55 protein-coding genes (1 of these 55 running past the window's edge) are annotated in these 56,519 nt (G+C 68.4%); 28 read left to right on the top strand and 27 right to left on the bottom strand.

Annotation, left to right across the window (positions count from 1 at the left end; translation table 11 throughout):
- Positions 1–753, bottom strand: partial view of a multifunctional oxoglutarate decarboxylase/oxoglutarate dehydrogenase thiamine pyrophosphate-binding subunit/dihydrolipoyllysine-residue succinyltransferase subunit gene (locus tag MOX01_RS13125; RefSeq protein WP_046749473.1) — the 5' portion only. 2,934 nt of this gene lie to the left of the window's left edge; 753 of the gene's 3,687 nt are visible here — the first part of the coding sequence; the start codon lies at positions 751–753; the stop codon falls past the left edge of the window.
- A gap of 160 nt (positions 754–913) precedes the next feature.
- Between MOX01_RS13125 and guaB1 the strand changes: the two genes are divergently transcribed.
- From guaB1 to MOX01_RS13110, 3 genes are all read left to right on the top strand, one after another.
- Positions 914–2,368, top strand: a complete 1,455-nt coding sequence (gene guaB1, locus MOX01_RS13120) for a GMP reductase (protein ID WP_058631356.1) — start codon at positions 914–916, stop codon at positions 2,366–2,368.
- 113 nt (positions 2,369–2,481) lie between these two features.
- Complete coding sequence (locus tag MOX01_RS13115; RefSeq protein ID WP_141370070.1) at positions 2,482–3,798, top strand: hemolysin family protein; 1,317 nt, start codon at positions 2,482–2,484, stop codon at positions 3,796–3,798.
- Positions 3,795–4,856: a hemolysin family protein gene (locus tag MOX01_RS13110; RefSeq protein WP_046749470.1), complete on the top strand. Its 1,062-nt coding sequence runs from the start codon at positions 3,795–3,797 to the stop codon at positions 4,854–4,856. Before MOX01_RS13115 ends, MOX01_RS13110 begins: the two co-directional genes overlap by 4 nt.
- A 64-nt stretch (positions 4,857–4,920) precedes the next feature.
- Here the strand turns inward: MOX01_RS13110 and MOX01_RS13105 are convergent, their stop codons facing one another.
- Positions 4,921–5,988: an NADH:flavin oxidoreductase/NADH oxidase gene (locus MOX01_RS13105; RefSeq protein WP_061017302.1), complete on the bottom strand. Its 1,068-nt coding sequence runs from the start codon at positions 5,986–5,988 to the stop codon at positions 4,921–4,923.
- Positions 5,989–6,044: 56 nt separating this feature from the next.
- Between MOX01_RS13105 and MOX01_RS13100 the strand changes: the two genes are divergently transcribed.
- From MOX01_RS13100 to MOX01_RS13075, 6 genes are read left to right on the top strand one after another with little or no spacing between them, the layout of a single operon-like run.
- A complete protein-coding gene (locus MOX01_RS13100) occupies positions 6,045–6,878 on the top strand; it encodes an NAD(P)H-hydrate dehydratase (RefSeq protein ID WP_061017300.1) in 834 nt (277 codons plus the stop codon).
- Positions 6,875–8,107, top strand: coding sequence for a glycosyltransferase family protein (locus tag MOX01_RS13095; protein ID WP_230977869.1), 1,233 nt, complete (start codon positions 6,875–6,877; stop codon positions 8,105–8,107). Before MOX01_RS13100 ends, MOX01_RS13095 begins: the two co-directional genes overlap by 4 nt.
- A 4-nt stretch (positions 8,108–8,111) precedes the next feature.
- Positions 8,112–8,471 (top strand): thiamine-binding protein, encoded by a 360-nt coding sequence (locus MOX01_RS13090; protein WP_113681589.1) that lies wholly within the window; start codon positions 8,112–8,114, stop codon positions 8,469–8,471.
- Complete coding sequence (locus MOX01_RS13085) at positions 8,464–8,931, top strand: GNAT family N-acetyltransferase (protein ID WP_141370068.1); 468 nt, start codon at positions 8,464–8,466, stop codon at positions 8,929–8,931. Before MOX01_RS13090 ends, MOX01_RS13085 begins: the two co-directional genes overlap by 8 nt.
- Complete coding sequence (locus tag MOX01_RS13080) at positions 8,928–10,217, top strand: MFS transporter (protein ID WP_058631349.1); 1,290 nt, start codon at positions 8,928–8,930, stop codon at positions 10,215–10,217. The genes MOX01_RS13085 and MOX01_RS13080 overlap by 4 nt, the downstream gene beginning before the upstream one ends.
- Positions 10,218–10,241: 24 nt before the next feature.
- Positions 10,242–10,850, top strand: a complete 609-nt coding sequence (locus MOX01_RS13075; RefSeq protein WP_141370066.1) for an NUDIX hydrolase — start codon at positions 10,242–10,244, stop codon at positions 10,848–10,850.
- 9 nt (positions 10,851–10,859) lie between these two features.
- Here the strand turns inward: MOX01_RS13075 and metX are convergent, their stop codons facing one another.
- The 3 genes from metX to MOX01_RS13060 form a co-directional block, all read right to left on the bottom strand.
- Positions 10,860–12,065, bottom strand: a complete 1,206-nt coding sequence (gene metX / locus MOX01_RS13070) for a homoserine O-acetyltransferase MetX (protein ID WP_141370064.1) — start codon at positions 12,063–12,065, stop codon at positions 10,860–10,862.
- Positions 12,066–12,105: 40 nt separating this feature from the next.
- The gene (locus MOX01_RS13065; RefSeq protein WP_170224258.1) at positions 12,106–12,996 is read right to left on the bottom strand and encodes an endonuclease/exonuclease/phosphatase family protein; all 891 of its coding nucleotides are present in this window, start codon (positions 12,994–12,996) and stop codon (positions 12,106–12,108) included.
- 205 nt (positions 12,997–13,201) lie between these two features.
- Positions 13,202–14,524 carry a bifunctional o-acetylhomoserine/o-acetylserine sulfhydrylase gene (locus tag MOX01_RS13060; protein WP_141370060.1) on the bottom strand — a complete coding sequence of 441 codons (1,323 nt, stop codon included), beginning with the start codon at positions 14,522–14,524 and terminating at the stop codon, positions 13,202–13,204.
- Positions 14,525–14,721: 197 nt separating this feature from the next.
- Here MOX01_RS13060 and MOX01_RS13055 point away from each other — a divergent pair, with 197 nt between their 5' ends.
- Genes MOX01_RS13055 through MOX01_RS13045 form a run of 3 tightly spaced genes read left to right on the top strand, consistent with a single transcriptional unit; the run spans position 14,722 to position 16,842 of the window.
- A complete protein-coding gene (locus MOX01_RS13055; RefSeq protein ID WP_174799784.1) occupies positions 14,722–15,504 on the top strand; it encodes an SDR family oxidoreductase in 783 nt (260 codons plus the stop codon).
- Positions 15,505–15,506: 2 nt separating this feature from the next.
- The gene (locus MOX01_RS13050) at positions 15,507–16,220 is read left to right on the top strand and encodes a uracil-DNA glycosylase (RefSeq protein ID WP_046749462.1); all 714 of its coding nucleotides are present in this window, start codon (positions 15,507–15,509) and stop codon (positions 16,218–16,220) included.
- A gap of 4 nt (positions 16,221–16,224) precedes the next feature.
- Positions 16,225–16,842 carry a GNAT family N-acetyltransferase gene (locus MOX01_RS13045; RefSeq protein WP_046749461.1) on the top strand — a complete coding sequence of 206 codons (618 nt, stop codon included), beginning with the start codon at positions 16,225–16,227 and terminating at the stop codon, positions 16,840–16,842.
- Between the two features lie 35 nt (positions 16,843–16,877).
- Here MOX01_RS13045 and MOX01_RS13040 read toward each other — a convergent pair whose 3' ends face one another.
- From MOX01_RS13040 to MOX01_RS13015, 6 genes are all read right to left on the bottom strand, one after another.
- On the bottom strand, positions 16,878–17,675 hold the full coding sequence (locus MOX01_RS13040) for an ABC transporter ATP-binding protein (RefSeq protein WP_141370058.1): 798 nt from the start codon (positions 17,673–17,675) through the stop codon (positions 16,878–16,880).
- Positions 17,672–18,463, bottom strand: a complete 792-nt coding sequence (locus MOX01_RS13035; protein ID WP_141370056.1) for an ATP-binding cassette domain-containing protein — start codon at positions 18,461–18,463, stop codon at positions 17,672–17,674. Before MOX01_RS13035 ends, MOX01_RS13040 begins: the two co-directional genes overlap by 4 nt.
- A complete protein-coding gene (locus MOX01_RS13030; protein ID WP_061017279.1) occupies positions 18,460–19,329 on the bottom strand; it encodes an ABC transporter permease in 870 nt (289 codons plus the stop codon). Before MOX01_RS13030 ends, MOX01_RS13035 begins: the two co-directional genes overlap by 4 nt.
- Positions 19,326–20,276, bottom strand: a complete 951-nt coding sequence (locus MOX01_RS13025; protein ID WP_061017277.1) for an ABC transporter permease — start codon at positions 20,274–20,276, stop codon at positions 19,326–19,328. The genes MOX01_RS13030 and MOX01_RS13025 overlap by 4 nt, the downstream gene beginning before the upstream one ends.
- A 17-nt stretch (positions 20,277–20,293) precedes the next feature.
- Positions 20,294–21,814 carry an ABC transporter substrate-binding protein gene (locus tag MOX01_RS13020; protein ID WP_046749456.1) on the bottom strand — a complete coding sequence of 507 codons (1,521 nt, stop codon included), beginning with the start codon at positions 21,812–21,814 and terminating at the stop codon, positions 20,294–20,296.
- A 92-nt stretch (positions 21,815–21,906) separates the two neighbouring features.
- On the bottom strand, positions 21,907–22,833 hold the full coding sequence (locus MOX01_RS13015) for an alpha/beta fold hydrolase (protein WP_061017274.1): 927 nt from the start codon (positions 22,831–22,833) through the stop codon (positions 21,907–21,909).
- 172 nt (positions 22,834–23,005) lie between these two features.
- Here MOX01_RS13015 and MOX01_RS13010 point away from each other — a divergent pair, with 172 nt between their 5' ends.
- The 3 genes from MOX01_RS13010 to MOX01_RS13000 are packed head-to-tail and all read left to right on the top strand — an operon-like array spanning position 23,006 to position 24,737.
- Positions 23,006–23,482, top strand: coding sequence for a carboxymuconolactone decarboxylase family protein (locus tag MOX01_RS13010; protein WP_141370052.1), 477 nt, complete (start codon positions 23,006–23,008; stop codon positions 23,480–23,482).
- Entirely contained in the window at positions 23,479–24,207 is a 729-nt protein-coding gene (locus MOX01_RS13005) for a tyrosine-protein phosphatase (protein WP_082682561.1), read from the top strand. Before MOX01_RS13010 ends, MOX01_RS13005 begins: the two co-directional genes overlap by 4 nt.
- A gap of 59 nt (positions 24,208–24,266) precedes the next feature.
- Positions 24,267–24,737: an SIP domain-containing protein gene (locus MOX01_RS13000; protein WP_046749452.1), complete on the top strand. Its 471-nt coding sequence runs from the start codon at positions 24,267–24,269 to the stop codon at positions 24,735–24,737.
- 72 nt (positions 24,738–24,809) lie between these two features.
- Here MOX01_RS13000 and MOX01_RS12995 read toward each other — a convergent pair whose 3' ends face one another.
- The 4 genes from MOX01_RS12995 to MOX01_RS12980 all read right to left on the bottom strand — a co-directional run bounded on the left by MOX01_RS12995 (position 24,810) and on the right by MOX01_RS12980 (position 28,956).
- Positions 24,810–25,253, bottom strand: a complete 444-nt coding sequence (locus MOX01_RS12995) for a hypothetical protein (protein WP_058631339.1) — start codon at positions 25,251–25,253, stop codon at positions 24,810–24,812.
- Complete coding sequence (locus tag MOX01_RS12990; RefSeq protein ID WP_141370050.1) at positions 25,250–26,053, bottom strand: arginase family protein; 804 nt, start codon at positions 26,051–26,053, stop codon at positions 25,250–25,252. Before MOX01_RS12990 ends, MOX01_RS12995 begins: the two co-directional genes overlap by 4 nt.
- A 64-nt stretch (positions 26,054–26,117) precedes the next feature.
- Entirely contained in the window at positions 26,118–26,861 is a 744-nt protein-coding gene (locus MOX01_RS12985) for a PspA/IM30 family protein (RefSeq protein ID WP_046749449.1), read from the bottom strand.
- 58 nt (positions 26,862–26,919) lie between these two features.
- Positions 26,920–28,956, bottom strand: a complete 2,037-nt coding sequence (locus MOX01_RS12980; protein ID WP_058631338.1) for a TPM domain-containing protein — start codon at positions 28,954–28,956, stop codon at positions 26,920–26,922.
- A 122-nt stretch (positions 28,957–29,078) separates the two neighbouring features.
- Between MOX01_RS12980 and MOX01_RS12975 the strand changes: the two genes are divergently transcribed.
- The 5 genes from MOX01_RS12975 to MOX01_RS12955 all read left to right on the top strand — a co-directional run bounded on the left by MOX01_RS12975 (position 29,079) and on the right by MOX01_RS12955 (position 33,145).
- Positions 29,079–29,918 carry a DUF3097 domain-containing protein gene (locus MOX01_RS12975; protein WP_141370048.1) on the top strand — a complete coding sequence of 280 codons (840 nt, stop codon included), beginning with the start codon at positions 29,079–29,081 and terminating at the stop codon, positions 29,916–29,918.
- A 53-nt stretch (positions 29,919–29,971) separates the two neighbouring features.
- Positions 29,972–30,697 (top strand): tRNA (guanosine(46)-N7)-methyltransferase TrmB, encoded by a 726-nt coding sequence (trmB, locus tag MOX01_RS12970; RefSeq protein WP_046749446.1) that lies wholly within the window; start codon positions 29,972–29,974, stop codon positions 30,695–30,697.
- Positions 30,694–31,566, top strand: a complete 873-nt coding sequence (locus tag MOX01_RS12965; protein ID WP_141370046.1) for a CPBP family intramembrane glutamic endopeptidase — start codon at positions 30,694–30,696, stop codon at positions 31,564–31,566. The genes trmB and MOX01_RS12965 overlap by 4 nt, the downstream gene beginning before the upstream one ends.
- Positions 31,567–31,633: 67 nt before the next feature.
- A complete protein-coding gene (locus tag MOX01_RS12960) occupies positions 31,634–32,026 on the top strand; it encodes a DUF1304 domain-containing protein (RefSeq protein ID WP_061015248.1) in 393 nt (130 codons plus the stop codon).
- A gap of 45 nt (positions 32,027–32,071) precedes the next feature.
- On the top strand, positions 32,072–33,145 hold the full coding sequence (locus MOX01_RS12955; RefSeq protein WP_061015249.1) for a DNA polymerase IV: 1,074 nt from the start codon (positions 32,072–32,074) through the stop codon (positions 33,143–33,145).
- A 35-nt stretch (positions 33,146–33,180) separates the two neighbouring features.
- Here MOX01_RS12955 and MOX01_RS12950 read toward each other — a convergent pair whose 3' ends face one another.
- The 4 genes from MOX01_RS12950 to MOX01_RS12935 all read right to left on the bottom strand — a co-directional run bounded on the left by MOX01_RS12950 (position 33,181) and on the right by MOX01_RS12935 (position 35,586).
- The gene (locus MOX01_RS12950; RefSeq protein WP_046749442.1) at positions 33,181–33,582 is read right to left on the bottom strand and encodes a RidA family protein; all 402 of its coding nucleotides are present in this window, start codon (positions 33,580–33,582) and stop codon (positions 33,181–33,183) included.
- Between the two features lie 55 nt (positions 33,583–33,637).
- Entirely contained in the window at positions 33,638–34,615 is a 978-nt protein-coding gene (locus MOX01_RS12945) for a zinc-binding dehydrogenase (protein ID WP_141370044.1), read from the bottom strand.
- Positions 34,616–34,644: 29 nt separating this feature from the next.
- Positions 34,645–35,103, bottom strand: a complete 459-nt coding sequence (locus MOX01_RS12940) for a MarR family winged helix-turn-helix transcriptional regulator (RefSeq protein ID WP_227750928.1) — start codon at positions 35,101–35,103, stop codon at positions 34,645–34,647.
- 96 nt (positions 35,104–35,199) lie between these two features.
- Positions 35,200–35,586: an SHOCT domain-containing protein gene (locus tag MOX01_RS12935; RefSeq protein ID WP_058631330.1), complete on the bottom strand. Its 387-nt coding sequence runs from the start codon at positions 35,584–35,586 to the stop codon at positions 35,200–35,202.
- Between the two features lie 176 nt (positions 35,587–35,762).
- Between MOX01_RS12935 and MOX01_RS12930 the strand changes: the two genes are divergently transcribed.
- The 3 genes from MOX01_RS12930 to MOX01_RS12920 all read left to right on the top strand — a co-directional run bounded on the left by MOX01_RS12930 (position 35,763) and on the right by MOX01_RS12920 (position 41,087).
- Positions 35,763–37,403 (top strand): SulP family inorganic anion transporter, encoded by a 1,641-nt coding sequence (locus MOX01_RS12930; RefSeq protein WP_141370042.1) that lies wholly within the window; start codon positions 35,763–35,765, stop codon positions 37,401–37,403.
- Between the two features lie 11 nt (positions 37,404–37,414).
- Complete coding sequence (locus MOX01_RS12925) at positions 37,415–38,392, top strand: FUSC family protein (RefSeq protein WP_141370040.1); 978 nt, start codon at positions 37,415–37,417, stop codon at positions 38,390–38,392.
- Between the two features lie 97 nt (positions 38,393–38,489).
- On the top strand, positions 38,490–41,087 hold the full coding sequence (locus tag MOX01_RS12920) for a winged helix-turn-helix domain-containing protein (protein ID WP_141370038.1): 2,598 nt from the start codon (positions 38,490–38,492) through the stop codon (positions 41,085–41,087).
- A 28-nt stretch (positions 41,088–41,115) separates the two neighbouring features.
- Here MOX01_RS12920 and MOX01_RS12915 read toward each other — a convergent pair whose 3' ends face one another.
- From MOX01_RS12915 to MOX01_RS12890, 6 genes are all read right to left on the bottom strand, one after another.
- Positions 41,116–43,458, bottom strand: a complete 2,343-nt coding sequence (locus MOX01_RS12915) for an arylsulfatase (protein ID WP_061015254.1) — start codon at positions 43,456–43,458, stop codon at positions 41,116–41,118.
- Positions 43,459–43,589: 131 nt separating this feature from the next.
- Complete coding sequence (locus tag MOX01_RS12910) at positions 43,590–44,306, bottom strand: GAP family protein (RefSeq protein ID WP_061015255.1); 717 nt, start codon at positions 44,304–44,306, stop codon at positions 43,590–43,592.
- A 34-nt stretch (positions 44,307–44,340) separates the two neighbouring features.
- Entirely contained in the window at positions 44,341–45,012 is a 672-nt protein-coding gene (locus MOX01_RS12905) for a GAP family protein (protein WP_061015256.1), read from the bottom strand.
- Positions 45,012–46,688, bottom strand: coding sequence for a SulP family inorganic anion transporter (locus MOX01_RS12900; RefSeq protein ID WP_061015257.1), 1,677 nt, complete (start codon positions 46,686–46,688; stop codon positions 45,012–45,014). The genes MOX01_RS12905 and MOX01_RS12900 overlap by 1 nt, the downstream gene beginning before the upstream one ends.
- Positions 46,689–46,820: 132 nt before the next feature.
- Entirely contained in the window at positions 46,821–47,963 is a 1,143-nt protein-coding gene (locus MOX01_RS12895) for an AI-2E family transporter (RefSeq protein WP_230977870.1), read from the bottom strand.
- Between the two features lie 21 nt (positions 47,964–47,984).
- Positions 47,985–48,818 carry a mechanosensitive ion channel family protein gene (locus MOX01_RS12890; RefSeq protein WP_170224251.1) on the bottom strand — a complete coding sequence of 278 codons (834 nt, stop codon included), beginning with the start codon at positions 48,816–48,818 and terminating at the stop codon, positions 47,985–47,987.
- A 234-nt stretch (positions 48,819–49,052) separates the two neighbouring features.
- Here MOX01_RS12890 and MOX01_RS12885 point away from each other — a divergent pair, with 234 nt between their 5' ends.
- Both MOX01_RS12885 and MOX01_RS12880 read left to right on the top strand, forming a co-directional pair.
- Positions 49,053–50,063: a DUF998 domain-containing protein gene (locus MOX01_RS12885; protein WP_218028592.1), complete on the top strand. Its 1,011-nt coding sequence runs from the start codon at positions 49,053–49,055 to the stop codon at positions 50,061–50,063.
- A 146-nt stretch (positions 50,064–50,209) separates the two neighbouring features.
- Positions 50,210–52,666 (top strand): winged helix-turn-helix domain-containing protein, encoded by a 2,457-nt coding sequence (locus MOX01_RS12880; protein WP_141370032.1) that lies wholly within the window; start codon positions 50,210–50,212, stop codon positions 52,664–52,666.
- 22 nt (positions 52,667–52,688) lie between these two features.
- Here MOX01_RS12880 and MOX01_RS12875 read toward each other — a convergent pair whose 3' ends face one another.
- On the bottom strand, positions 52,689–53,135 hold the full coding sequence (locus tag MOX01_RS12875) for a DUF6325 family protein (RefSeq protein ID WP_061015262.1): 447 nt from the start codon (positions 53,133–53,135) through the stop codon (positions 52,689–52,691).
- 4 nt (positions 53,136–53,139) lie between these two features.
- Positions 53,140–53,526: an SHOCT domain-containing protein gene (locus MOX01_RS12870; protein ID WP_061015263.1), complete on the bottom strand. Its 387-nt coding sequence runs from the start codon at positions 53,524–53,526 to the stop codon at positions 53,140–53,142.
- 214 nt (positions 53,527–53,740) lie between these two features.
- Between MOX01_RS12870 and MOX01_RS12865 the strand changes: the two genes are divergently transcribed.
- Genes MOX01_RS12865 through MOX01_RS12855 form a run of 3 tightly spaced genes read left to right on the top strand, consistent with a single transcriptional unit; the run spans position 53,741 to position 55,954 of the window.
- A complete protein-coding gene (locus MOX01_RS12865) occupies positions 53,741–54,175 on the top strand; it encodes a DUF6325 family protein (protein ID WP_061015276.1) in 435 nt (144 codons plus the stop codon).
- Between the two features lies 1 nt (position 54,176).
- On the top strand, positions 54,177–54,518 hold the full coding sequence (locus MOX01_RS12860) for an SHOCT domain-containing protein (protein ID WP_061015264.1): 342 nt from the start codon (positions 54,177–54,179) through the stop codon (positions 54,516–54,518).
- Between the two features lie 47 nt (positions 54,519–54,565).
- Positions 54,566–55,954 carry a hypothetical protein gene (locus tag MOX01_RS12855; RefSeq protein ID WP_230977871.1) on the top strand — a complete coding sequence of 463 codons (1,389 nt, stop codon included), beginning with the start codon at positions 54,566–54,568 and terminating at the stop codon, positions 55,952–55,954.
- The last annotated feature ends 565 nt before the right edge of the window (positions 55,955–56,519 follow it).

The raw sequence follows: 56,519 nt of genomic DNA, 5'->3' as shown, positions 1-56,519 counted from the left end.
CAGGTCTTCGTACGCGGAGAGGTACTCGGTGAAGGTCAGGGTGTCGGCGCGCTTGATGCTGGGCACCATGAGGGCGCGCGTGCCGTCGGGCTTGGGCAGGTCGATCGCGATGCCCAGGTTGACGTGCGCCGGTGCGACCACCGAGGGCTTGCCGTCGACCTCTGCGTAGAACACGTTCTGGCTGCGGAACTCGTCGAGGGTGCGGATGAGCGCCCAGCCGATGAGGTGCGTGAAGCTGACCTTGCCGCCGCGGGTGCGAGCCATGTGGTTGTTGATGACGATGCGGTTGTCGATCATCAGCTTCGCGGGCACGGTGCGCACGCTCGTGGCGGTCGGCACGGTGAGCGACTCGTCCATGTTCGCCGCGAGGGTCTTCGGCAGACCGCGCAGCGGTGTGACCTTGTCCTCTTCGGCGGGAGCGGGAGCCTCCTTGGACTCCGACTTCGCGGCGGGCTTCGGGGCCTGGGCGGGGATGGGGGCGGCCGCGGCGGGCTTGGCGGTGGTGCGCGCGACGGGCTGGGAGCCGATCACGGGGATCGGTGCCGTCACGGGGTGTGCAGCCTGGGCCGGTGCGTCGGACGCTGCGGCGGGAGCAGCGGACGCCGTCTCGGAGTGGTACTTCTCCAGGATGGGCCACCACTCCTTGTCGACGGAGTCGCGGTTCACCTTGAACTGCTCGTAGAGCTCTTCAACGAGCCAGGAATTGGCTCCGAACCCCCCGTCGCCGTTGACGCCGGTCACCTGGTTCGACACTCTCGATCGCCCTCTTTCATCGCTGAAGCTCTCTGGTGCGGACGTCGACGCAGGATGCGTTCGGGCCCGCACACTCTCGACCAACAAGCCTAACGTGTTTCCCTTGGGGAATCGTCGAAGCCGAGCGCCCACCGCGTCGCGATCTGGGTACCGTGGAACCATGAAGTTCTCTGGAGCGCAGCCGACCGTCGATCTGACCTACTCCGACGTCTTCCTGGTACCCCGCAGATCCGCGGTCACCAGCCGTCTCCAGGTCGATCTCGCGCCGCAGGACGGCACGCCGGCGACGCTGCCTTTGGTCGCGGCCAACATGAACTCCGTGACGGGTCCGCGCATCGCCGCTGTACTCGCTCGGCGTGGCGCCCTCGGGGTGCTGCCGCAGGACCTGCCTCTGCAGGAACTCGATGCCGCGATCCGTGAGGTGAAGTCGCAGCCCGTGCTCTGGGACACGCCGATCGTGCTGCCCCCGGAAGCCTCGGCTGCTGACGCGCTCCGCCTGCTGCCGGCGACCAGCGGTCACGGCATCGTCGTCGCCCGTGGCGCTGCCCCCATCGACGTCGGCCGGATCCTCGGCATCCTGCCCGCGACCAGGCTGGCGACCGCGCTCCCCGATGCGCAGCTGGGTGACCTGGTGCATCGCGGCACGCCATCGATCGACGCGGACGACATCGGCTCTGAGCGGCACGCGTTCGACGTCATCACCGACGCGGGCGTCGAGATGGTCACCGTCGTGCACCACGGGCACCTCGTCGGCACACTGAGCGCCCGCAGCGCGCTTCGTTCGACGCTGTACCGTCCGGCCGTCGACGCCGACGGGCGCCTCGCCGTCGCCGCCGCGGTCGGCATCAACGGCGACGTCGCGGCCAAGGCCAAGGCCCTCGCCGCCGCCGGCGTCGACGTGCTGGTGGTGGACACCGCCCACGGACACCAGGAGGGCATGCTGCGAGCGCTGCGGGCCGTCGCCGAGCTCGACCTCGGTCTTCCCGTCGTCGCGGGCAACATCGTCACCGCGGAGGGCGTGGCCGACCTGGTCGACGCCGGTGCGTCGATCCTCAAGGTCGGCGTGGGTCCCGGCGCGATGTGCACCACCCGCATGATGACCGCGGTCGGCCGCCCGCAGTTCTCCGCTGTGCTCGAGACGGCACAGGCGGCGCGGGAGCTCGGCGCGCACGTCTGGGCCGACGGGGGAGTGCGCTACCCCCGCGATGTCGCCCTGGCCCTCGCCGCAGGTGCCGCCTCCGTCATGGTCGGTTCGTGGTTCGCGGGGACGATCGAAGCGCCGGGCGAGTTGCAGCGCGATGCGGAAGGGCGCCTGTTCAAGGAGTCGTGGGGCATGGCGTCGACCAAGGCGGTCCAGGCCCGCTTCGGCAGGCTCGACGCCTACGAGCGTGCGCGCAAGGAGCTGTTCGCTGAGGGGATCTCGTCATCGAAGATCTACCTCGACCCGCTCCGGCCCGGCGTCGAGGATCTCCTCGACATGATCACCTCGGGGGTGCGATCCTCGTTCACCTACGCCGGGGCTGCATCCGTCCCGGAGTTCCATGACCGCGCCGTCGTGGGTCTGCAGTCGGCGGCCGGCTACGAAGAGGGCAAGGCGCTTCCGGTCAGCTGGTGATCGTTGCGCGCATACACGGTCGCGTTGGGTACAATCGTCGGCATAATGGACGACCCTCCCAGTTGTAGAACATCGCCCCACTGTCCGCCTCTCTCACAGGAGAGGAACCTCTGATGGACTACATCATGTTGGGCGTGGGGCTCCTGCTCACGGTCGGCACCGGCCTCTTCGTCGCCAGCGAGTTCGCCCTGGTGAACCTCGATCGCGCGGAACTCGAGGCCAGGCAGGCGAGAGGCGAGTCGCGGCTCTCCCTCACCATCAGCGCCCTCAAGCACACGTCGACCCATCTCTCCGCTGCGCAGCTCGGGATCACGCTGACGACCCTGCTCACCGGGTACACGATGGAGCCGGCGCTGTCGAACCTGCTGCGTCCGACGTTCATCGCCTGGAGCATCCCCGAGGCGGCCGTCACCCCGATCGCGACCATCGTGGCGATGCTGGTGGCGACGGTGCTCTCGATGATCCTCGGCGAGCTCGTCCCGAAGAACTTCGCCCTCGCGCTGCCTCTGGCCACTGCGAAGCTCGTGATCCCGTTCCAGATCGCCTTCACGACCGTGTTCAAGCCGGCCGTCGTGGTGCTCAACGGCAGCGCGAACGGCGTGCTGCGCAGTATGGGCATCGAGCCGAAGGAGGAGCTCTCGGGGGCCCGGAGCGCTGAGGAGCTCTCCTCTCTCGTGCGCCGTTCCGCCAGCGCCGGTCTGCTGGAAGCCGATACAGCGACGCTCCTCGACCGCACGCTCACCTTCGCCCGGCTGACCGCCGCCGATGTGATGACGGCGCGTCCGAGCATGCATGCGATGGCGGCCGGCGACTCCGCCGACGACGTCATCCAGCTCGCCCGACGCACCGGGCACAGCCGTTTCCCGGTGTACGACGACGACCTGGACGACATCACCGGTGTCGTCCACCTCAAGGCGGCCATCTCCGTGCCTCGAGAGCGTCGGACCGAGGTTCCTGCCGGCGCGCTGGCGACGGAACCGCTCCGGGTGCCGGAGACCGTGCACGTCGACGCCCTGATCGCCGAGCTGCGGGCACGCGGCTACCAACTGGCCGTCGTCGTCGACGAGTACGGCGGCACCGCCGGTCTGGTGACCCTCGAAGACCTGGTCGAAGAGCTCGTGGGCGAGGTCGCCGACGAGCACGATCGCACCAGGGCCGGAGTGATCCGCAACCGCGAGGGCATCACGTTCCCCGGGGAGCTCCGACCGGACGAGCTGCGTCGTCGCGCCGGCGTCGAGGTGCCGGAGGGCGACGTCTACGACACCGTCGGCGGCTACGTCATGAGCGTGCTCGAACGGGTTCCGTCGGTCGGCGACGAGGTCGAGCTCGACACCGGCACGCTCCAGGTCGTGCGCATGGACGGTCGGCGAGTCGATCGGGTGCGCTACGTGCCGAGACCGCTGGCTGTCGATGAGGAGGTGACCCGATGAGCGATTGGGGCGGACTCGCCTGGCTCGTCGTGCTCCTGGTCGCGAACGCGTTCTTCGTCGGCGGCGAGTTCGCCGTGATCTCGGCCAGAAGATCGCAGATCGAGCCGCGCGCGGATCAGGGTTCGCGTGCGGCGAAGACGGCCCTGTACGCGATGGAGCATGCCACTCTCATGCTCGCGACCTCACAGCTCGGCATCACGATCTGCTCGCTGCTGATCCTCAACGTGTCGGAGCCGGCCATCCACCACCTGCTGTCGGTGCCGCTGCATGCGCTGGGGTGGCCGGACGGCGCCGTCGATGCCGTGTCGTTCACGGTCGCGCTGCTGGTCGTCTCGTTCCTGCACGTGGTGTTCGGTGAGATGGTGCCGAAGAACCTCGCCTTCTCAGTGCCGGACCGCGCTGTGCTGATCCTCGCCCCGCCGCTGGTCTGGGTGTCGAAGGTCTTCATGCCGGTGATCTGGGTGCTCAACGCGGCGGCGAACGGCGTGCTGCGCCTGTTCCGCGTCGAGCCGAAGAATGAAGCGGCATCCACGTTCACGCTCGAAGAGGTCGCGACCATCGTCAGCCAGTCGCGTCGCGAGGGCGTGCTCATGGACACGGCGGGAACCGTCGCCGCCGCCGTCGAGTTCACCGACAAGAAGGCCAGGGATGTCGCTGTGCCCTTGAGCGATCTGGTCACTCTTCCGCAGTCGACGACGCCGGACGACATCGAGAAGGCGGTCGCCCGCTACGGGTTCTCGCGTTACGTGATCGTCGACGACGAGTCGGTTCCGATCGGCTACGTGCATCTCAAGGACATCCTGCGGGCGTCCGAGGGAGCGGACGCCGAGACCAAGATGATCCAGCCGGTCCCGGCCAAGCGTATCCACCACATGGTGCCCGTTCAGGAGAACACCGACCTCGAGGACGCCCTCGCGGTCATGCGCCGCGCGGGCCGGCACCTGGCCAAGGTGCGGGACGCGGAGGGGAACACCACCGCTGTCCTGTTCCTCGAGGACATCCTGGAGGAACTGGTCGGCGAGGTTCAGGACGCGACACGTCGCTTCCGCGGACGCTGATCCTCCACCGCACGACGAAGGCCGCCGAATCCTGCACGGATCGGCGGCCTTCGTCGTCGGGGGCTCAGCGGGGACGGGCGCGCTCGTACTGCGACGGCCAGGTGACCTCGGCGTCGAGCTCGTGCGCGGCGCGGAGGGCGAAATGCGGGTCGCGCAGCCACTCGCGTCCCGCGAAGATCGCGTCGGCGGCGCCATCGGCGAGCACCTGCTCCGCGTGGGAGGCCACCGTGATGAGGCCCACCGCGGAGACCGGGATCCGACCGCCTTGACGCACGCCCTCGGCGAGCGGAACCTGGTATCCGGGGAACACGGTGATCTGCTGATGCGCCACGAGGCCACCGCTCGATACGTCGATCAGGTCTGCACCGTGCTGGGTCGCCCAGCCACTGACGATCTCCGCCTCCTCCGGCGTGAACCCGCCCGCCGCGTGGTCGGTGGCGGAGATACGGACGAACAGCGGCACGTCGGCGCCGGCGGCGTCGCGGACGGCGCCGACCACGCGCAGCAGTAGACGAGCGCGGTTCTCGAGCGAACCACCGTATTCGTCCTCACGGTGGTTGGACAGTGGGGAGAGGAACTGGTGGAGGAGGTAGCCATGCGCTCCGTGGATCTCCAGCACGTCGAAGCCCGCGGCGACCGCGCGATGAGCTGCATCGGCGAAGGCCTCCACCACGCGGTCGATGCCCGCCGTATCGAGGGCAATCGGGGTGTCGAAGCCCTCGTAGGCGATGGCGGACGGCGCGGACGTGGTCCATCCACCCTCAGCGGTCGGCACAGTGCCTCGTTCGGGAGCCCACGGCCACCACGTCGAGGCCTTGCGGCCGGCGTGGGCGAGTTGGATGCCCGCGTGCGAGCCCCGATCGTGGATCGCCTGGACGATCGGGGCGAGCGCGTCGCGCTGCTCGTCGTTCCAGAGCCCCAGGTCGCGCGGCGAGATCCGCCCGTCGGGGACGACCGAGGTCGCCTCGGCGATGATGAGCCCGGCGCCGCCCGAGGCGAACTGCGCGAGGTGAGTGTGATGCCACTCCTGCGCCACGCCGTCGACGGCGCTGTACATGCACATCGGCGACACCCAGAGGCGATTGCGCAGGGTGACGGAACGGATGGTCAGCGGGGAGAAGAGAAGACTCACCGTTCGACGCTACCGCCGCGCAGGCGACCCGAGGGCCGTCGCACTAACGTGGAGTCATGGTCGAGGTGCGCGAGTGGACGCGAGATGACACGGCGCGGTTGTTCCGTGTTCCCACAGCCGACGACGACAAGTACGCCCGTGGTGTGGTGGCGCTTCGCACCGGGTCGCCCGCATATCCGGGTGCCGCAGTGCTCGGGGTGGAGGCCGCGTGGCGCACGGGCGCCGGATTCGTCCGGTACGTGGGCGCGGAGCGGGTGGCAGATGCTGTTCTCGCCCGACGTCCGGAGACGGTGGCGGGGGCGGATGTCGGCCGGTCGCGGATCGACGCCTGGGTGATCGGTTCCGGCACGGACCCCACCGACCGGGACGACGCGGAGCAGGCCGCCCTCGAGGCGATCGTCGCCGGCGATGCAGCCGTGGTGATCGACGCGGGCGCACTCGATCTCGCCGGGAAGGCGCGCGCTCCTTTCCTGGTGACCCCTCACGCGCGGGAGTTCGCCCGGCTGCAGGAGCAGCTCGGCATCTCCACGTCCGAAGAGGATCGCGCGTCGGCGGCCAGGAGGACGGCGGACCGGGTCGGAGGCACCGTGCTGCTCAAGGGAGCTCGCACGCTGATCGCGTCTCCTGACGGCGGCGTCATCGCCGTCGACGCGGGTACAGGGTGGCTGGCGACCGCAGGGACAGGGGATGTGCTCGCCGGGGTGCTGGGTGCCGTGCTCGCAGCGAACCAGGGCCGCCCGATCGCCGAGGTCGCCGCCGCCGGGGCGTGGATACACGGACAGGCGGGCCGAGTGGCCGCGGGGATGAGCGACGGCGGGACGGGGCATCCGATCGTCGCCATGGACGTCGCTGCGGCGCTGCCGCAGGCGATCGCGGACGTCCTCGCGTGAATCGCCCGCCGACCGGGGTGGCCGTGCTGTGGGTCGCCTTCCTCCTCGCCCACCTGCTCACGGCATGGGCGGGCTGGGTCTATCCCAGTCAGCCCATGGGCGATGTGGTCCTCGTCTACGAGCCCTGGGCTTCGTCAGCCCTCGACGGGGGCCCGATCGTCGGCGTCACCGAGACCTGGGTGTACCCGCAGCTCGCGCTCGTGCCGATGCTCGTGGCCAAGATGCTCGCGGCGCCGCTCGTGCCGCTGCTCGGGGTCTCCGGTGCGTACCTGATCGGGTGGGCTGCCCTCGTCGTGATCCTCGATGCGGTGGCGTTCGGAGTGCTGATCGGCCGCTCGCCGTCGCGCCCGCGCCGCGTGGCCGCCTGGTTCTGGTGCGCGGCGCTGCTCCTCCTCGGACCGATCGCGCTCTATCGGATCGATGCGATCACGGTGCCGATCGCCGTGATCGGCGGGCTCTGGCTCGTGAGTCGGCCGGTCGTCGGTGCGGCCCTCCTCACGGTGGGCGCCTGGATCAAGATCTGGCCGGGCGCGCTCGTGCTCGCCGCCGTGATCGCGCTCAGGGCGCGCATGCGGGTGCTGTTCGCCGCGCTGGCCGTCACGGCCGGAGTCGTCGCAGCGCTGCTCGTGCTCGGAGCGGATTCCGAGATCCTCGGCTTCCTGACGGAGCAGACGGGACGGGGACTGCAGATCGAAGCGGTCGCCGCCACGCCGTTCCTGTGGCTCGCCGTCACCGGGGCCGCCCGCATCGAGTACAGCTTCGAGATCCTGACCTTCCAGATCACGGCACCGGGCGTCGATGCCGTCGCGGCCGTGCTCACGCCCCTGATGGCGGTGTGCGTGCTCGCGGTCGCAGCCGTCGGCGCGCTCAAGGCGATCCGCGGTGCGCGCTTCACCCGGCTGTTCCCTCCGCTCGCCCTCGCGCTCGTGACGCTGCTGATCGTCACGAACAAGGTGGGCTCCCCGCAGTTCCAGACCTGGCTGATCGCGCCGATGATCCTGTGGCTCGTGCTCGACCGCGTCAGGGCGCGCGTCCCCGCCGTCGTCGTCCTCGCCCTCTGTCTGCTCACCTGCCTCGTCTACCCGATCGGCTACGACGCGCTGCTGCGAGCCGATACCCTCTCCGTCGCCGTCCTCACGGTGCGGAACGTCCTTCTCATCGTCCTGCTCGTGCTGGGCATCCGTGCTCTGCTTCGCGTACCCGTCCGCCAACCGAAAACCCTGGAGTGAACCCATGTTGATCGCCTTCTCCGTCGCCCCGAGCGGTACCCCGGCCGAGGGTGCCGAGCGCACCGATGCATCGGTGCACGACGCCGTGGCCGCTGCCGTGCGCGTGGTGCGGGAATCGGGCCTGGCGCACCGCACCACCAGCATGTTCACCGAGATCGAGGGCCCGGACTGGGACACCGTCATGGGCGTCGTGAAGCGTGCGACCGAGGCCGTCATGCCGTTCGGATCGCGGGTCTCGCTCGTGTTGAAGGCCGATATCCGGCCCGGGTACTCCGGAGAGCTCGACGCGAAGATCGAACGCCTCGAGGCTGCTCTCACAGAGGCGGGCTCGGAAGAGGCGGGCTCTGCGCGCGCGGATGACTGACGGTGTCCCGGCGACGTCGATCGCTCTTCGACCGGCGCTCGCCGAGGACGCCGAGTGGATCGCGGAGCTCCGGGCCGACGTGCTCAGAGTCGACCTGGAGCGACTCGGACGTTATGACGAGGTCCGTGTCCGGCAGCGCTTCCGCGACGCGTTCGAGCCTGCGCAGACGCGGATCATCGTCGTGGATGCCGTCGACGTCGGCTCTGTCGCCCTCCGCCGAGACGGCGATTCGCTCTGGCTGGAGCACTTCTACATCTCTCCCTCGCACCAGGGTCGCGGGGTCGGGGGCCGCGTGCTCACGACGGTGCTCGACGGTGCCGGCCGGTATCGCCTCAACGTGCTCAGGGGCAGCCCGGCCCGAGGCCTGTACGAGCGCCACGGGTTCGTCGTCGATTCCGAGGACGACGTGGATGTGTTCATGACGCTCGATCGTCCGAGGGCCGGTAGGCTGTTCCGGTGAATCCCTCGACTGAATCGAGGGGTGCGGCGAAGTGGGCGCTCCTCTCTCTCGCCATAGGCAGCTTCGGAATCGGCATGACCGAGTTCGTGGTCATGGGCCTGCTTCCCAACATCGCCGCCGACCTGCTCCCTTCGCTCTGGGCGACCAGCCCGGAAGATGCGCTGAGCCAAGCGGGGTGGCTGATCTCGCTGTACGCGCTGGGTGTGGTGGTCGGCGCCCCGACCATCGCCGGTTTCGTCGCGCGATATCCACGGCATCGGGTGATGATCGTGCTGGCTCTCGCACTGACGGTGTTCAACGCCCTCACCGTGGTGCTGCCCACGTTCGAGCTCGTCGCCGCGTCCCGCTTCCTCGCCGGTCTCCCGCACGGTGCGTACTTCGGCATCGGTGCACTCGTGGCGGCCGAGGTGATGGGGCCGGGCAACCGTGCCAAGGGCGTGGCCTTCATCCTCACCGGCCTCACGGTCGCGAACGTCGTCGGCGTGCCGCTGGGCACCTTCCTCGGACAGCAGTGGGGGTGGCGCTCGGCCTTCGCCGTCGTCGCCATCGTGTTCGCGCTCGCCACTGTCTGCATCGCGCTGTTCGTGCCGGAGCATCCGGGGGATCCAGGGCGCACGATGCGGCAGGAGCTGCGGGTGTTCCGGATCCCGCAGGTGTGGTTCACGTTGGGTGTCGGCGCGATCGGGTTCGGCGGGTTCTTCGCCGTCTACAGCTACATCGCGCCCCTGGTGACAGAGGTGTCCGGTTCGCCGGAGTGGGTCGTGCCGATCGTGCTCGTGCTGATGGGGCTCGGGATGACGGCGGGAAACCTGGTCGGTGGTCATCTCGCCGACATCGATCTGCGTCGCACGTTGCTCTTCGGTCTCGCCGCCATGGCTCTCGTCTTCGCGCTGCTCGCCTTCCTGTCGTTCTGGATCGTCAGCCTGGCGGTCGTGGTGCTCGTGGTCGGTTTCGTCTCGTCGGTGCTGAGCCCGACGATCCAGACCCGCCTCATGGATGTGGCCGGTGACAACCAGTCGATCGCGGCAGCCATGAACCACTCCGCGCTCAACATCGGCAACAGTCTGGGTGCCTTCCTCGGCGGCGTCGTGATCGCCGCAGGCTGGGGCTTCACGGCACCGGCGTGGACAGGGGCCGCGCTCGCCGTGGCGGGTCTGCTGATCGCCCTGCTGTCCTATCGCGTCGAAGGGCGTCGTCCCGCGCCGGTGGAGCTCGTCACAGCGGTATCGGCCGGATCGGCATCGGTCGTCTCGACATCGACAGCACCGACCTCGACCGCACCGTAGACGACCGCACCGTAGAGTGACGGGGTGAATGCTCCCGAGACGACTCTGCCCGTGGCCGGGACCGTTGTCCTGCTGCGGGCGTCGGATCCGGGATTCGAGGTGCTCCTGATGCGGCGGCCCGATCGCGGCTCGTTCGCGGGAGCGTGGGTCTTCCCCGGGGGCAAGGTCGAGCCCGGTGACATCCGCGGGGGTGGCGACATCGACGATGCGCGGCACGCCGCCATCAGGGAGACCGCCGAGGAGGTCGGCCTCACGGTCGAGGATCTCATCGTGCTGTCGGAGTGGCAGCCGCCGCCGGAGGCACCGACGCGCATCCGGACCTGGTTCTTCCTCGCTCACGCACCGACCGGGGAGGCCGCGCCCTCCGCCGACGAGGTCGAGGAGATCGCGTGGGTGCGCCCGGCTGAGGCGCTCGCGCGCCATGCGGCCGGGACGTGGAGCCTGTACCCGCCCACCTGGATCACACTGCATCAACTCTCGGCGTTCGGCGATGTGTCCTCGGCACTCTCCTCGGGCGGCTCGACCCAGCTGTTCCAGACGCGGGTGCTCGACTCCGATGCCGGTCGGGGTTTCGCCTGGGAGCAGGGGCGTCTCGAGGTGGGTTCGCTGCCCTGGCGGTTCGAACCGAGCTGAGCGGAGGGGTCAGCTCTCGAGCAGGCGCCGCAGATTCGAGCCGACCGCCTCGGTCTCGATGAGGAAGCCGTCGTGTCCGAAGTCGCTGGCGATGACCACGGCCTCGTCGTCGATGACGTTCGGGATGCTGCGGGCGATGCGCTGCTGTCCGTCGACAGGGAAGAGCCGATCGCTGTCGATCCCGAGCACCAACGTGGTCGCGGTGATGGCATGCAGCGCCTCTTCGACGCCTCCTCGACCGCGGCCGACGTCGTGCGAGTTCATGGCCTCGACCAGGGTGATGTAGCTGTTCGCGTCGAATCGGCGTGTGAACTTGTTGCCATGGAAGTCGAGGTACGACTCCACCGCGAAGCGTCCGCCGTGACCGAGCGGTGACACGTCGGACTGCCAGGAGCGCTGGAACCGCTGATTCAGCTCGATCGGGCTGCGGTAGTTCAGCAGAGCCATGCGTCGGGCGAGGGCGAGCCCCCGGTGCGGACCGTCGCCGTCCGCGAGATCGTAGTACTCGCCGCCCTGGAAGCGCGGGTCCATGCGGATGGTCTCCAGCTGCACGGTGTTGAGCGCGATCTGGTCGGCGGTGGTCACCGGGGGAGAGGAGAGCACGGCGAGGCGCTGCACACGCTCGGGGTGCGTGACCGCCCATTCCAGCGCGTGCATCCCTCCCATGGAGCCGCCGATGACCGCGGCCCAGCTGTCGATGCCGAGAGCATCGGCGAGGCGCACCTGGGCGGCGACCTGGTCGCGGATGGTCAGGTAGGGGAAGCGCGACGCCCATTCGTAGCCGTCCGCGGCGATGCTCGCAGGTCCCGTCGATCCCTGGCATCCTCCCAGCATGTTCGGGGCGATCACGAACCAGCGGTCCGTGTCGAGCGGAGCGCCAGGACCAGTGATGTCCTCCCACCAGCCCGCGGTGGGGTGGCCGGCGCCCGCGGCTCCGCGCACGTGACTGTCGCCGGTGAGCGCGTGCAGCACCAGGACGGCATTGTCCCGTGCCGCGTTCAGCTCGCCCCAGGACTCGTAGGCGATGCGGATGCCGGGGAGCTCTGCACCGCTCTCGGTCGCGAACGGTCCGAAGGCGGCGAAGCGACGACCCCCCACGGGGTCGCCGTCCCGCCAGGCGCCGGTCGCCGGCGGACGGGCGCGGAGCAGCCTGACATCGGCCTCCGTCACGGGTGCAGAGGGCACCGTGTCCTCGGAGGTCGTCTGCCAGTCCATGCTTCCATTCTCGCCTGGCAGGGCACCCCTCGGTGGCAGGTTACGGAGTGATCGCGGATCGGGCTCGGGTGACGGTCGCCAGATGGTCGCTGTTGCCTGCGCGCATGGTGCCAGAGGTGACGACGTCGAGTCCGCGTACGAACACCTGGTCGATGCGGACGAGTGGGAAGGCCGTGGGCCATGTGAAGCCCAGGCTTCCGTCGGTCGGGCGCACCCAGTCGGTCTCCGCGCGCAGGGCGGTCAGACTCGGATCGGTCGACGGTGCGTTGAAGTCGCCGACGACGATCAGCGACTCCGCCGGGTCGGACGCCACCTCTTCCGCGATGCCGCCCAGCATGGTGTCACGGTCCTGTTGGTGCCCTGGCCGTACCGATGCCGCGTGCAGCACATAGACGGCGACGGGAGCGGACGGGGCCTGCACCTCGACGCGAAGCGCGCGCTTCCAGCTGAGTCCGAGTGTGAGGGGCTCGGCATCCGCGAGGGGATACCTGCTCCAGACGCCCACCGTCCCGACGGTGTAGGAGTGCGGGTACTCCGCTGCGAGGGTGTCCTGCGCGGCGGAGAGGCTGTCTCCGTCGAGCTCGACGAGGGCGATCACGTCGGCACCGCTCTGCGCCAGCTCGGAGGCGGAGGATGCGGCTCCACCGGAGCGCGCTCGCACGTTCTGACTCACGACGGTCAGCTCGGATGCGGCAGCCGACTCCACGTTCGCCCCGCCGGGGAGGCCGGGGAACGCCGGCATCATCGCGAGGACCCACAGGAGTGCGGGAACCAGGATCAGGACGAGAACTCGCGGCGCACGCAGGAGGGCGACCAGCACCAGTGCGACGAGGATGATCCCCAGCCACGGGAGGACAGCCGAGACCGCGGTGCCGACGAGCCCCGGGATCCAGCCGCAGGCGACGACGAGTGCCAGGAGGACACCGGTCACGGCGAGCCACCGGGCAACGGTCTGTGAGGCAACGGTCCGTGACCGCCGCGTGCGGTGCGGGGGGTGCTGAGCGTCGATCATGGTCTCCTCGGGGCGGAGTCCCATTCTCGACGGAACCGCCTGTGGGTCGGCCGGGTGAGGCCGTCGCCGTCACACGAAGATGCCCCGGAACGCAGGGCTCCGGGGCATCGACGTGGTGCGGGGATCAGGCGCGGGCGGCCTCCGAGACGGCACGTGCCGCGGCGAGGGCCTGCTCGAGGTCGGCCTTGAGGTCATCGACGTTCTCGATGCCGACGGAGAGCCGGACCAGACCGGGAGTCACGCCGGCGGTCAGCTGCTGCTCGGGCGTCAGCTGCGCGTGCGTGGTGGACGCCGGGTGGATGACGAGCGAGCGCACGTCGCCGATGTTGGCGAGGTGGCTGAACAGCGACAGGCTGTTGACGAACTCGCGACCGGCCTCGACGCCGCCCTTCAGCTCGAAGGACAGCACGGCTCCGACGCCCTTGGGGGCGTACTCGTTCGCCTTGGCGTACCACGGCGACGAAGGCAGGCCCGAGTAGTTGACGGTCGCGACGTCGTCGCGGCTGTCGAGCCACTCGGCGATCTCCTGCGCGTTCTGCACGTGCCGCTCGACGCGCAGCGAAAGGGTCTCGACGCCCTGGATGAGGTTCCAGGCGCTCTGCGGCGCGATCGCCGATCCCAGGTCGCGCAGCAGCTGCACTCGCGCCTTGATGATGTACGCGAGCGGGTCGCCCACAGCAGCCGTGTAGCTGGCGCCGTGGTACGACGGGTCGGGCACCGTGAGGCCGGGGAAGGTGTCGACGTGCTTCGACCACTCGAACTTGCCGCCGTCGATGATGACGCCGCCGATGGTCGTGCCGTGTCCGCCGAGGAACTTGGTGACCGAGTGGACGACGATGTCGGCGCCGTGCTCGAACGGGCGGATCAGGTACGGGGTGGCGATCGTGTTGTCTACGATCAGAGGGACGCCGTTCTCGTGCGCGATGTCGGCGACGGTGCGGATGTCGAGGATGTTGATCTGCGGGTTGCCGATCGTCTCCGCGAAGAACAGCTTCGTGTTCGGACGGACGGCGCGGCGCCACTCCTCGGCGTCGTCCTGGTTCTCGACGAAGGTGACCTCGATGCCGAGCTTCGCCAGCGTGTACTTGAAGAGGTTGTAGGTTCCGCCGTAGATCGAGCTCGACGCCACGAAGTGGTCGCCGGCCTGGGCGATGTTGAGGATCGCGAAGGTCGATGCCGCCTGGCCGCTCGCGAGGACGAGCGCCCCGGTGCCGCCCTCGAGCGCGGCGAGACGCTGCTCGAGCACGTCCTGCGTCGGGTTCTGGATACGGGTGTAGATGTTGCCGAACTCCGCCAGCGCGAAGAGGTTGGCCGCGTGGTCGGCGCTGTCGAACACGTACGAGGTGGTCTGGTAGATCGGCGTGGCACGCGCCTTGGTGACCGGGTCGGGGGCAGCGCCGGAGTGGATCTGCTTGGTCTCGAAGCGCCAGGACTCGGGTGCGGACATGTGATTCCCCCAGAAGTGGTCGGAAGGTCGGATGGCGGATGCCATTGCAGCGACAGTACGGAATATCGGCGCTTGTCAACAACAGGTGGGAAATGTGACGTAACAGAGGGGAGTCCCGGAATCACGCGGCGGGAGGGTTCCACGACAGCGCCGTGGGGGGAGCTCGCAATCAGGGGAGAACGCCGTACGGTGGAGGCATGGTGAACAGACGAGCAGTGGTGACAGGTGCGAGTTCGGGCATCGGCGCAGCGACGGTGCGTGCGCTCCGTGCCAGGGGATGGGACGTCGTCGGTGTGGCACGCCGCGCGGATCGACTGGCCGCGCTCGCCGCGGAGACCGGGGCTTCGGCCATCGCCTGCGACCTGACCGATTCGTCCGCCGTCGAGGCGCTCGTGGGCGAGATCGAGCGATCCGGCCCGGTCCACGCTCTCGTCCAGGTCGCCGGTGGCGCCCGTGGCACCGATCGCATCGAGGACGCGTCCGTCGAGGACTGGCAGTGGATGTTCGACGCCAACGTCCTGGCGAGTCAGCGTCTCGTCGCGGGCCTGCTTCCGCTGCTGCGCCGTGCGGCTGCCGCGGACGGCCACGCGGATGCGCTCTTCGTGACGTCCACTGCCGCGCAGACCGCGTATGCCGGAGGTGCGGGCTACAACGCGGCGAAGGCTGCGGAGGGGATGCTGGTGAAGGTGCTCCGGCAGGAGCTCAACGGCGAGCCCATCCGTGTGGTCGAGGTGGCTCCGGGAATGGTGCACACCGAGGAGTTCACGCTCAATCGGCTCGGCGGTGACCCCGTGGCTGCGGAGGCGGTGTACGCCGGTGTCGAAGCCCCGCTCGTGGCCGATGACGTCGCCGACGTGATCGCCTACGCCCTGGAGTCTCCCGGCCACGTGAATCTCGACCTGATCACGATGCGTCCGGTCGCGCAGTCCGCACAGCACCTGCTCGCCCGCGGGCCGCTGCGCGTGCGATCGGCCGATTGACGATGGCGCAGACTCTCGCGGAGCTCGCCGCCGAGGGGCGGATCGATGAGGGATGGGCCGAGGCGCTGGCCCCGGTGCAGGACACGATCACCGCGCTGGGCGAGCGCCTCCGTGCCGAGCAGCAGGCAGGGCACGGCTACCTCCCGGCGGGTGGGAATGTGCTCCGAGCGTTCCAGCGGCCCCTGTCGGACGTGCGGGTGCTCATCACAGGACAGGATCCGTACCCCACTCCTGGGCACCCCATCGGGTTGTCGTTCGCCGTGGATCGCGACGTGCGCCCCCTGCCCCGCAGCCTTGCGAACATCTACAAGGAGCGGCAGAGCGATCTCGGGATTCCGCCGGCACCGCACGGAGACCTCACCGCGTGGAGCGATCAGGGCGTCCTCCTGCTCAACCGGGTGCTCACCGTGCGCCCCGGCGCGGCGGCGTCGCATCGAGGCTGGGGGTGGGAGAAGGTCACCGAGCTGGCCATCCGCACCCTCGTCGCCCGCGATCAGCCGCTCGTCGCGATCCTGTGGGGCAGGGACGCGGCGAACCTGCAGCCTCTCCTGGGCGAGACGCCGGTGATCTCTTCCGCACACCCCTCGCCCCTCTCCGCCAGCCGTGGCTTCTTCGGGTCGCGACCGTTCTCCCGTGCCAACACCCTTCTCGAGGAGCAGGGTGCGGCGGCGGTGGACTGGCGAGTGGATGGCGAAGGCCCTCTCTCCCTAAGCTGAGCGCATGCAGTTCGAGCCGGGGGACCGTCGCCGCGTTCTCCCGCGCCATCTCCGACCTGCCCCGGCCCCCGAGGTCTTCTCCTATGCGATCCGCCCGGTCCGCCCGGCGGATCTGCCGCACGTGCGTGAGATATACAACCACTTCGTGAGCAACTCGGCCGTGACCCTCGACGAGCGCCGCAGCAGCATCCCCTACTGGCGCGAGAAGTACGCGCTGCTGACCAGGCTGCAGCTGCCGTTCCTCGTGGCGGTGTCCCCGGGCGGCGAAGTGATGGGCTACGCGCTGGCGCAGCCCTGGGCGGGGAAGAACGCCTACAAGTACACGGTCGAGGACTCGATCTACCTCGGTCCGGGAGCCGGGGGCAAGGGGCTCGGCGCGGCACTGCTGCAAGCACTCATCGACGCCTGCGAGCAGATCGGTCTGCGCGAGATGGTCGCGGTCATCAGCGATCATGGCGCCGAGGCGTCGATCCGACTGCACGAGAAGCTCGGCTTCGTCGAGGCCGGACGGATGGGGCGGGTCGGCTACAAGTTCGGCAGGGACCTCGGCACCGTGTACATGCGTCGTGTGCTCACGCCGACGGGGCGGCGACGAGGAAAGCTGTTCGGCGCGCGACGCTGATGCCCGGAGGGGCGCACCCCGTTCACCTCGTCCGCTCAACCGCCCGGCGGGGTGGGGATGGCGGGGATCGCCGCGAGCAGCCTCCTGGTGTAGTCCTGCGTGGGGTGCAGGAGCACATCGCTCGTCGCGCCCCGTTCGACGACGCGCCCGTCCTTCATCACGACGACCGTGTCGCAGAGGTTCTGCACCACGCCGATATCGTGAGACACGAGCACGAGTGTGAGGTTGCCCGTGCGTCGCAGCTCGATCAGCAGCTCGAGGATCTGCGCGCGCACGGTGACGTCCAGGGCGGACAGGGGTTCGTCCCCGACCAGGACCCGCGGACCGTGGACGATCGCCCTCGCGAGCGCGATCCGTTGACGCTGCCCGCCGGAGAACTCGTGGGGATACCGGTCTGCCATGTCGGGCTCGAGGCCCACCTGGGCCAGTACCTCGCGGACGCGCGCGCGGTGGTCGCCTTCGACGCCGAGCGCCCACAGCGGTTCGCGGACGATCTGGCCTGCCGTCATGCGCGGGTCCAGGGACGCGTAGGGATCCTGGAAGACCAATCCCGTCTCCCGCCGCAGCCAGTGCAGGGACTTCGCGGGAGCGGATGCGTCCACGGCACGTCCGTCGACCGTCACAGAGCCGGATGTCGGGCGGTCGAGTCCCAGCAACAGTCGCACCAGGGTGGATTTGCCCGATCCCGACTCGCCGATGATGCCGACCGCTGACCCCTCGACGATGTCGAGGTCGGTCGGGGCCAGGGCGGTCACGGTTCGGGCACGCTCGAACGCGGAGCGCTTCGGTGCGAAGAAGTCCCGGCCGAGGCCTCGTGCTTCGATCAGGCTCATGCGGTGCCCCCGTCCGGACGCCAGAGCGTGGCCGTCGCATCACTCAGCAGTCCCTGCGTGATCGGCGAAGCGGGACTCGACAGAAGGGTGGAGACCGGTGCGGCTTCGACGACCTTGCCATGTTCGAGCACGACACCCTCGGTCGCGACCTCGGCGAGCACGGCGAGATCGTGGGTGATGAAGACCAGCGACATGCCCTCGTCCGCGACGAGCGTCAGCAGCAGGGAGAGGATCTCCGCCTGGATCGTGACATCCAATGCCGTGGTCGGCTCGTCTGCGATGAGCAGACGCGGACGACAGGCGAGAGCCATCGCGATCGCGACGCGCTGCCTCTGACCGCCGGAGAGCTGGTGCGGGTAGCGGTCGACGATCGACTCCGGGTCGGGCAGCCGCACCCGAGCCGCTTCCGCGATCGCCCGTTCTCGCGCCGCGCGGCGTCCGAGCCCTTCGTGGATGCGGATCGATTCCGCGATCTGGCGGCCGACGGTCCTGATCGGGTTGAGCGCGGTGCGGGGCTCCTGGAACACGATGCCGATGTCGTCTCCTCGGAGGCGCGCGAGCTCGCGGTCCGGCATCCCGATCAGTTCGATCCCGTTCCAGCGGATGCTTCCCCTGGCGGTCGCACCGTCGGGGAGCAGTCCCAGCACCGCGAGGGCGGTGAGCGACTTCCCCGAGCCGGATTCCCCGATCAGCCCGAGCCTCGCTCCGTCTGCGACCTCGAAGGAGACGCCGTCGACCACCGGCCGACCGTCGATCTCGATCACGAGGTCCTGCACCGACAGGCTCATGCGACCACCCCCGGAGTGTGGATCTCGGCGGAGCGGTGCCGCAGCGTCGGATCCGTCGCCTCGCGCAGACCGTCACCCAGCAGATTCAGCGCGAGCACCGTGATCGTGATGGCGAGTCCCGGCCAGATGACCGACAGTGGATGCACCCCGATGTAGCGCTGGAGGTCGGCGAGCAGCAGGCCCCAGCTCGGATCGACCACGGAGGCGCCGAAACCCAGGTACGACAGGCCGGCCTCCGCGAGGACGGCGACGGCCATCGACCAGGACAGCTGCACGATGAAGACGGGTGCCACGTTCGGCAGCAGGTGGCGCACCAGGCTCTGCGCGGGGGTGAGTCCTGCGGCTCTGGCGGCGAGGACGAAGTCGCTCTGCTGCACGCGGCGCAGCTCCGGACGCGTGACCCTCGCGATGTTGACGCCGAAGCCGATGCCGACCGCCCAGATCACGACCCAGAGCGAACCGCCCCAGACAGAGGAGATCATCATCGCGATCAACAGCACAGGGAAGGCGATCAGGATGTCGACGAGCACGGCGACGGTCTCCCGCATCCACCGTGCGGTGAGCGCTCCGAGTGCGGCCAGGGCGATCCCCACAGCCGTGGCGACGATGCCGGCCCCCACGCTCACGAACACCGTCGTGCGGGCACCAGCCATCAGCAGACTCAGGATGTCGCGTCCGGTGTCGTCGGTGCCGAGGACGTGGGGCCAGCTCGGCGGCAGCCACCGATCGCCGATGTCCGAGGCTTGCGGATCGAACGGTGTCCAGAGGAGCGAGATCAGCGCGGTCATGACGATCACCAGGACGACGACGATGCCGAAGCGTCCTGTGGAGGTGTCCCAGAGGCGGGCGAGCCAGCGCGGATTCATGCGGACTCCCGCTGACGAGGATCGATCGCGCGGTGCAGGAGGTCGACCAGGAAACCGACGACCAAGACGAATCCGGTGAGTACGAGGAGTTCGCTCTGCACCTTGATCAGATCGCGCGTGCCGACATCGGCCACGAGCATACGGCCGATCCCCGGCAGGGTGAACAGCTGTTCGATCACGACGGACCCGACGATGATGCCGGCCACCTGGAGCCCGAGCACGGTGATGATGGAGAGGCCGACGGCGGGGATGCCGTGCTGGATGAGGGCTCGGGTACGGGTGAGACCCTTCGCGGCGGCGGTGCGGACGAAGTCCTGTCCCGCTGCCTGCAGGGTCGCGCTGCGTACGAACCGCATGAGCATCGCCCCCTCGACGATCCCGATCGTGAGCGCGGGGAGCAGCAGCGACTCGATCGCCTTCCCCGGTGTGGACCAGCCGGTGCGGGGGAAGCCCTGGGGAGGAAGCCATCCCAGCCATACCGAGAACACGACGATCAGCATCATGCCGGCCCAGACGACGGGGACGGCGGCGAGCGTCTGGGCTCCGACGCTGAGCGCCGTCCCGCCGCGCCGATTGCGAAGAAGGGCGGCGAGGATCCCGAACGGCACAGCGATGACGACGGCGATCAGGAGCGACATCGCTCCGAGCGGAACGGTGACCTGGGCCTTGAGGAGGATCTCTTCGCCGACGGAGGCGCCGGACAGCAGCGATGTGCCGAGATCGCCGCGGAAGATGCCCCCGATCCAGTCGGTGTACTGGGCGAGGAGCGGGCGATTCAGGCCGAGGGATTCGCGGAGTGCTTCGACCTCGGCGGGTGAGGCCTGCGTGCCGGCAATGAGCTGTGCGACGTCGCCGGGGAAGACGCGCAGCGTCAGGAAGATGAGCGCGCTCGACACGAGGAGCCCTGCGATGAGCAGGGCTCCCCGGACGAGCGCATAGCGGATCACGACGCGGTGATCGCTTGCTACTTCTCAGCGGAGACGGTGACGCCCGTGAGGTTGATGCGGGAGTTGATCGAGTCTTCGGGGAAGCCGGACACGATGGGGCTCACGGCGGTGATGGTCTCTCCGTTGTAGAGCCAATCGGCGGCGTGGTCTTCCGAGACGATGCGCGCTGCCTGTGCCAGCAGGTCGGCGGACTTGTCGGGGTCGACCTCGGCCAGAGCCTTCGTGTACAGATCCTGCACCTCGGCGTTGTCGTAGCCGAAGTAGTAGTCGGGGTTGGCGAAGTTGCCGAAGTCGCGCGGCTCGACGTGCAGCACGAAGCTGAGGTCGTAGTCGTGGTTCGTGTACACGTCCTCCAGCCAGGTGGGGAACTCGACCGAGTTCACCTCGAGCGTCACGCCGACCTTCTTGAAGTCCGAGATCAGCACCTTGGGCACGGTCGTGCCGTAGAACGAAGGGATCGTGAGGGTCAGCTCGAGGTCCTCCTGACCGGCCTCAGCGAGGAGCTTCTTCGCCTTCTCCGGGTCGTAGGAGATCACGTCGGACAGGTCCTCGTAGCCCGGGTCGAGTTCGGGGATGGGCCCGTACAGTGCCGTGCCGGCGCCGACCGCGTCGATGAGAGCCTCATGGTCGATGGCGAGGCGCAGGGCTTCGCGCACCCGCACGTCGTCGAGCGGCGCCTTCTTGTTGTTGAACGCGAGAGTGGCCTTGTCGGTGGTGCGTCCCGTGGTGAGGGTGAAGTCCCCGGAGTCTTCGAGCTGAGGCGCGAGGTTCGGGTCGACGGCCGTGAGCACGTCGACGTCGCCGGCCAGTGCGGCGTTGACGCCGGCGGTGAAGTCGGGGATGTACTGGAACTCGACCTGGGCGACGCCGGCAGGATCCCCCCAGTAGGCGTCGTTGCGCGCGAAGGTGATGGTGCTTCCCTTGTTCCAACGCGTCAGCGTGAAGGGACCTGTGCCGTTCTCCGCGGTCTTCAGATCGGTGGTGTCGCCGGTCTTGAACACGAGACCGGCCGGGCCGGTGAGCGCGAAGAGGAAGTTCTGGTTCGGAGCCGACAGGGTGATCTGAACCGTGGTCGGGTCCGGCGCCGTGATCGCTGTGACCGACGCGAAGTCCGCGTTGCCCTGCACGGTGGCGTCCGTGCGCACGGTCTCGTACGAGGAGACGACGTCCGCCGACGTCAGCGGCGTGCCGTCGTGGAAGACCACGCCGTCGTTGAGGGTGAAGGTGTATGTGAGCCCGTCCGAGGAGACCTCGTAGTCGGAGGCGAGACGCCCCTCGATCTCGTTGTCCTGCGTGCGCGTGACGAGGCCCTCGTAGATGTTGTCGATCAGGATCTGCTCGAGTGCCGCGCCGCTGGTGTGGCGGATGTCGAGGTTGGTGGGCTCGAGGACGAGGCCGACGTGGAGAGTGGCGCTCGGGTCGGGGGCGCCGGGTGAGCTGCTGGTCTCCGGCTCGGTGGTGCCGGAGCAGGCGCTGAGGATGACGGCGGTGGCCGCGAGGGCGGATATCAGCGCGAGACGTCGGGTACGTCGGAACATGGGTGTTTCCTCTCGGTGCGGCAACTGCTGTGTGCCGTGGAATCGAGCCTAGAGATGTGAGAAGGGGTCAGGGTCGGGTGTGGAACGGAACGTCATATTCCGAGGGCGGGCACGGCGGCGTCGATCAGACCGGCGAGGGCGACCGGCGCGGTCTCCTGCACGTTGTGGGTGGCGTCGAGCACGACCACCTCAGCCGCGGGGACGCGTCGCTGGAGTTCGACGGCGTCGGCTTCACTCACGAATCCGCGTGCGGCACGCACCAGGGTGACCGGTACGGTGACCGCGGTCAGATCATCCCAGCCCGTCTCGTGCAGCACCGACGGTGCGGTCGGGGACCCGGGGTCGTGAGCGGCGAGGGCCTGGGCGGCGAGGTGTGCGAAGTGGTGCTTCCACTCCACCCGCCCGTCCTCGCGCACTCGCGTGTTCAGGAAGACACCGCGCTCTGTCTCGGGTCGGGAGCCCCCGAACCCCAGTGAGATCGCCTTGTCGACGAGCTCGTCGCGTGTCGCGAAGTCGGTCGGGCCCGCGTAGAACTCGCGCAGCGCCGCCGGGCCGGCACTCACATCGATGCCGGGAGTGATGTCGACCACGATGAGCTCGGACACCAGATCCGGTCGCGCTGCTGCCAGAGCAGCGCCGGTGAGTCCGCCGAGGGACTGCCCGACCACGACCTGCGGCCCTTCCACCCAGGCGTCGAGCGCTGCGGCCACGTCACGAGCGAGTGTGCGCGGCGTGTAGTCGACATCGTCCCGCCAGGAGGAGTCGCCGTGTCCGGCGAGATCGATCGCGAGCAGCGGCTGCTGCAGGGCGAGGGCGGTGGTGTCCCAGGTGTGTGCGTTCAGGCCGGCGCCGTGGAGCAGCGTCACACGCGGTGCTTCGCTACCGAAACGCAGGGCGCTCAGGATGCGGCCGTCGGCGAGTGGGAGGGTGAGGCGCGTGACCGGCGGAACCGGTACGCCGAGCGCTTCGGCCTGTGCGGGAAGATAGCTGAACTCGCTGTTGTCGATCGCCACCTCCACATTCTGCGCCCTCGGGAAGCGGCGTCGGAAATGCCGGACCAGTATGACAAGAGAATATTTCGTAACGTGTCGCATTATGTCGCATGAGGACCGGGTTTGATGGGCACATTGATCCAAGCTCCGGTTCGTCTGCGGCAGAGCTTCCCGCTCGTCCGCCGAATATCATGGAGTCATGAGCGAGACGCGTGTGCACCTGTCCAAGACCGAGCCGGCCGCGTACCAGGCGCTTGACGCGTTCTCGAAGACGGTGGGCCAGATCTGCGCGGCCAACGGCATCGACGACCGTCTCAAAGAACTCGTCATGATCCATTGCTCGCAGCTCAACGGCTGCGCCTACTGTGCGCGGATCCACGTCGACAGGGCGGTCGCTGCGGGCGTCGACGCCGACACACTGACCCGGATCCCCACGTGGCGTGAGAGCGGTGTCTTCAGCGAGCGGGAGCGCGCCGCTCTCGAACTCGCCGAGGCCTTCACGTTCATCTCGGAGGACGGGATCTCCGACGAGGTGTACGACCAGGTCGGAAGCGTCTTCACCGAGAAGGAGTACGCGGCGCTCAGCTGGGCATGCGTCTCGATCAACGCCTTCAACAGGATCGTGATCGCCGGCCGCTACCCGGTGCCCCCGCGAGGACCGCAGGCGGCGGGATGACGATCCTCGTCGTCGAAGGGGTCTCCAACGTCCGCGACGTGGGAGGCATGCCGGCGGAGGGCGGTCGGATCCGCTCCGGCGTCCTCCTGCGCTCCGGACAGCTCTCCGGAGCGACCACCGCGGGCGCCGCCGCATTGCGGGAGAGCGTCTCGCACATCGTCGACCTGCGAGACGGCGAAGAGGTCGCAGCCGAGCCGACGGAGATCGACGGGCCGGACACCACCCACCTCCCGCTGTTCCTCGGATCCGTCCGTTCCTTCTTCGAGGCGGACACCAGTCTCGACGACCTCTATCTCCACCTCCTCGAAGAGAGCGGGGAGCGGCTCGTCGCGGCTATCCGCATCATCGCGGCGAGCGGGCGCACGCTGGTGCACTGCACTGTGGGTAAGGACCGGACGGGCGTGACCGTCGCCCTCGCGCTCTCCGCGGTCGGTGCGGATCGGGAGGCCGTCATAGCCGACTACGCGCTCACCGAGTCTCAGCTGCCGGCTCAGCGCACCCGGTGGATCGCCGACTACCTGCGCACGCAGCACCCGGAGGCTGTGCACGCGGTGGCGCTAGCCACGCAGTCGCCGGCGCCCGTGATGCGCCGTCTGCTCGCGCAGGTCGACGAACGATGGGGCTCGGCTGCCGGGTATCTGCGCGCGCAGGGGATGACCGACGATGAGCTCGACGCCCTGGCCGTCGCACTCGTCGAGCGCGAGCAGCGGCCGGAGCGTGCATGATCATCGCGCAGCGGCTACCAGGTTAGGCAAGCCTTCACTTGGTGTACGATGAAGACACCATGAACACCTCGCTCGAGACCCGCGGCACGCGCGCCGAACGTCGCGCAGCGCGTCGGCGCGCCCATCACCTGGTGACGGCTGATGAGAACTCCCTCACGGAGCTCGAGGTGTTCCTGACGACGCTGCCACTGTGCGCCTCCGGGCGCATCTTCATCGAGGTGCCGACGGTCGCCGACATCGGCGTCATCGAGGCTCCCGGTCGCATGACGGTCACGTGGCTCGCTCGTGAGCAGCGTTCCGGGGCTCCCGGAAGCAGCCGTGCGTGCGCAGCCGGTCAGGCGCTCACCCGTGCGACCTGCGCCTGGGCGGACGAGATGATGTGCGACGACGAGATCGAGACCCACGTCACGCTGCTCGGCGGTTACCTCGGCACGGCCGACATCGTCGAGCACCTGACGAGTCATCTCGAGGTCTCGCCGACGCTGATCCGTACCCCCGAGCGTTTCGGCCTGCTGCCCGCCGACCGCTGACTCCGCGTCCGCGCGCCTGATTCGAATCGGCCACTCGCGGCCTGAGACGTCCGTGCAGAGACCGTCGTATGGTCAGCGCGTCCGTCGAACGTAGTTGCCGTCTTCGAGCCCTGCCTCGATCTCGAAGCGGTTGCGCAGGGGGTCACGCCCCGCGAGGAAGTACAGGATCGGCATCAGGAACCCGTAGCGGAGCCACTGCGCCTTGTGCACAGCCTCATGACGGAGCACGGCCTCGCTCGGTCGCACGTCTCCGGTCAGGAAGCAGCCGCCGACGCACACTCCGCCGCGATTGAACGTCCATGCCGGCATGCCCTGGAAGATCCACAGACCCGCCCGCCGTTCGACGGGTCCTGTGCTCCACAGCGAGCCCCACAGCCAGCCGACGGCGGTGCCCCACAGGTAGCCCAGGCGGCTGATCGGGGAGCGCAACAGGAAGGAGGGGATGCGGCGGTCGAGACGTCGGCCCCGGGCCAGGGCGGCACTCGCCGCGGGTCGCCAGTCAGGAGCCGTCGTCATGCCACCGCTCCGACCAGTCGCAGCAGTGCGCCGAGATCTTCGACGGCATCGGCCGGTGACCTCGGCGCGAAACCTGCGATGGTCGCGCCCGCGAGCGGCACTTCCGAGCGCAGTGCGCGGATGGCGGTGCTCAGCGCGGCGGGGGACAGCCCGAACGGCACCGACGACGAGACACCGGCGAAGTCGGACGGATCGAGCACGTCGACGTCGATGTGCACCCAGACCCGTGACGCCCCGGTCGCGCGGACCGCGCCGAGCAGCGCCTCGGGATCTGCGAGGTCGTCGACGGAGAGATTCGTCAGAGACGCGAGCTGCTCGACCTCCGCGTCATCGAGGTTCCGCATGCCCACGGTGATCACGCGATCGGCGGGGATCGCGGGCGAGAGCACGAGCTGCTCCTCGCCCTCGCCGAGCACAGCCCGCAGTGCCATGCCCGAGAAGGCACCGGAAGGGGACGTGTCCGGCGTGTGCATGTCGGCATGCGCGTCGCACCACACCACGGCGAGGTCGTCGGTTCCGCCCGGCAATGCGTCGAGCGCGGCGACGGTGATGCTGCAATCGCCCCCGATCACGACGGTGTCGGAGTCGACGTGCCCGTGCACGAGTTCACGAGTGCGCAGCAGAGCGCTCAGACGGCGTACACCTGTGCCGAGGGATTCACCGGCTTCGACAGGAACGTCGAGAACGGTCGTCGCCGCGCGGGGGAGATCTCCGGCGATCGCTGCAGCGCCGTCCGTGAGGAGCATCGCGCGCGCTGCGGGCGAGCCCTGCCACTGCGGGATGACGAGGAATCGCACCATGAGTGCCTCCGAAGAAGGGGGGACGGATGCCTCGGCCCGCGGCCGAGGCATCCGCCCGGTGATGTCAGTTGCCTTCGATGGCCTGGCGGGGAGCGCCGCCGCCGGCCTTGAGCTCGGCCAGACGTGCCTCGACCTCGGTCAGCTCGCCGAGATCCTCGAGGCTCTCGAACTGGGCGTCGAGGCTCGACGCTGCGAGCTCGATCTTGCCCTGAGCGATGGCCTCCTGGCGGCGGACCTTGTCTTCGAACCGTCCCAGCTCGCTGGTGGGGTCGAGCACGTTGATCGAGCCCACGGCGTCCTGGACGCGGGTCTGCGCCTCGGCGACCTTGGCACGGGCGAGGAGTTCGCTGCGCTTGTTCTTGAGCTCGACCAGCTTGTCCTTCATGCCGTTCAAGCCGCTCTTGAGCTTGTCCACGATCTCGGTCTGCGCCGCGATCTGCGGCTCGGCGCCGGTGGCCTCGCGCTCGGCGCTGATCTGACGCTGCAGAGCGATCTTGGCGAGGTTGTCGAACTTGTCCGCGTCGGCCGTGTTGCCGCTCGCGCGCATCTCGTCGGCCTTGCGGCTGGCGGCGAGAGCCTTGTTGCCCCACTCGGTCGATGCCTGGACGTCTTCCTCGTGGTCGCGCTCGAGCAGGCGCAGGTTGCCGATGGTCTCGGCGATCGCGGACTCGGCGTCGGCGATGCTGTTCGTGTAGTCGCGAACGAGCTGGTCGATCATCTTCTGCGGGTCTTCCGCAGAGTCCAGCAAGGAGTTGATGTTCGCGCGGACGAGGGTCGAGATACGTCCGAAGATGGACTGCTTGGTCATGCGTGGTTCCTTTCAGAGGGCGTCTTCGAGAGCTTGTCGTACATGTCTGTGTGGGGGATCAGAAGCGTCTACCTCCTGATCGGCCGCTGCGGCCGCTGCTGCGGGAGCCGCCTCCGAAACCGGAGCTCCGGAAGCCGCCGCCGGAGGAGCGCCATCCGCTGCTGCTTCCTCGACGGGAAGAGCCGCCGCCACCGCCGGCGAGCAGCCCACCGATGATGCCTCCGAGGATGTCGCCGCCGAGTCCTGAGCCGCCCGACGAGGATCCGGACCCGCCGAACGGGCCGCCGAAGCCGCCCTGGTCGTAGCCGGAAGGGGTGTACGCCTGCACGTCCGACCGCGCGGCCGACGTGGCCTGCGTCGCCAGAGCGAGCGCACGGTTCGCCTCCGCGAGCGCGGCATCCGGGTCGGTTGCCCGCAGATTCAGCGCCTGCGACAGGCTCGCCTCCGCGTTCGCGAGGCGGGTGCGCGCGGTGGAGCCCACCGTCCCTCGACGGGTCTCGATGAAGTCCCGAGCCGCGCGGATCTCGGAGTTCGCCTGCGTGAGAGTCTGCTCGAGTAGCTGCTGCACCCGGCGGGCACGTTCGACGCTCTCCCTGCCCTGTGCGATCGCGGCGTCGATCTGCGTGTTCGCGGCGGTGAGAGCCTCGAGCACTCGCTGTGGATCGCGGGCGGTACCGCTCAGATCGGTCTGCGCCGCCCCGAGCTGCTGGGCCGTGGCGGAAGCCGCAGCGGCGATGGCACCCGAGGGGTCGGGCAGCTGCTGCCCGGCTGCGAGGTCGCTCTGCAGTTCGGCGATGAGGGCACGAGATTGAGCTTCGAGCGTCGACAGCTCCGCTCCCAGCGTCGTCACCGCCTGGACGAGCTGGGCGGCCTGCGCGACGGACTGCTCGGCGGTGCGGATCGCGAACGCGGCCTCGCCTGAACGTCCGGCTGCGATGGCCTGCGCCGCCGCCTCGATCGACCGATCCGCGAGGTCGGCCCGTTCGCGTGCCTGCACGGGGTTGTCCGCGACCGTGGCGAGAGCCGCAGGGGCATAGGTGGCGGACAGCGCGTCGAGGGCAGGCTCCGCAGAGGCGAGGGCGGCGTCGAGCGCCGCGCGCTCACCGCGGACGCGCTCGAGCTCCTGCGGGGCGTTCTGCTCGAGCTTTCGGAGCTCGTCGAACGCCGCAGTGTTGTCGTCCAGGATGTCGTCGATCTCGTCGGCGATCCGGATGATGCGTATGTGCCACGCGCGGCGGTCGTGGATCGAATCCTCGATCTCGTCGTCGAGTTTCTGCTTCAGATCGAAGGCCTCGGAGATCTTCGCCTTCGCCGCATCGACGACCCGAGTGAACTCCTCGGTGGCTGCATCGCCGAACTGCGCGACGGCGAAGCCGAGCTCCTCCTTGCTCGAGGTGATGGCATCGTCCGCCTGCACGAGCGCGAGTCCTGCCTGCGTCTCGACCTGCTGGTCGGTGAGAGTGGAGAAGGGGTCGGCGGGGTCCGGTGTCTCCGGCATGGCGCCTCGCTCGCGGATCTCCGCCCGCCGGCGGGCTCCGCGCACCAGTGCCACGACGAGCCACACGAGCAGCGCGACGACGACGACGGCGACGACGATCAGCCCGATGCGGAGCGCGCCGGCGCCCCCGTCGCCCTGGATCTCGTCGGCGGCGAGAGTGATGGCGCCGACCCAATCGCCGTCCGCGGCGAAGGGGACCATCTTGTCCTCGATGCTGTCGAGCTGGCCGAAGCTCACCGGGCCGTCGGGGGCAGCGGAGATGTAGTAGCTGCGCCCGTCGACCGCGATCGCCAGGAGGTACTGTTCGGTGCCGAGGTTGTTGTTCTGCGCGACCGTGTCGGCCCACTGCACGTTGTCGGATGGGTTCGTGAAGTCGTCGACGAGCACGACGAACAGATCGGCGCTCGAATTGTCCGTCAGCTCCTGGAGCCGGGCCTCCACCGTCGCCTCTTCGTCGGCACTGAGCACTCCGGCCTGGTCGGTGACGTATCCGGCATCGAGCGTGACGGGATCGGTCGCGGATGCTGCGGAGGTGCTGAACGCACCGGCGACAACGGCGAGAGCGAGTGCGGCCAGCGTGAGCCACCGTTTCGTCATCGTGTTCCCTCCGACCGGCAGCCGAGCCCCATGCCACGAGTCTATGCACTGGGCCCGACACGCGACAGCACTCGACACGGGTTCGCCGTTCGCCCTCAGCGGAGGCACATACGCTGGAAGGCATGGACGACATCTACGGTTCCGACGTGCTCGCGGCGGGCTGGCGCGAGCGCGGCGCGAAGAAGGTGCCCCGGGTCGCGGCCGAGCCGGATCTCGTGGTCGAGGTCGCCGACGACGGCTTCTGCGGTGCGGTCACACGTGTCCAGGGCGGCAACGTCGAGTTGGAGGACCGCGTGGGCCGTCGGCGGTTGTTCCCCCTCGGCGGAGGGTTCCTCATCGACGGCGCACCCGTGAGGCTGATCGTGCCCGGTGCTGCCGATCAAGGGCGGCGGCGCACGGCATCCGGATCGTTCGTGGTGGCCGATCAGCGCGCCCGCGTCGCTCTGCCCAGCCGAATCCTCGTCGAGGGCAAGCACGATGCCGAACTCGTCGAGAAGGTGTGGGGTGCCGACCTGCGGGTCGAGGGCGTCGTCGTCGAGTTCCTCCAGGGCGTCGACCTGCTCGACGACCTGCTGGCCGCAGAGCCACCCAGCGCGACTCGGCGGTACGGCGTGCTCGTCGACCACCTCGTCCCTGGCTCGAAGGAATCGCGCATCGCCGACGAGGTCGCCCGGGGCCCGCACGGACGCCATCTGCGCATCGTCGGCCACCCGTTCGTCGATGTCTGGCAGTGTGTGACGCCTCGGGCCCTCGGCATCGCGAAGTGGCCGGAGATCCCGCGCGGCATCGAGTGGAAGGTCGGCATCTGCCGTGCCTTCGGCTGGCCGCACGAGACGCAGGCCGACATCGCGCGCGCGTGGCAGCACATCCTCTCCAAGGTCACGACCTACCGGGACCTGGAACCGGCGCTGCTGGGCCGTGTGGAGGAGCTCATCGACTTCGTCACCGCGCCGACGGCCTGAGCCCGGGAATCGGGGACGCCGGAGCGACGGACGTCGACGGCTACCCTGGAAACATGCCCGAACCCCGTACCTTCCGAGACGAGCCGGTGTCGTTCGTGCGCCGCAGCGGCCGGATGTCCGACGCGCAGGAGCGCGCCTTCGCCGAGCTCGGCCCGCACTATCTACTCGACGTTCCGCGTGACGTCGCCTGGACCTCCGTGCACCCCGAGGCGCGCCTCGATCCTGCGACCGAGTACGGGCGCACCGCTGACCTCTACGTGGAGGTCGGATCGGGCCAAGGCCACGCGATCGTGGCCGCGGCCTCGTCGCGCCCCGAGGACGACTTCCTCGCCGTCGAGGTGTTCCGCGCCGGCCTCGCCAGGACCATGCTCGACGCCGACAGGGAGGGCGCACGCAACCTGCGCGTCGTCGAGGCGAATGCGCCGGAGGTCCTCTCATCGTTCCTCCCTGAGGCGGCAGCACGCGAGGTGTGGATCTTCTTCCCTGACCCCTGGCACAAGAAGAAGCACACCAAGCGACGCCTGGTGAGACCGGGATTCGGCGACGCCGCAGCGCGAGCGCTCCGTGACGGCGGCCTGCTGAGGCTCGCGACCGACTGGGAGGACTACGCCCTGCAGATGCGCGATGTGCTCGACGCGGATCCGCTGTTCGAGCGCGCATTCGAGGGGGAGTGGGCCGAACGCTTCGACGGTCGCGTCATGACCGCGTTCGAGCGCAAGGGCATCGCGAAGGGACGGGATATCCGCGATCTCGTGTACCGGCGCAGGACCCGCGCGTGACCGACACGCGGCGCGACACGGCGTCGAGGACGGGGCTCCTTCCCGCGCTGCTCGTGTGCGCCGCTGCTCCGGCATTCTTCGTGCTGGAGATCCCGTGGCTGGGCTGGACGCTCCTCGCCGCCGGCATCGCAGTCGCCGGTCTCCTCGAACGCCGTGTCGTCGAACGTCGCGGCGGTGAGCGGGGCGCGGATCCAGCCGGGAGCCCACGCCGTCCTTCGCTCACCCGCGATCTCTCGCTGATCGCGATCGGCATGCTGATCGTGAGCATCATCCCGCTGGCAGCGGAACTCGACAACCTCGCGATGCTGCGGTTCACGCTCGCCCTGGGCGGCGCGGTGGCGGTGCCCTACCTGGTCTCGAGGTTCGTCTATCGAGACCGTGCCATCGGCTTCCCCTGGCGCACGCACAAGCGCTGGGGACGGCTGCAATGGGGGTGGCTCGTGGCGGTGCTCCTGCTGGGGTGGCTGATCCTGCCCTTCTACTTCATAACCAGCGGGGTGTACCAGAACTGGCCGGTCGTGGACACTCCTGACCTCATCGCCCGTCTCTTCGTCGGGGTCGGCGCCGTGGGCATCTGGGACGAGCTGTTCTTCATCTGCACCGTGTTCGCCCTGCTGCGCCGACACTTTCCCGACCTGCTCGCCAACGTCCTGCAGGCCATCGTTTTCGTCTCCTTCCTGTGGGAGCTGGGCTACCGAGAGTGGGGACCCCTGTTGACGATCCCGTTCGCCCTGCTGCAGGGGTACATCTTCGTGCGGACGCACTCGCTGGCCTATGTCGTGACGGTGCACCTGCTCTTCGATGCTGTGGTGTTCGCCGTGCTGGTACACGCACACAACCCGGGACTTCTTCCGATCTTCCTCCTGTGACGAGGAGGTTCGTGCGCGCCGGTGCTGTCGGCTTGCTCCCGGCCCCCGGGAACGGAAGAATCAGCCCATGCTCATCGTCGGTCTCGTCCTCGCCGCCGCAGCTGCGGCCTTCCACGTCTTCATCTTCGCGCTCGAGTCGCTGCGGTGGACCGAGCCGGAGACGAGGAAGATCTTCGGCGTCCCCAGCGAGGCGGACGCGGTCACGATGAAGCAGCTGGCCTTCAACCAGGGCTTCTACAACCTCTTCCTCGCACTGACGGCCCTGCTCGGCATCGGCCTCGTGATCGTCGGAGCCGAGACGGCGGGGCTCACCCTCGTCTTCGCCGGAACCGGGATGATGCTCGCCGCCGCGCTCGTGCTCGTGCTCTCCGATCGGACCAAGGTGCGTGCTGCAGCGATGCAGGGAACCCTGCCGTTGCTCGCTGTCGTGGTCACCGCGATCGGCCTCGCGATCCGGTGACGATCGAGGGGTGACATCCACGTCGGCACCGGTCACACTCGTTGCATGGCCGATTGGGTGCTGCACGTGGACATGGATCAGTTCATCGCCGCGGTGGAGGTGCTGCGCAGACCGGAGCTGGCCGGTCGCCCGGTGATCGTGGGCGGACGCGGCGATCCGACCGAGCGGGCGGTGGTGTCGACCGCTTCCTACGAAGCCCGTGCGTTCGGGATCGGCTCGGGCATGCCGTTGAAGATCGCGGCGCGGAAGGCGCCGGACGATGCCGTGTTCCTCCCGGTCGATCGGGACGCCTACGCTCGGGCATCCGACGAGGTCATGGCTGCTCTCCGTGCGCTGCCGGACGTGGTGCTCGAAGTGGTGGGATGGGACGAGTGCTTCCTCGGGGTGCAGACGGACTCTCCCGAAGGCGTGGCCTCGTCCGCGCAGGAAGCGGTGTTCGAGGCGACACAGCTGCACTGCTCGGTGGGGATCGGGGACAACAGGGTCAGGGCGAAGATCGCCACCGAGTTCGGCAAGCCCCGCGGTGTGTTCCGCCTCACCGCGGACAACTGGTTCGAAGTGATGGGCGACAAGCCGACGCGCGACCTCTGGGGTGTCGGGCCGAAGGTGCAGAAGCGTCTCGCGGTCCACGGCATCGCGACGGTGCGAGATCTCGCCGAGGCGGACGAGCAGACCCTCGTGACCGAGTTCGGACCGCGGATGGGCGTCTGGTACCACGGGCTGGGTTCAGGGATCGGCCCGAGCAGCGTCGACGACACGCCGTGGGTTGCGCGAAGCCACAGCCGGGAGACGACGTACCAGGAGAACCTCACGACGCCGGAGCAGGTCGATGCGGCGATCCGCGATCTCGCCGCCCACGCGTTCGACGACTGCGCGGTGGAGGGGCGGCCGGTCGTCCGCGTGCACCTCAAGGTGCGATATGCCCCGTTCGAGACCAAGACCTTCGGCCGCAAGCTCTCCGCGCCGACCACGGACCGCGCGGAGTTCGTCGCGGTTGCCGCGGCGCTCGCCGGCGCGCTCGATCCGGAGCGAGAGGTGCGACTGCTCGGAGTCCGCGCGGAGATGACGGCGCCCGAGGACGACGGCGTCGAGCGCACACCGGTGCGGGGAAGGATCTGACCCCGCACCGGGACATCGAGGGAAGCGTCGTCCGCTCAGGGGCGGAGCACGGCCGCGACCGCGCTCACCTCGATCAGGGCACCCGGGACTCCGAGGCCCGCCACGAGCGCCGCGGTGACGAGGGGCGGGGCTCCGTCCCGCGCCAGCCGTGAGGCGACCGCACCGTACGCCGCGCGCAGGTCCGCGTCCTGATGGATCAGCACCGTCCAGCTGATCACGTCTTCGAGCCCTGCACCCACGGACTCGAGGGCGATCCTGGCGTTCTCGACGGCGCGAGCGGACTGCTCGCCGGCATCGCTCGAGACGACGGCTCCGGTGACGTCGACACCGTTCTGGCCGCCGACGTACACCGTCGTCGCCCCTGGCGGGACGACGGCCACATGGCTGAATGCAGGACTGACGACGAGCCCATCGGGCTGTCCGAGTGTGATCTCCATGGCCACACTCTGCACCGGGGCGCCGACATCCGGAAGCCCCTCGTCGGCGTGCAGCTCAGAAGCGCAGCAGCACCTTGCCGACGCGACCCGGGGTGTCGCTCGCACGCACGGCCGCGCTGATGTCGGCGGCGTCGAAGATGCCGGCCACGGGCAACGTCAGGCTGCCGTCGGCGAGGCGCTGGAACAGCTCGCCGAACAGTGCGCTGCGGGTGGCCTGATCGAGGCTCGGGATCACCTTGCTGCCCCAGAAGCCCTTCACTGTGGCCTGCTTGAAGATCACGTCGGAGGAGGCGATCTCCATGGTGGGGCAGTCCATCGCTCCGAACGCGACCAACGTGCCGCCTTCCGCGAGCAGCGAGAGAACCTGGCCGGCGGATGCACCGCCGACGGAATCGACGCCGGCGGTGATCGGTGCACCTCCGGTGATCGCCTCGACCTGCTCCTTCCAATCGGGCTGATCGGTCGCGACGATCCTGTCGATGCCCTGTGCGCGGAGCTCGTCGACCCCCGCTGTCCGACGCACCAGCCCGAGTACGTTCACTCCACGCGCTGAGCCGAGCTGAGCGAGCATGCGTCCGACAGCTCCGTTCGCGGCGTTCTGCACGATCCAGCCGCCGGCCTGCACATCGAGGAAGTCCAGCAGCGTGATCGCGCTGAAGGGCATCGAGACCAGCTGAGCCGCCGTCTCGTCAGGAAGGCCGTCCGGGATCGGGATCAGTCCGGCGGCATTCGTCACGATGTACTCGGCCCAGGCGCCGAAGGTTCCGCCGGTGGCCACGCGCTGGCCCACCTCGAGGTGCTCGACTCCGGCACCGAGCGCGTCGACGACGCCGAGGGCCTCGGTCCCCGACGCGGCGGGGAGCTCCGGCTTGAAGCCGTATGTGCCGCGAACGGTCCACAGGTCGTGGTTGTGGATGGGGGAGAGCACGATCCGCAGACGGACCTGGCCTTCGCCGGGCTCCGGAAGAGGTCGATCTTCGACTCGGAGGACTTCCTCCGGAGTGCCGAAGGTGGGGTGGATGAGTGCGCGCATGGCGATTCCGTTCTCTCTCGGGGTGTCGATCAGGGCCGGTCGCTCTGGTGGGCGTCGGCGAGATCTTTCGTGGTCTTCTGAAGGCGGTCGGTGATGTCGTGCAGTTCGGCGATGAGCTGACGGCGATGCTCCTCGTCCTGGAGCCCGGAGATCGACGCGATGGTGGTGTGGATGGGGGCCACCTCGGCCCGCAGGTCCTGGCCCTTGTCGGTGAGGGTCACCGTCACCACACGCTCGTCGTCGCGGCCGCGTGTCCTGGTCACGAGTCCGGCCTGCTCGAGTCGCCGGACGAGGGGGGAGAGCGTGCCGGAGTCCAGGCGCATCACCGCCCCCAGCGACCCGATCGTCTGCTCGCCGTCGAGCCAGAGTGCGGCGAGCACCAGATACTGCGGATACGTCAGACCCCAGGGGGCGAGCAGCGTCCGGTATGCCTGCGTGGTGGCACGCGCGGCGGAGTACAGGGAGAAGCAGAGCATCTCATCGGTCATCGGCACCAAGATAGCATTGCACGTCATTCAATTGTGCACAACTCGAATGGGCGCGAGGAGGGCGCGACCGATCCGACCGGGCGCGCCCTCCTGGGTTCAGCTGAGCGCCTTGGCCTTGATGGCTTCGTACTCCCCGGCCGTGATGGTGCCGGAATCGAGGAGTGCCCTCGCCTTGGCGATCTCGTCGCTCGGGCTCGTGCCGGCGACCTGCTGGATGTAGGCGTCAGCGGCGCTGCGAACGTTCGCGGCCTCCGCATCGCTCCGCTCGGCCATGCCGGAGCCCCGAGCGATCAGATACACCAGCACCGTGAGGAACGGGACGAAGATCAGGAAGACGATCCACACTGCCTTCCACCAGCCGTTGAGCTGCCGGTCGCGGAAGAGATCTCCGACGATCGCGAACAGCGCGAACAGGTACGAGATGAAGACGAACGCCAGCAGGAACCACCAGATGATGTCCCAGAACGATCCCCAAAAACCCATGTGTACTCCTTCTTGAACCGGCCCGCCCGGTGGCGGCCCCGTCGGACGATACTCGGCACGCGCCAGCACGCGCACCGATTCCCGGTGGAGTTCACCAGGGTGAGCCGATCGTGCGTTCACTCGATCCCCGCATGCCCCCGCAGTACGCTTCAGACGACCGGAGGACGGAGAAGCGGATGACCGCGACGAGAAGACCGCCATGGCTGTTCAGCACGGTCGAGGGGTACCGCCGGGAGTGGGTGGTCCGTGACGTCGTCGCGGGTCTGTCCGCTGGTGCCGTCGTGATCCCGCAGGGGATGGCCTACGCGACGATCGCCAATCTTCCGGTGCAGGTCGGGCTCTACACGTGCATTCTGCCGATGCTGGTCTACGCGTTCCTCGGTGGAAGCCGCGCCATGAGCGTGTCGACGACCTCGACGATCGCGACCCTCACCGCGACGACCCTGGTTTCCGCGGGAGTCGCCGCGGGATCGGACGACGCGATCGGCTCCCTGATGATGCTCACGCTGCTCGTGGGAGTGATCCTGTTGATCGCCAGACTCTGTCGCCTCGGCTCGCTCGTGGAGAACATCAGCGGAGCCACTGTTCTCGGCTTGAAGATCGGTGTCGGCGCGACGGTCGCCGTCGGACAGCTGCCGAAGCTGCTGGGCGAGAGCTACAACTTCTCCGGTCATGGATTCCTCAAGTCGCTCGGCGCAGTGGCACAGGCCTTCGACAGCGTGAACTGGCCGACGGTCGCGCTGTCTGCCGGCTCGATCCTCGTGATCGTCGTGCTCAAGCGGTTCGCCCCGCGTGTACCGGGCGCACTCGTCGTGGTGGTCGCCGGGATCCTCCTGGTCGCCCTCGCTGGTCTGGATCGCTACGGCGTCGACCTCATCGCCGCGGTGCCGAGCGGGCTCCCCGTTCCGGGCGTGCCCGACTTCTCGCAGGCGGTCGTCCTCGTGCCCGGCGCCCTCGCTATCGCCGTGATGGCGTTCTTGGAGTCCGCGGCCGTCGCCCGCAGCCTGCGGGCGGCGAGCGAACCTCAGATCGACAGCGACCAGGAGCTGTTCGCGACCGGCGCGGCGAACACGGTCGGCGCATTCTTCGGCACGATGCCAGCCGCGGGAGGCTTCTCGCAGAGCGCGGTCAATCAGAGTGCGGGGGCGCGCTCCCAGGCGGCGACCCTGGTCACCGTGGTGCTCGCCGTGCTGGTCGCGCTCTTCCTGGGACCCGTTCTCAGCCTGCTCCCCCAGGCGACGCTGGCCGCGATGGTGTTCGTGGCCGTCGCCGGGCTCATCAACATCCCCGAGCTCGTGCGGTGGGCGCGGATCAGTCCGGTGGATTTCTGGATCGCGCTCGCGGTCGCGATCCTCGGGCTCACCGCCGGCCTTCTCCCGGCCGTGGCGGTCGGTGTGGTCGTGACCTTGATCCTGGTGCTCCGCGAGCTCAATGTGCCGAAGGTGACGGTCGACGCTCGCATCGGCGACGCTCTGGGGCTCCGTCTCGAACGGGGCCTCTACACGGCGAACGCGATGGCCAACGAGAAGCAGATCCTCGCCCTGGTCGAGGCGGAGGAGCAGCCGGTCCGCGCGCTCGTGCTGGGTCTGAAGCAGCAGGAGGTGATGACGATCACCGTCATCGACGCTCTGGAGAACCTCGACGGAGAGCTCGCTCAGCTCGGCATCGTGCTGCACATCGCAGCGCTTCCCGAGCGGGCAGCCGCTGTCGCTCGCCGCACACCCTGGTTCCTCGGACTGGAATCGCACGGTCGCGTGCACGCATCGGTGAGTGACGGCGTCGCGGCCGCGGATCGGGAAGCCGGTAGACGGAGCTGAGGGAGCGATGGATGAGTGATGACGCCGGACTGAGCTGGCGATGGTCGCGGTTCGGCCTCGGCCTGCTGTTCGCCGCGCCGGCGATGCTCGTCGCCCCCTTCCATCCGACGCTCGGTGTCGCGCTCGGGATCGGCGTGATACCCGCGGCCGCCTTCGGTCTCCCCCCACGCAGGAGAGCCCGCGCCATCATCCCCGTCGTCGGCACGCTCAGCGCCCTCGGCCTGCTTCTCGGGGCGCTGCTGGCGGAGTGGCCTGTGGTCGCCGTGCTCGCCGTGCTCGGGCTCGCGATCGTCGCGAGTCTCAACGCCCCACGAGGTCGGCTCGGGCAGTTGATCCTCGTTCTGGTGCTGCCGATGACCGGGATCGGGCTGAGCTTCTCCTGGTCCTCGGTCACAGGGGGATTCGCCGCCTGCATCGGCGCCGGCTCGGTGTATGCCTGGATGGTTTCCCTGCTCTGGCCCGAGCGTGAAGAGCGGGCGCGTGCCGCCAGTCCTGTACCTCGGGGGCGAGCCCTCCTGGTCTACGGGATCCTCCTCGGCATGGCTGCGGCGCTCGCCGCCACCATCGGCTTCGTTCTCGATCTCGAGCACGTGGGGTGGGCGACGGGCGCGGCGCTCCTCGTCATGCGTCCAGTCAGGGGGCAGCTGATCTCGCGCAGCATCGGGCGCGCGGCATCGGTGCTCATCGGAGCGTTCGCGGCCGCGGGCCTGGCTGTCCTGGCTCCGGGAGGTCTCGTCACCGGGCTCGTGGTCGGGGCTGTCATCGGAGCGACATGCGCCATCCAGGAGAGCCGGTGGTACGTCGTCCCTGGCTTCACCACGTTCCTCGCCCTGACCCTCATCATGTCCACCTCGCCGGAGCCTCCGGGGGCTCGATTCGCGGAACGCGCGGTGGAGACGCTTCTCGGGGTGGGGCTCGCTCTGCTGTTCGGGGCCGTGCTGCCCTCGGTGGTCGGCTTCGTCCGGCTGAGAAGCTCGGTCGCCCGATGAGGGTTCTGGACGAAAGTTGCTTGATGTGCGCGCTCCCATGGTGGGATACCTCGAGAAGGGGAGGACGTAGTATCTAACATTTCACCGGGGGCTCTTGATGGTCGAAGAACAGCCAGACGTCGATTCAGCGTGGATTCCTCCGCTTCCTGCAGGCCCCGGTGACATCCCCAGAGCCCGACTGCTGTCACGACTCTCCGCCGCGTTGGACGAGCCCTGGACACTCACCGTCCTGTCGGCCCCCGCGGGGTCGGGCAAGACACGGCTGCTCACCCAGTGGGCGCATTCGATTACCTCCTCGGACGACGATCGATCGCGTGTGGTGTGGCTCTCGCTCCAGCGCTGGCATCGGGACCTCGACCCCCTGCAGTCTGCTCTTCGGAGCATCGAAGACCCCTCGCTGCGCGAGGCACTCGACCGCCTCACCGGGCCGTGGTCGACGGAGAGGGCGCGAGATCTGGCCCGAGCCCTCCGCGCCGCGGGCCGTCGGGTAGTCGTGATCATCGACGATGTGCACCTCATCGAGACCGGGTCACTCGCCGAGATGCTGTCGGCGTTCCTGAGCGCAGTGTCGGGTACCGCCCACGTCGTGGTCTCCGGACGCGGAACCCGGCGTCTGCCTCTTGCGCGTCGACGTATCGTCGGCATGGCACTGGAACTCGGAAGCCGTGACCTGGCATTCACACCGGCGGAGGTGCGAGCGTTCTTCCGCGCGCGGGGGATGCGCCTTTCGCAGGGCGAGATCACCACCGTGCTGTTGCGTACCGAAGGATGGGCCACGGGACTCCGGCTGCTGGAGCTGGCGGCGCTGCATGATTCGTTCGCCACGGTCCTCCCGCTGCGCGGTGACTCTCCGACGGTGACCGACTACTTCGCCGAGGAGGTCTTCGCCGATCTCGACGAAAGCCTCAGTGAGTTCCTCGTGCTCACCTCGGTGCCCGAGTCGTTCACGCCGGCTCTAGCCTCGCAGTTGACAGGAGGAATGCCGGCCGAACCGCTGATCGAACAGCTCATGCGACTCAACGTGCTGATCAGTCGTAGCGGTCAAGAACCGGTCTGGTATCACTACCATCCGCTGTTGCGGGAGTTCCTCTATGCCCGCCTGAAGGACAGAGGAGAGGCGGCCGTCGAGGAGCTCGAGAGCGTGACAGCGGAGTGGTTCGCGGCCGAGCAGGAGCACGAGCGCGCCATGTTCCACGCCGCGCGGAGCGGCGACGACTGCTCGACCTCACGGATCCTCCGTCGCAGTGGGCTGCAGCTGATCCTCATGGGTTATGCGGCTGAGGTGGTCGCAGCGATCGCGTGTCTTCCTCGACCTGTGCTCGCGGATCCTGCCATGCGGATGCTGACGGCGTCCGCCGAGCTCACACAGGGAGACGCGGCCCGCGCTGCGGCGCTGCTCGAGTCGGACTCGGACCTTGAGGATTCCGTTGCGGTCCGTCAATGGCGAAAGGGCCTGGAGTTGCACACAGCCGTGCGTCGCGGGGGCCTCTCGGAAACGCTCGACCGGCTGGAGCCGGGTCTCTACGAGGTGTCGGGGGAGTCGCAGCTCGACACCTATGTATTCCTGCAGGCTGCCATGGCAGAGCTGTATACGGGGGCGTTGAACGATGCCGACCGGTTCGCCCGGCTCGCGGGGGACCACGCTCACGCCGCGGGCACTGCCGCGGCGGAGCTGCAGGCGGCCGCGATCCTGAACACAGCCGATCTCTTCCGAGGTCAGATGCGAGAAGTGCTGCGTTCCGGCGCGCTGCTGGATGAGCGCTGGCGCGCGCTCGGCATGCCTGCGGACTCCTTCTACGAGGTCACGCGGGTGTGGCGGTACTGGGTGCCTTTCGAACAGATGCTTGTCGCCGATGTGGATCAGACGCTGCGCGCGGCGACCGGGATCATCGAGTCCGGAACGGAGCCGGCGATCGCACGGGGTCTGCGAGGCCTGATCGCCCTGCTGAACGTCGATGGCGCCATCGACGCGCACGCGGCGGCTCTCGCTCTCCTCGAGAACCTCGCACCGCGCGACGACATGCCGCTGCCTGTGCACTGGTATGCGATGACGAGCACTTTCGCGATCCGCGCCTTCAACGCGCTAGGAGAGTACGCCCTCAGAGACCGCTTCATCCACGACGTCGGAGACGCTCTCGGCGAGGTCGGCGAGGTGGCCGTGCTCCGCGCGATCGCCGCGCTGCACGATCAGGCGTTCGAGCCGGCGCGGGCCGCTCTCGCTCCGGTGCTGGAAGGGGTGGCGCCGTGCCTTCTCCCTGCGTCGATGATCGACGCCTGGCTGGTCGCTGCCTGTATCGAAGTGCAGGCCGGCTGTCCCGATCAGGCGCAGGTGTCGCTGTCGTTCGCGCTCGCCCTGGCCGAACCGGAGGAGCACATCCGACGATTCGCCGACGCCGGGCCGGTCGTCGCGCGCCTTCTCGCCGCGCGCGCGACTCCGGGATCACGCGGTCGCTTCGCGGATCGCGTCCGCGAACGTCTCACCGCAGCAGGAGTGCTCATCGAGGAGGAGCTCACCCGTCGCGAACGCATCGTGCTCACGGCGTTGAGTCGCAACGCGACGCTCCGGGAGATCGCGGAGCAGGAGTTCATCTCCCCGAACACGGTCAAGACGCACGTGCGCAACATCTACCGCAAGCTGGGCGTCTCCGACCGGGACAGCGTGACGGCGGCTGCGCACGCTCTCGGGATCGAGTAGCGCACGCAGCCGCCGCGGGGAGAGCGACTCAGTCGCGTGCCATGGCTGCTGCCAGATGTGCTTCGAGGTCGAGGTAGGCGTCGTCGGCGATGTCGAACACGACCTTAGCGATCTCGCCCCCGGTGAAGTCGAAACCGTACCCGTACAGCGACGACACGGGATCGGCGCTGTCTCGACCGATCGTCAGGCCCTCGCCGCACAAGGAGAAGTGACCGAGCACCGTGCGGATCTGCTTCTCACCGACGACCTCGTCGTCGATGTAGAGCTTCACCGGTCCGACCCCCTCGCGGTGTTCGCCCATGCCTTCCTTCGTGAACTCCACGCCGATGATGTGCTTCCCGGAGGTGGGAACGGGCGCGGACACCCGGTCCTCCGGCGGGATGCCGAGGAAGTTGTACACGTAGTGCACCTGCCCGTCCTTGACGACGAGGGCGTGGCCGCCGAAGCGCGAGCCGTGCGCGAAGATGACGCCCTCGGTCTCAGGCGTGAACTCGACCTCGGCGGCGATCTTGTAAGAGACGCCGTGGGTGTTCGCCGCAGAGCGCTCCGGAACCTCACTCGTGCCCGGGTAGTAGACGAATCGGCCCGAGGGCGGAGCCGGCTGGTGGAACTCCATGGCGATGAACGTCTCGAAGTCCTTCGGGTTCCCGATGATCTGCAGATCGTTCAGAGGCAGGACGTTGTTCGTCTTCGCCTCTTCCATCCACAGCGACTTGAGCTCGGCGAGCTTGTCGGGGTGCTCGGCCGCGAGATTCTTGGCCTCGGCCCGGTCGGTGTCTGTGTGGTAAAGCTCCCACTCGTCTTCGTTGAAGTTGCTGATGCCACTCATCGGACCGTGGACCGCGACGGCCTTCCAGCCTTCGTGCCAGATGCCGCGCTGGCCGAGCATCTCGTAGTACTGGGTCTTCTTCTCGGTCGCCCCGTCGGGGGCGGCATCGAACGAGTACGCCATCGAGACTCCGGACAGCGGCGTCTGCTCGACGCCGTTGTAGGTCTCGGGGAACGTCACGCCGCACGCCTCGAGGATCGTGGGCACGATGTCGGTCGAGTGGTGGTACTGATGGCGCACCTCTCCCCGTGACTTGATCCCGGCGGGCCAGTGGATCACCAGCGGGTCGCACACGCCGCCCTGATAGGTGTACCGCTTGAACATCTTGTATGGAGTCGAGAACGCCGCCGCCCACCCGGTGGGGTAGTGGTTGTAGGTCTCCGGCGAGCCGAGCTTGTCGACCATGCGGAGGTTCTCCGCCTCGTCGTCCGGGTATCCGCCGAAGATCTTGCCCTCGTTGACCGAGCCGTTGGGGCTGCCCTCGCCGGACGCCCCGTTGTCGGCGCAGTAGATGATGAGGGTGTTCTCCAGCTGCCCCGATTCCTCCAGGTAGTCGACGATGCGGCCGACCTGGGAGTCGGTGTATTCACTGAAACCCGCGTAGACCTCGGCCATCCGCGAGAACATGGCCCTCTCCTCGGCGTTCAGCGTGTCCCACGGGCGCACCTCGTCGGTCGGATTGAACGTGCCGTCGGTCATCGGGTTCAGCGTGGTCAGATCTGTGTCGGAGGGGAGGATTCCCTTCTCGATCATCCGGGCGAGCACCCATTCGCGATAGGCCTCGTAGCCGTCGTCGAACTGCCCCTTGTACTTGTCGATGTACTCCTGAGGGGCGTGGTGCGGAGCATGGTTCGCGCCGGGGCAGAACCACAGGTACCAGGGCTTCTCCGGCTCGGTCTGCTTGACATCGCGGATCATCGTGAGGGCCTGGTCGGCGAGGTCCCTCGAGAGGTGGTACCCGTCTTCCGGCAGGTACGGCTGGTCGATGTAGTGGTTGTCCTCAGCCAGCGAGGGGTACCAGTTGTTGGTCTCTCCGCCGATGAACCCGTAGAAGCGGTCATACCCCTGAGCGAGCGGCCAGTGCTTCTTCGACGCACCGGCAGTCCACTCGTCGATCGGCACATTGTGGTTCTTCCCCACCCAGAAGGTCGACCAGCCGGCGTCACGGAGCACGTGCGCCATGGTCGCGTTCGAATCGGGGATGTGGGAGTTGTAGCCGGGGAAGCCCGTCGAGGACTCGGAGATCGTCGCGAAGCCGTTGAGGTGGTGGTTGCGTCCGGTCAGGAACGTCGACCGGGTGGGGGAGCACAGCGCCGTCGTGTGCCACTGGGAGTAGGTGAGGCCGTTCTGAGCGAGACGGTCCATCGTCGGCATGTTGATCCGTCCGCCGTACGGCGACCACGCCGCCATGCCCGTGTCGTCGTACAGGACGACCAGCACGTTCGGAGCGCCGCTCGGCGGGGTCGGCGGTCGGAAGGCGTCCCAGTCAGGAACGGAATCGCGCACGTCGAGTTCGATCTTGCCTTGGAATTCGCGAGCCATCGTGGGCCTCCTTCATCTCGGTGGAACGATGCGGCTCCCTGCCGCGTTCAACGTACTGCGGTGTGAGTCGTGGGGTCATCAGAGTCGGGTGCGCTTCATCCGGGTGAACTCTGCGCGTCCCCGTGTGGACTTCAGATCAGTGCGGCGATCGCCTTCTCGAGTTGGAGGGCGCCGATCACGAGAAGCAGCGCCGCGTTGAGCACGTGTGTGTTGCCGGCGATCCAGGAGCGCATGCGGTCGAGCACGGGCTGGGCGCGCGCACCACGGACGAGGACGAAGAACACCGGCAGGGCGATCGGCAGGGCGCCGAGCACGACGAACGCGGCGGCGACAGCGGTTCCGGCACCGGGCGCGACGCCGGACTGCGTGATGTCCAGCGCGGCGAGGATGGCGCATGACGCATCCACGGGGTTGAGCACGAACAGACCGAGGCCGAGCAGGAAGGTGCGCCCCGGCCGGAACGACTCGACGGAATGCAGCCAGCCGGGCAGCTGGGGAGAAGCGTCCACGACGTCGCGAGGAGTAGCGGCTGTCGCCATCTGCTCGATACGGGCACGCCCCTTCCGGTAGACCCAGACAGCCGCCGACACGAGGAAGCCACCGATCAGCAGGCGGACCACCGGCACCCACAGGGGCGGCTCGTCGTGCTCGTGCACCGCGAGCATCGGGAAGAGCCAGAGACCGAGCGTCATGATGCCTGCGAGGCCCAGCAACCAGCCGAGCAGATAGGCGATCCCGTTCGTCCTCGCGTTGCGGGACAGCAGCACGGCGACGAGGGCCATGATGGCGAGGGGGCTGAGCACGACGCCGAGGGCGACGGGCACGAGGTCCAGGATCAACTCGCCCACGTCATCCCTCCTTCCACAACCCCGCTGCCGTGCCTCAGAAGCTGCCGATGCCCTTGCCGATCATCGAGATGCCGATGACCAGCAGCAGAACCGCCATGATGACGGCATTCTCCGCCGCCAGCCAACCGCGGAGAGCATCCAGGGGCGCTCGGAGCCGATCGGCGGCGACGAGGTAGCCGATGACCGGGACGAGCACCGTCGAGGCGGCGATGACCGTGTACACGGCGATCACCACGACGATCGACCCCACGGGAAGCGCCGCGCCACCGATGTCCGTGCCGGCGCCGGCGGCCATGATGAGGTTCTTGGGATTCACCGCCGACAGCAGGAAGCCGAGCCCGAACGCGAACGGGAAGGTGATCGTGTCGATCGCCTTCATCCACTTCGGCAGTGCGGCCTCCTCGCCCGGCCGGGGGCGTTTGCGCCACTGCCCGAAAGCCAGCAGGAAGAGCAGAGCCCCCAGAACGAGCTGAACCGCGCCGCGGATCGGATGCGACGCGTCGCTGTCATCTTCCGGCAGGAGCGAGGACACCAGCGTGAAGACCGTCACCGCGACGACGATCCCCAGCACCCAGCCGAAGAGGAAGCCGACGCTGGTCACCCTCGCCTTGGGTGAGAGCAGCATGAGGATTGCGGCGATGATCGGAATCGGACTGATCGCCACGCCGAGCGCGAGCGGGAGGATGTCTCCGATGACGCTACCCATCAGGGGCCTTTCTCGAGGGGAGCTCGTCCTGCTTCCGGAGCGGCGAGCATCGCGATCGCCTCGCGGTTGGTCGCGTAGACGTGTTCCGAAGCCAGGAGATCGAGGGCCTTCAGCCGGTGCACGGTGTTGGGGCGCACTCGGCTGAAGGACAGGGAGACGGAGCGGTCGGCGAGCCATTCCTTGAGGGAGGCGAACGATTCGGCGCCGGTGACATCGACGTCGGTCACCGCCTCCATATCGACCACCAGGTGACGGACCTCGTTCTCTCCGGCGGCGCGGACGGCGGTCTTCACCGCAGAGGAGAACACCGCCCCGTTCGCGAAGAACAGGGGCGCGGCGAGTCGGACGACCACGATCCCCGGAGCGGTCATGGTCCCGGCCGGCGCATCCTCCAGGAGGGACTCACCCGGGTCGCCGGTGGACTCGAGGACGTCGATGGCCGGATTGGCCGCGCGCTTGGCCAGGTTTATCAGCGCGAGGACGAATGCGACGAGGATCCCGGGGATCGAACCGATGAACAGGGTGACCAGGAAGCAGGTCGCGCCGATCAGGAACTCGAACCGGTCTTTGCGCCACAGATCGATGAACTCGCGGATGCCGAGCAGGGGGATGATCGCGACGCCGACGATCGCTCCGATCGCCGGGGAGGGGATATCGGCCAGCAGCGCGGTGCCGAACAGCAGCAGCAGGAGCGTGCCTGCAGCGAGGATCAGCGCGGGGAACTGCGTACGAGAACCCGCCTGATCCATGGCGGCGGTGCGGGACGTCGATGAGCCGACGGAGAAGCTGCCCTGAGCGCCTGCGGCGATGTTCGCCGCGCCGAACGCCAGGAGATCGCGGTTCGCGTGGAACGGGTATCCGTGCTTCTCGGAATACGACCTCGACACCAGTAGCCCCTCGGCCGTGGTGACCAGTGTCAGCGCGATCGCCGATGGGACCAGCATGAGCCACAGCGACCAGTCGATCACGGGCCACGTGAGCACGGGCGCACCGGCGGGGACCTCACCCAGGACGTCGACTCCTCGCTGGTCGAGCCCGGTCAGGACCACGACGACGGTCGTCGCCACCAGGACGATCAGAGCCCACGGGACGGCACGGAGGAACCTGCGGCCGAGCAGCAGCACGGCGACGGAGCAGACCGAGATCAGCACCGCCCATCCGTTGAGCGTCGGGAGCCCGCCGATCAGATCAGCGACCTTCCCGGTGAAGTCCTTCCCGGAGTCGATGCTGACGCCGAGCATCTTCGCGAGCTGGCTCACCATGATGTCGAGGGCGAGACCGCCGACGAAGCCGACGAGGATCGGCTTGGAGAGGAAGTTGGCGAGGAACCCGAGCTTGAAGACCGCGAGCAACGCGAACATGATGCCGCAGATGATGGCCTGGGCGAGCGCGAGCGTCGCGTAGTCCGCGCTTCCGGCGGCCGCGAGCCCGCCGATCGAGGAGGCGACGAGTGCTGCGGCTGCGGCATCGGGTGAGGCGACCAGCTGCCGGGAGGACACCACGAGGGCGTAGACGACCGTGGGGACGATGAGTGCGTACAGCCCGGCGGTGGGCGGCAGGCCCGCGATCTGCGCGTACCCGATGTTGAGGGGGATGGCGATCGCGAGCAGAGTGACGCCAGCGGTCAGCTCGGTGACGAAGTTGCGTCTGGTCAGTCCTGCGAGTGGACGTTGCACATCGCCTCCATCCGCCGGCGCCCCTGGTCGAGCGCTCCTGCGTCCACGATCCCACCGGAGGGGTCGCCGGACCACGGATCGACCGCAACTCACCCCTGGTGATTTACAGCCGGAGCGTCCTGCGCCGCCCGCTCAGCGGCGACGAGGTATGCGCCGCCGTCGGCCTCGCCGTGTCGCCGCCGGGGCGGGCTCCGGCTCCGGTGTCCGCGGGACCGCGGTGCGGTCGCCCGAGAGCCACCGCACCCAGAGCGTGTCGGGATCGCCCTCGAAGACGAGCGTGCGTGCGAGGAGCGTGAGCGGGATCGAGAGGATCGCACCGAGCGGGCCGATGATGAAGGTCCAGAAGATCACGGAGAAGAAGCTCAGGGTCAAGCTGAGATCGACGGCGTCGCTGACGAACTTCGGCTGCACGAGAACCTGGAGCACCACGTTCACGACGCAGTAGACCGCGACCACACCGATGAGCAGAGGCCACCCTCCGACGACGAAGGCCAGGATCGCGGGCGGGACGAGCCCGAGCACGAAGCCGATGTTCGGGATGAAGTTCGTGACGAACGCGAGGATCGCCCAGACCACGGGTGCGGGGACGCCCATCCACCACAGCGCGAGACCGTCGATGACAGCGACGATCGCGCCGAAAGTCGCGTTGACGATGTAGTAGCGGCGCACACCGGTGTTGAGCCGAGTGATCCGGGCGATGACTGCGGCCTTGGATGCCCCGAACACCGACGGAGCGTCCCGATAGCGGGCCGCGTCGACCGCCATGAAGATGATGTAGGCGCAGACGAAGAACAGTGCGGTCGCGACGCCGATCACAGTCCCGCCGATGCTGCGTGCGAGTCCCAGAAGCGTCGTCGGATCGAGGACCGAAGCCGCGGCGGCCGACGCCTCCTCGTCCAGGCCGAGGGACTGCAGCCACCCGACGAGATCATCGACGGTCTTCGCCAGTCCGCCTTCCGAGACGAGGTCGGCGATGAGCCGCGCGAACTGCGTGCCGGCCAGCCAGAGCAGAGCGCCCATGACCAGGAGGATCAGGTAGGCGACGACGATCACCGCGGTCGTGCTGCCCCACTGCGGCCACCCGCGCCGTTCGAGCGGTCGACGCAGAGGATCGCAGATCACCACGATCACGATCGCGAGCGCGACGGGTCCGAGGAGATCGCGCGCGAAGTAGACGCCGGCGAGGGTCACTGCGCTCGCCGCGAGAAGGAGCAGCACCCGCAGACTGGGGGAGATCCGGTCGGGGGAGCGCTCCGGCGCAGGCGAGGTGGTCACGCCGAAAGCGTAGTCGACGGGTCAGAAGGGCTCGGGAGCGACCAGCGGCGGCACGTCCTGATGTCCCGAGACGACGGCTCGCAGACCCGCCGCTTCCAATGCCGCTGCCACGTCGTGGATCGTCGCTGACACCACGGACGTGCCATGGAGCGGGTGATGCCAGATGCGGAGCGCGAGCATCCACCGGGCCGGGGAGACCGATGTGAAGATCACGCCCGGATGTTCGCGGGTGTGCACTCCTTCGACCTCGCTCGCGGCGCGGGAGATGATCGACACGACGTCATGAGCATCGATCCCGTCCGCCCGTTCGACCCGGATGTCGAGGGTGCTGCACCGCGCACCGTGGCGAGAGTCGTTGACCAGGACCCCGGTGAGGAGGGCGGCGTTCGGTACGTGTACGGTCCGACCGTCGACGGTCGAGAGGATGACCGACCGGCCGTTGAGCTCCTGCACGACTCCTCGCAGCTTGCCGTCGGGCCCTTCGACCTCTATCTCCTCGCCGATCTTCACGGACTGGCGGGATTGGATCAGCACCCCGGCCGCGAAGTTGTCCGCGACGCCGCGGAGCACGAGGACCAGAACGACGACCGCGATCGCGGTCATCGCCAGGAGCGGTTGGACATTCGCGCCGAGGAAGGCCAGCCCGACCCCGATCCCGATCAGCAGCAGCGAGTACTGGGCGAACCGTGCCGCCAGCTGGGCGACGGAGTCGGAGATACCCGGTGCGCGCTTCGTGATCTTGAGCACGCCCTTGCGTGCGAAACGGGAGAGCAGCCAACCGACGAGGACCGAGAGCACCGCGAGCACGATCTGCCACGGCGACAGGCCGTCCGGGAAGAGCACGTCCAGACTCACGGGCGGCGACCGCTCGCTCGCAGGTTCATCCGCAACATCCGACCAGCATGCGACGCGCGCGCTCGCCGCGGGTCGGCCACTCATCCCTCGGGGGTGATGTCCTGGGGTGGCGGCGCCATCGCCCCAGGAGGGTGAAGGGCGCTCGCTCAGGCAGGAGCAGAGCCCCAGACTGAGCACATGTCGTCGTCGCCCCCATCACCGGACCTCCTCACGGCAGCCCGATCGAAGGGAGCCATGCGGGAACGGTCTCGAGAGGCCATCGGCCTTCAGATCTCGATCTGCGCCTTCATCATCGCCGCTCTCGTCGCCCTCGTGGTGTTCCGACTGCAGGGGGCGCCCATCTCCGGGCCGGATTCCGTCGGGCAGTTCGCGGCGCTCGCGTCCGCTGTCACGGCGACCGTGGTCTTCGTCTTAGGACGCGTGATCGCCTCCGATCCTGCACGGCGGAAGCGCCTCGGTGCGCTCGACGTCGTCGACATCGCTGCCTTCGCCTTCGCCCACGCAGTGATCGCCTTGCTCGGATGGACACTCGCAGCCGTCGTCATCGAAGCGGCGTTCAGCGGAGCGGTGGTCTTCCCGGTCCCGGTGCTCATGCTCACCGGGGCGGCGGCAGGGCTCTCGGCATACGTGACGTACTACTCGTCGACGCATCTCGATCTCCAGATGCTCGCGACGGTGCTCGCGGTGTTCCTGATCCTCGGGATCCTGGCGAGCATGCTGACCGCGAGTGATCCGCAATGGTGGCAGGAGAACCTCAGCGCGCTCGGCATGACGGATGATCTGTCGGCCCGAGCGTTCAACCTGACTCTGATCGTCGCAGGCGTGCTGGTCACCACGCTGGCGAGGTACGCGACGAAGGAGGTTCCGACGACGCATCCGCGCGGGGTGATCGCGGTTCGGACCTGCCTCGTCGTCGTCGGGGTCTTCCTCGCGTTGGTCGGTGTCTTCCCCGTGGACGAACACTTCGCCCTCCACACCGGGGTGGCGTCGGGAATGGTCGTGGCGTTCGCCGTGGCCGTCGTCGGACTCCGGCGGTGGGTGCCGAGAGTCTCGCGGACCTTCCTCATGCTGGGGTACGTCTTCCTGCTCGTCATCGTGGTGCTGGCGGTCTTCTTCGCCATCGGCTACTACACGCTCACTGCGGTCGAGCTGGTGGCCGGCACCCTCGTGTTCACCTGGATCATCCTGTTCATCCGCACGGCGGACGCGCTCAGACGCGACGCGGCCACCGAAGCCGCCGGGTAAAGATCACCCGGAGGATGACCTTGAAGGGGTGTTCGAGACGCCACTAGCTTGGTGCCATGTCGCACCCCGTACGTTCGTCGAGACCGGGACCAACGGTGCGATTCCGGCCGCCCGCACCCCAGCCGGGCGCCATCCACCGTGCACGGGTGAGCGCAGCGGTGGAGGAAGCCGCAGCCCATCACCCGCTGACCGTGGTCAGCGCCCCGAGCGGTTTCGGCAAGACGACCGCGGTCGCCGATTGGGCATGCCGCCTCGACCATGTCGCATGGCTCGGGCTCAGCACGTTCGACTCCGATCCCGCCAGGCTGACTCAGGGGGTCGTTAACGCGCTCGTCGAAGCCGCTGGGCGCTCGGGTCTCGACCTCGACCTCGACCGGGACCTGGAGGATCCCTATCGCGCCTATCAGGAGATCTGCCGAGTCCTCGAGGAGTCGGGGGAACGCGTGCATCTCGTCGTCGACGATGCGCATCGCGCAGGGGAGGCGTGGCGCGAAGGTCTGCTGGGGATGCTGGCAGAGCAGGCTCCGGACACTCTCAGCGTGGTGCTGGTGGGGACGACGCTCCTCGAGGTGACGCTTTCCCGGCACCGGGTGACACATCCCGGTTCGTTCGTCGGTGCGGAGACACTCAGCTTCACCGGGGACGAGGTGCAGCAACTCCTCGACCAGGAACCGGACGGCCTCTCGCGCGCGACGATCATGGAGGAGACCAGAGGCTGGCCTATCGCCGTCAGACTGATGATGATCGGCGGAGCCAAGCCGGACAGCCGCGCACAGAGCGCTTCGAGCTTCCTCGGCGGTTACGTGAGAGAGCACGTGCTGGGTGCACTCCCGGTCGAGGTCTCGAACTTCGTCCTCGAGGCCAGCATCTGCGGTGAGCTGACTCCCGAGCTCGCTGCAGCGGTCACCGGTCGCGCCGATGCTCCGGCGATGCTGGAGACGTGCGTGCGACTCGGTCTCTTCCTCGACAGGTTCGAGGGTCCGCACGGTGTCGTGTACCGATGGCACGCGTCCTTCGCACGGCGGTGCGCGGAGATTCTGGCCGGTGATGCGCAGCGCGCTGCCGCATGTCATCGTCGCGCGGCGTCCGCACTCGAGGCGACCGATCCGACAGCGTCCATCGCGCATTCGCTCCACGCCTCGGACTTCTTCGGTGCCAGAGAGACGCTGCTCCGGCACTGGGTGGGGCTCGTGGTCGGTGCCCGCGCCGACGAGGTCGAACGCACGGCGATGGAGATGCTGCATCGGGTGCCCGACGACGCGCAGGTGCTTCTGGTGCGTGCGTGCGCCAGCGACGTGCTCGGCGATCATCGCGTGGCGAGGGAGCTGTTCCGTCGGGCGGAGGCGACGGTGGCGACACCGGGCGGTGTTGACGAGCCCGCCGTGCTGCAGATCGCGCGGCTCTTCATCGCCGACGAGCGTGCGGCGGTGGCGGATGCGAGCGCGAAGGTGCGGCAGATGCTGCTCGAAGCGGATTCCACGGATCTCGGGGACCGAGCCGCGCTCAACTATCTCCTCGGATGGACGGAGATCCGTCATCGCGGTAACCCGGCAGTCCCGCTCGAGTACTTCTCCGCCGCGGCCCGGGAGGCGCAGAATTCGGGGGATCGCGAACTCGCGAAGCGATCACTCGGGCACCTCGCCTTCGGACAGACCTGGGCCGGCCGATTCGTCGAGGCACGGCGAACGCTCCGCACCGTCGAGCGCGCCGATGATGTCGGACTTCCGTGGAGCACGTATGCGGGAGGCAGCGCGGCCGTGGCAGCGGGATACGTGTCGTACTGGGCGGGGGAGTTCGACGACGCGATCCGCGAGTTCGGCGTCGTCGTCCACAACGCCGGCTCCGACCATTCCTTCATGAGTGTGGCTCGCATGATGATCGCCTACGCGGCTGCGGAGACCGGAGACGTCGCGGTCTGCCGCCGCGCGGCGATCGGTATCCAGGACATTCCGCTGGAGGTGGTGCACGGCATCTCGTGGCCGGCCTTCCGAGAGTCGTCGGTCGCTCTGCTCGAAGAAGCCGTCGGTCGACAGGACCGCGCGATGCGGATCGCCCGGAAGTACATCCACTGCCCTGACCTGCCGGTCGTCAACGTCGCGCTGTCGGGTGTGCTCCGGCGCGCCGGCGAGTACGCCGCCGCACTGGAGATGCTGAGGTCACTGCGCGCTTTCGGCGAGGTCTCCTACGTGAAGGCCTCGACCCTGCTCACGGCGGCATTGCTGCGACGTCGTGCGGGCCACCACGACGAGGCACATGAGCTGTGCGAGGCCGCTGTCGCCGTCGCCGCGGGGGAGGACATCCGTCTTCTGTTCGGTCCGCGCGACACAGCCGCGCGCAAACTGCTGGCCGAGCACGTGCACTTCGGGACGCAGTTCGAGGACTTCATCGGCAGATCACTGGCGAAGGACAACGCGGGTTCGCCAGTGGACGCTCTCTCCGAACGGGAGCGCGACGTCTTCCAGCAGTTGCAGACGGCGCGTACCCTGCAGGAGATCGCTCGTGAGCTCGCGGTGTCGATCAACACGGTGAAGACGCACCAGCGCGCGATCTACCGGAAGCTCGGAGTGTCGTCGCGTCGCGAGGCCGTGCGCACGACCGTCTGACCCGCGCCATCCCTGAACGGAGTCACGGCCCGCGAAGGGCCGACGAGAGGACGGTGTTCGCGACCCTGGCAGGGATCTGCTGCGTCGTGAGGATCCGATCGATCCTGCAGTCCACGTCGCGGGCGAACCGCTCCACCCAGGCGAGTTCGACGAGGAACAGGGCGGCGAGAGCACCGATCGGGATCCTCGCGGCGAAGTGTCCTGCATCGTCCGCTCCGATGAGCCCCGGCGTTCCCAGGACCAGACCCGCGAGCGTGAAATCATCGCGATCCACCTCGACGAGGCGATGTTCGTCAGGACCGAGGCGCCTGATGATCACGACGTCGAGCAGGCGGATGGCGCCGTTCTCCACCTGGCGTAGGAGCGCCTCGAGGACGTGGGAGCCGAGGCGGTCGTCCTCGAGGCGGACGACGACGAACTCCACGTCGCCGAGCGCCCGGAGTCTCGTCAGATCGACCGCCTCAGCCACGACGTCAGCTCAACGCACGGGCCTTGATGGCCGAGAACTCGTCCGGGGTGATCGTGCCGGCGGCGAGCAGCTTGGACGCCTTGTCGATCTCATCGCTGGGGCTCGACCCGGCGACGCTGCGGATGTAGGAGTCCGCTGCGTGCTGCTGTTCGCGGTACGCCGACGCGCTCCGTTCGCCCATGCCCCTGCCGCGCGCGATCAGGTAGATGAGCGCCGTGAGGAACGGGACGAAGATCAGGAAGATGATCCAGACGGCTTTCCACCAGCCGTTGAGGGTGTGATCCCGGAACAGGTCGGCGACGATGTTGAAGAGCACCATCAGATAGGAGACGAACACGAAGACCCAGAAGAACCACCAGATGATGTCCCAGAAGCTTTCCCAAATGGACACGTCGCACCTCTTTCGTTGAGTTGTTGCTTACGGCGATGGTGCCAGTGGTGACCGCGGAGCGAACGCACCGCTCACCCTGCACGGGCGACCCGGCGTCGGGCCGGCGCCGGAGCTCTCATCCTCCGCGGGTGAGAGCGCGGCGCTTTTCCGGGGAGGCGGTGCGAGCATGGAGTCGTTCACGGTCGGCGTGCGCGCCGTGAGAAGGGAAATCTTCATGAATGACTTCCGATTCGGTCCGGCCGAGCTCTACCTCGTCGGGTTCGAGGGGTCGCGTCCGGATCCGGCGACTTTCCGTGCCTTGACCGATCTCGTCGACAGCGGAGTGGTGCGGCTGCTCGACTTCGTCGTGATCGCGAAATCGGAGACGGGGACGGTCGAGATCGTCGAGCTCGAGGATGAGGACGGCTCGCTCGGTCTGGATGACTTCGAGCCGATCGCCGCGGGCTTGGCAGGCGAGGAGGACGTCGAGGCGCTGGCCGCGTCGCTCGCGCCGGGCCGGTCTGCGGCACTCGTGGTACTCGAGCTCACCTTCGCGCGCGCCCTTGCACAGAACCTCGCGGCGGCGGGGGGCGAGGTGCTGCGCACGGAGCGCGTCCCGGCGCCCGTGGTGAACGCGGTGATGGACATCCTCGATCAGGAAGGTGAATGACATGCCCTTGAGAAGATTCGGCCGGCCGGGGCTCATCGGCCTCGCGGCCAGGACCGCGGTGGTTGCGGGAACAGCGACAGCCATCGGCGGTGCGATGTCACGGCGCCAGGAGCAGCGTGCACAGGGGGAGTACGAACAGCAGCAGTACGAGGCCGCGCAGCAGCAGGCGCAGATCGACGCTGCCTCGCAGAACGCCGCCGCGCAGTACTCCTCACCGCCGCCGGCAGCCCCCGCAGCGGGGAACGATCTGATCGCGAAGCTGCAGCAGCTCGCATCCCTGAAGGACTCCGGTGTGCTCTCGGAGGCCGAGTTCGCCGCAGCGAAGCAGAAGCTCCTGAGCTGACGACGAGATCGCCCGCCGCGGGAACGACAGCAGAGACGAGAGCGCGAATGAGCGAACTGGACGATCTACGGGCACGAGTCGCCCTGCTGGAGCAGGAGAACGCCGAGCTCGCGAAGCCACGACGCCGTCCGGTGGCCAGGAGCATCGTCGCGGGAATCGTCCTGGCGGTGGCGGTGCTGTTGGCGCCGATCGCCGCCATGGGGACGTGGGCGCGTCTGCAGCTCGTGGACGCCGATCGCTTCGTCGCGACGTTCGCACCTCTCGCAGCCGACCCCGACGTTCAGGACTTCGTCGCCGATCAGGTCAGCTCCGCCATCCAGGAGCAGGTGGACTTCGACGCCGTCGTCGGCGACGTGTTCGACGGGCTCCGTGAGCTCGATCTGCCACCACGAGCCTCGTCGGCGCTCTCCCTGTTGGAAGCGCCGGCGGCCAGCGGACTGACCTCCCTCGTCGACGGTGTCATCCATGACGTCGTCGCCTCCGACCAATTCGCCGACATCTGGGCTCAGTCGCTCCGTTTCACCCATGAGCGCGCTGTCGCGATCATGCAGAACAGCCCAGGTACCGCGTTGCAACTCGCAGATGACGGTGTGCTCTCGGTAGATCTCGGTCTCGTCGTCGACCGGGTCAAGGACGCCTTGAAAGAACGCGGCGTCGGATTCGCCGACCTCATCCCCGCGATCGACAGATCGATTCCGATCGCTCAGGCCGACGCGCTGGTGCTGGTGCGCACCCTGTACCAGGTGGCCGTCGCCGCCGGCTTCTGGTTGCCATGGGTCGTTCTCGGTCTCGTGGTCGTCGGCATCGCGGTGGCGCGCAACCGACTGCGGGCACTGTTCTGGACCAGTGCGGCGTTCGCTGCCGCATTCCTCCTCCTCGCAGGAGGAGTGGGCATCGGGCGCACGTTCTTCATCGGTGCCGTCAGCCCGTCGATCATGACCGCGGCGGCCGCGCAGTCGCTGTTCGATCAGGTGACGTCGCTGTTGAGCCCGACGATCGCCGCGCTGGCGATGGTCGGCGTGCTGATCGCGGTCTGGGCATGGGGTGCAGGCACGAGCCGTGCGGCCGTGGCCCTGCGGAGCGCACTCGACAGCGGGTTCTCCGCAACGCGCGGCACGTGGGAGCGTCGCGGATTGTCGACAGGTCGGCTCGGCCTCATGATCGAGCGGTTCCATGGACCCCTTCTGCTCGTGGGCATGGCGATCGCGGTGCTCGTCCTCGTCGTGACCAGACCGGTGACGTTCGGGACCGTGCTCGGCGTGACCGCCGGGCTCGTCGTCTTCGTGATCGTGATCGAGCTGCTCCGACGTCCGGAGCTTCCCTCCCCAGCGGTCGCGGGGGCGTCCGATGCCGACGGGACGAGTTCGGACCGTAGCGATACAGACACAGACACGGACACAGACGCAGACGCAGACGTGGAGGTGGCGCCGCTGTGACGTCGCCGGCCTCGCCTTCATGATCGAAGGAGCAGAGGATGCCGGAATCCAACGCGGACTTCGCCGGTCAGATCGAACTGGACGTGCGGGACTCGGTCCCGGACTGGTCACCGTACGAGCTGCGGAAGGCTCCCGATGGTGCACCGAACGTCCTCGTCGTGCTCTACGACGACACCGGACTCGCCTCCTGGTCGCCGTACGGTGGCCGCATCAGCATGCCCACGATGGACCGCCTTGCCCGACGGGCTCACGTACACGCAGTGGCACACGACGGCGCTGTGCTCCCCGACCCGATCGACCATGCTCACCGGTCGAAACCACCACGTGAACCGCGCGGGGGTCATCATGGAGGGCACCAACGGGTTCCCCGGATTCGCGGGACGCCTGCCGGGGGGAGTGCGCGACGATCGGCCAGATCCTGCAGCAGAACGGCTACTCGACCTTCTGGGTGGGCAAGGACCACAACGTCCCGGAACAGGACAACGCCCCCGGCGGGGACCGATCGATGTGGCCCCTGCAGCTCGGCTTCGACCGGTTCTACGGATTCCTGGGGGGGGGGGGGGGG

The organism is Microbacterium oxydans, from assembly GCF_006540085.1.
In the GTDB taxonomy this organism is placed as follows: Bacteria; Actinomycetota; Actinomycetes; order Actinomycetales; family Microbacteriaceae; genus Microbacterium; species Microbacterium oxydans.
This window is presented reverse-complemented; position numbering and strand designations above follow the sequence as displayed.

Coding starts and splice junctions, on each gene's coding strand:
- guaB1 (WP_058631356.1), top strand. CDS start 914: ATGAAGTTCTCTGGAGCGCAGCCGACCGTCGATCTGACCTACTCCGAC.
- MOX01_RS13115 (WP_141370070.1), top strand. CDS start 2,482: ATGGACTACATCATGTTGGGCGTGGGGCTCCTGCTCACGGTCGGCACC.
- MOX01_RS13110 (WP_046749470.1), top strand. CDS start 3,795: ATGAGCGATTGGGGCGGACTCGCCTGGCTCGTCGTGCTCCTGGTCGCG.
- MOX01_RS13100 (WP_061017300.1), top strand. CDS start 6,045: ATGGTCGAGGTGCGCGAGTGGACGCGAGATGACACGGCGCGGTTGTTC.
- MOX01_RS13090 (WP_113681589.1), top strand. CDS start 8,112: ATGTTGATCGCCTTCTCCGTCGCCCCGAGCGGTACCCCGGCCGAGGGT.
- MOX01_RS13085 (WP_141370068.1), top strand. CDS start 8,464: ATGACTGACGGTGTCCCGGCGACGTCGATCGCTCTTCGACCGGCGCTC.
- metX (WP_141370064.1), bottom strand. CDS start 12,065: ATGGACTGGCAGACGACCTCCGAGGACACGGTGCCCTCTGCACCCGTG.
- MOX01_RS13060 (WP_141370060.1), bottom strand. CDS start 14,524: ATGTCCGCACCCGAGTCCTGGCGCTTCGAGACCAAGCAGATCCACTCC.
- MOX01_RS13055 (WP_174799784.1), top strand. CDS start 14,722: ATGGTGAACAGACGAGCAGTGGTGACAGGTGCGAGTTCGGGCATCGGC.
- MOX01_RS13050 (WP_046749462.1), top strand. CDS start 15,507: ATGGCGCAGACTCTCGCGGAGCTCGCCGCCGAGGGGCGGATCGATGAG.
- MOX01_RS13045 (WP_046749461.1), top strand. CDS start 16,225: ATGCAGTTCGAGCCGGGGGACCGTCGCCGCGTTCTCCCGCGCCATCTC.
- MOX01_RS13040 (WP_141370058.1), bottom strand. CDS start 17,675: ATGAGCCTGATCGAAGCACGAGGCCTCGGCCGGGACTTCTTCGCACCG.
- MOX01_RS13035 (WP_141370056.1), bottom strand. CDS start 18,463: ATGAGCCTGTCGGTGCAGGACCTCGTGATCGAGATCGACGGTCGGCCG.
- MOX01_RS13030 (WP_061017279.1), bottom strand. CDS start 19,329: ATGAATCCGCGCTGGCTCGCCCGCCTCTGGGACACCTCCACAGGACGC.
- MOX01_RS13020 (WP_046749456.1), bottom strand. CDS start 21,814: ATGTTCCGACGTACCCGACGTCTCGCGCTGATATCCGCCCTCGCGGCC.
- MOX01_RS13010 (WP_141370052.1), top strand. CDS start 23,006: ATGAGCGAGACGCGTGTGCACCTGTCCAAGACCGAGCCGGCCGCGTAC.
- MOX01_RS13005 (WP_082682561.1), top strand. CDS start 23,479: ATGACGATCCTCGTCGTCGAAGGGGTCTCCAACGTCCGCGACGTGGGA.
- MOX01_RS13000 (WP_046749452.1), top strand. CDS start 24,267: ATGAACACCTCGCTCGAGACCCGCGGCACGCGCGCCGAACGTCGCGCA.
- MOX01_RS12995 (WP_058631339.1), bottom strand. CDS start 25,253: ATGACGACGGCTCCTGACTGGCGACCCGCGGCGAGTGCCGCCCTGGCC.
- MOX01_RS12990 (WP_141370050.1), bottom strand. CDS start 26,053: ATGGTGCGATTCCTCGTCATCCCGCAGTGGCAGGGCTCGCCCGCAGCG.
- MOX01_RS12985 (WP_046749449.1), bottom strand. CDS start 26,861: ATGACCAAGCAGTCCATCTTCGGACGTATCTCGACCCTCGTCCGCGCG.
- MOX01_RS12980 (WP_058631338.1), bottom strand. CDS start 28,956: ATGACGAAACGGTGGCTCACGCTGGCCGCACTCGCTCTCGCCGTTGTC.
- MOX01_RS12975 (WP_141370048.1), top strand. CDS start 29,079: ATGGACGACATCTACGGTTCCGACGTGCTCGCGGCGGGCTGGCGCGAG.
- trmB (WP_046749446.1), top strand. CDS start 29,972: ATGCCCGAACCCCGTACCTTCCGAGACGAGCCGGTGTCGTTCGTGCGC.
- MOX01_RS12960 (WP_061015248.1), top strand. CDS start 31,634: ATGCTCATCGTCGGTCTCGTCCTCGCCGCCGCAGCTGCGGCCTTCCAC.
- MOX01_RS12955 (WP_061015249.1), top strand. CDS start 32,072: ATGGCCGATTGGGTGCTGCACGTGGACATGGATCAGTTCATCGCCGCG.
- MOX01_RS12950 (WP_046749442.1), bottom strand. CDS start 33,582: ATGGAGATCACACTCGGACAGCCCGATGGGCTCGTCGTCAGTCCTGCA.
- MOX01_RS12945 (WP_141370044.1), bottom strand. CDS start 34,615: ATGCGCGCACTCATCCACCCCACCTTCGGCACTCCGGAGGAAGTCCTC.
- MOX01_RS12940 (WP_227750928.1), bottom strand. CDS start 35,103: ATGACCGATGAGATGCTCTGCTTCTCCCTGTACTCCGCCGCGCGTGCC.
- MOX01_RS12935 (WP_058631330.1), bottom strand. CDS start 35,586: ATGGGTTTTTGGGGATCGTTCTGGGACATCATCTGGTGGTTCCTGCTG.
- MOX01_RS12930 (WP_141370042.1), top strand. CDS start 35,763: ATGACCGCGACGAGAAGACCGCCATGGCTGTTCAGCACGGTCGAGGGG.
- MOX01_RS12925 (WP_141370040.1), top strand. CDS start 37,415: ATGAGTGATGACGCCGGACTGAGCTGGCGATGGTCGCGGTTCGGCCTC.
- MOX01_RS12920 (WP_141370038.1), top strand. CDS start 38,490: ATGGTCGAAGAACAGCCAGACGTCGATTCAGCGTGGATTCCTCCGCTT.
- MOX01_RS12915 (WP_061015254.1), bottom strand. CDS start 43,458: ATGGCTCGCGAATTCCAAGGCAAGATCGAACTCGACGTGCGCGATTCC.
- MOX01_RS12905 (WP_061015256.1), bottom strand. CDS start 45,012: ATGGGTAGCGTCATCGGAGACATCCTCCCGCTCGCGCTCGGCGTGGCG.
- MOX01_RS12885 (WP_218028592.1), top strand. CDS start 49,053: ATGCGGGAACGGTCTCGAGAGGCCATCGGCCTTCAGATCTCGATCTGC.
- MOX01_RS12865 (WP_061015276.1), top strand. CDS start 53,741: ATGAATGACTTCCGATTCGGTCCGGCCGAGCTCTACCTCGTCGGGTTC.
- MOX01_RS12860 (WP_061015264.1), top strand. CDS start 54,177: ATGCCCTTGAGAAGATTCGGCCGGCCGGGGCTCATCGGCCTCGCGGCC.
- MOX01_RS12855 (WP_230977871.1), top strand. CDS start 54,566: ATGAGCGAACTGGACGATCTACGGGCACGAGTCGCCCTGCTGGAGCAG.